The organism is Streptomyces sp. WMMC1477 (assembly GCF_027460245.1).
Taxonomy (GTDB): domain Bacteria; phylum Actinomycetota; class Actinomycetes; order Streptomycetales; family Streptomycetaceae; genus Streptomyces.
Window position 1 is genome coordinate 415,001 of record NZ_JAPZBD010000003.1, and the last position, 54,545, is coordinate 469,545.

Below are 54,545 nucleotides of genomic sequence, written 5' to 3' on the forward strand. Positions count from 1 at the left end.
ACGTGTTACTCACCCGTTCGCCACTAATCCACCACCGAAGCGGCTTCATCGTTCGACTTGCATGTGTTAAGCACGCCGCCAGCGTTCGTCCTGAGCCAGGATCAAACTCTCCGTGAATGCTTCAAAAAATTGAGCCACCCACGAGAGCGGCACCGAACAAGGAGGAATAGTCCCTGCCGGTGCACAGCGTCCTCGCTGTGTGTTTCTCAAAAGAACCACCAACCTCACACAACCGTGAGGCCGGGGGTATCAACAATCTGGCGTTGACTTTTGGTGCACTGTTGAGTTCTCAAGGAACGGACGCTTCCTTCGGATCCCCTTCCGGGTTTCCTCCGGGCGCTTCCCTTCGGTGTGTCCACTACTTTAGCGAGTTTTCCGCTCAGCTCCTAATCGAGCTTTTCGAGAATGCTTCCGGGCGCGCCGGAAGACGTCCCCTTGCGGGATAATCCGTAGTAGTGGGTTTGCCGCCTGGCGCGGCACCCCACCCGATCAAATCTAATGATCGTTGTAAAGGCCCTGCCTGCGTCCAGCGGCTCGGACTACGTTAGGCGTCTCGTGTCCCAGAGTCAAGCCGTCTCGGACGGCGTCGCGACTGGTGCGCCCGGTAGGGGCTGACGGTGGGGTCGCCGCTGATCCAGAAGCGGTAGGGATGCCCCGCCCCGTCCCCGCCCACGCCGGTGCGCGGGCCGGTCCGGACCAGCCCGGACGCGGGAGGATCGCCGGCCAGGAGCGACAGCACGGGCAGCGGCTCGCCGTCGTCGCACACGTCCGCACCGTTGAGTCGGCGGTCGACGTCCAGGGCCGTCGCCAGGCGCGCGGGCCCCCTGGCCAGCTCGGTGTCACGCCGTGCCGTGTGCCGCCGGGTACGGGCCAGCTCGGCGCCGGTCAGGATCTCGCCGCCACGCAGGAGAACCCCGGCGGCCGTCCCCTTCGTCTCACAGACCAGGTTGAGGCAGTGCCACATGCCGTAGGTGAAGTAGACATAGGCGTGACCGGGAGGTCCGAACATGACGGCGTTGCGTTCGGTCCGGCCGCGGAAGGCGTGGGAGCCCGGGTCGCGTTCGCCCTCGTACGCCTCCACCTCGGTCAGCCGCAGCTCGATCGGCCCGTCCGCGGTGTGGCGGACGAGGGTGCGGCCGAGCAGGTCGCGGGCCACGTCGAGGACGGGACGGTCGAAGAAGGCTCGGGGAAGCGCTGTACGGTCACGGGCGGCGAACATGCCAGTCGAGCGTAGTCGAGTAGTGCGAGTAGTCGGGAGGGACGAGATGGGCTTCAAGAAGCTGTTCGCGAGTGTGGGGATCGGCGGCGCATCGGTGGACACCGTGCTGTCCGAGCCGAACGTGCTGCCGGGTGGGGCGGTGCACGGAGAGGTGCGGATCGAGGGCGGGTCCGTGGACCAGGAGATCCAGGGGGTCTCCGTCGGCCTGCAGGGCAGGGTGGAGGTGGAGGGCCAGGACCAGGAGGTCCTGCAGAACGTCGAGTTCCTCAAGCAGCAGGTGGGCGGGGCCTTCCAGCTCCAGGCGGGGGCCTCGCACGTGGTGCCGTTCACCCTGGAGATCCCGTGGGAGACGCCCATCACGACGTTCCTCGGGCAGGAGCTGCGCGGGATGCACATCGGCGTGACGACGGAACTGGCCATCGCGCGGGCCGTCGACTCCTCCGACCTCGACCCCGTGCACGTCCACCCGCTTCCGGCGCAGGCGGCGATCCTCGAGGCGTTCGGCTCGCTCGGCTTCCGGTTCAAGAGCGCGGACCTGGAGCAGGGCGTCATCCGCGGCACCCGCCAGCGGCTCCCCTTCTACCAGGAGATCGAGTTCTACGCGCCGTCCCAGTACCGGGGGCTGAGCCAGGTCGAGCTCTCGTTCGTCGCGGACGACCGGACGATGGACGTCGTCCTGGAGATGGACAAGAAGCCGGGGCTGTTCACCGGGGGGAGTGACTCCTACCGGTGCTTCCAGGTCGATCTGGAGCACTTCCACCAGACCGACTGGACCGGCTACCTGAACCAGTGGCTGGCCGAGGTCGGCAGCCGCCGCAACTGGTTCTGAGCCCGGGCCGGGCGCTCAGCTCAGCTCAGCAACACCGTCATCGGGGTGGCCCGGCCTCCCCAGAAGCCGACGGCCGCGGCGAGGACGTCCGCGGCCGTCGCCGCGTCCCGGGGCGCTGCCTCCGTGAACCTGTCCCAGCCCCGGACGAGCAGCAGACGGCCTTGCTCGGGGGGATCCGTCCAGCTCAGGTCGGTGAGGCAGTCGGCGAGGGCGTCCCAGTTGTACCCGAAGCTGTCGGGAAAGCCGAGGCTCTCGGCACAGCGCTGGAGGAAGCCGGACTTGCCGCTGACATCGGCCAGGTCCACCACCCGGCTGTCCCATCCGGCTTCCTCGGGCCCCTCCGCGGGCCCCGGGTCGCCCTCCGAGGGCCGCCAGCGGTAGAGACCGGGTGGCAGGGAGCCGTCGAGCACGCCGGAGAGGTCGGCTGTCGGGAGGGCACCGGACGTCTGGGGGCTGGTCATGGTGTCACCGCCGCTGTGAAGGTCGGGTCATGGTCGCTGGTGTCGTACCGCTCCCCCGCTTCGCCGGTGACGCGGCGGCGGGCGCCGCGGTCGTCCGAGCCGGGCGTGGGCACGGTGTACTCGCGGTAGTACCCGCGAGACCGCTGAGGCAGCCGGCCTTCGAAGTCGCCGAAGACGGTGCCGTCCTTCTCGTACGGGTAGGAGCCTCCGGCCTCGTCGGGACGCAGGGTCTCGCGGGCCTCGGACGGCAGCCGGCCGGGCGTGGTGGCCGGCATCCCGGCGGCCCAGGAGGGGGCCGCGACGGAGGCCGCGTGCCGGCCGCCGGATCCGTCGGAGCGGCCGCCGTCCCCGCCCGTGCCGCCCGAGGACGTGGCGCAGCCGGTGAGCAGTGCGGTCAGCGCCGTCAGGACGAGAAGGATCTTTCGCAGCACCCCGACATGCTGTCAGCTCCGGGGGCACCTCCTCGTTAGGCTGGCCGATGCATCGATGCCAGCGATCAGGAGGTTCCCAGTGACCGAGCAGAAGCGGCGTCCACTCCCCCATGATTTCCACCCGCCGGTGGCGTCCTTCACGGTGGTCAGTGACGACGTGTCCGAGGGCGCGCGGCTGCGGCCGGACCAGGTGTACGCGGAGGGCAACGCCTCGCCCCACCTGCGGTGGGAGGGCTTCCCCGCGGAGACGAAGAGCTTCGCGGTGACCTGCTTCGATCCGGACGCGCCGACCGGCAGCGGCTTCTGGCACTGGGTCCTCTTCGACCTCCCGGCGTCCGTGACGGAGCTGCCGGCCGGGGCCGGGAGCGGCGGCTTCCCCGGCCTGCCGCAGGGGGCCGTGCACGTACGCAACGACTACGGCTCGAAGGAGTTCGGCGGTGCCGCGCCGCCGCCCGGCGACGGGAGCCACCGCTACGTCTTCACGGTGTACGCGGTGGGCGAGGAGAAGCTGGGCCCGGACTCCGACGCGAGCCCGGCCGTCGTCGGTTTCAACCTGCGTTTCAAGGCCATCGGCCGGGCGCAGCTGATGGGCGAGTACGAGGTGTCCGCCTCCTGAGCCGCCCCGGTTCCCGGCCGACCGTGCAGCGGGCGCGGCTCGGGGACGTGTCCTCCGCCGACGCGAACGCCCCGCCTGGCAGGCGGGGCGTTCGCCCGTTCCGGGCCCGGCGCGCGGCACAGTGGCACATCTTCCTTCCCCTTGCCGACGGCCGACGGTCCGCCGATGGCCATCCCCCGTACACGGCGGGGAAATTGCGTTGTCCACCGGAACGGGCAGCGGCACAGTGGTGGCCACCCGCCACGGGGCGGGCGGACGGGGAGGTGGACGGGATGCGCGAGACGCTCATTCTCAACGCGAGTTTCGAGCCGTTGTCGACGGTGTCGCTGCGCCGGGCCGTGGTGCTGGTGATGCAGGACAAGGCCGTCGTCGAACAGGAGCATCCCGGGCTTCGGGTGCGTGCGGCGCAGCTGGAGCTGCCCGTGCCCCAGGTGATCAGGCTGCGCCGGTACGTCCGGGTGCCGTTCCGACAACGGGCGCCGTGGTCGCGGCGCGGTGTCCTGGTGCGGGACCGGCACCGGTGCGCCTACTGCGGGCGGCGGGCGACCACGGTGGACCACGTCGTCCCCCGGTCGCGGGGCGGGGGCGACACCTGGCTCAACACGGTCGCGGCCTGTGCGGAGGACAACCACCGCAAGGCGGACCGGACTCCGGCGCAGGCGGGCATGCGGCTGCTGACCCAGCCCTTCGAGCCGACGCCCGCGGACACGTTGCTGCTCGCCCTGAACCTGCGTGACAGCGGCGCTCTCCCGGAGTGGCTGCCGATGCCGGCCCCGGCCTGAGGCGCGGACGCCGTCGGGGAGGCGACTGACACGGCTTCGGCCCGGTGTGTGAGACACCGGGCCGAAGCCGTGTCAGGAGAGCGGTGGTCAGGAGAGCGGTGGTTCAGTCGATCGGGGGACGCTCGGAGGGCCGCTTGCCCATGCCCGTCGACGGCGCGGGGATCGTCGGACCGGAGGGCTCACCGCCGTGCTGCTTGAAGCCGTCCAGCGCACCGCCGAGCCCCTTGAGGGCGTCGCCGATCTCGCTCGGCACGATCCAGAGCTTGTTGGCATCGCCCTCGGCGATCTTCGGCAGCATCTGGAGGTACTGGTAGGAGAGGAGCTTCTGGTCCGGATCGCCCGCGTGGATGGACTCGAAGACGGTGCGGATGGCCTGGGCCTCACCCTCGGCCCGCAGCGCTGCGGCCTTCGCGTCACCCTCGGCGCGCAGGATCTCCGACTGCTTGTGCCCCTCCGCCTGGAGGATCTCCGACTGCCGGACCCCTTCGGCCTGGAGGATGGCGGCGCGCTTGTCCCGGTCGGCGCGCATCTGCTTCTCCATCGAGTCCTGGATGGAGGTGGGCGGTTCGATCGCCTTGAGCTCGACGCGGTTGACGCGGATGCCCCACTTGCCGGTGGCCTCGTCGAGCACACCGCGGAGGGCGGCGTTGATCTCCTCACGGGAGGTCAGCGTGCGCTCCAGGTCCATGCCGCCGATGATGTTGCGCAGCGTGGTGACGGTGAGCTGCTCGATGGCCTGGATGTAGCTGGAGACCTCGTACGTGGCCGCCCGCGCGTCGGTGACCTGGTAGTAGATGACGGTGTCGATGTTCACGACCAGGTTGTCCTGGGTGATCACCGGCTGCGGCGGGAAGGGCACGACCTGCTCGCGCAGGTCGATGCGGTTGCGGATCGTGTCGATGAACGGGACGACGATGTTGAGGCCCGCGTTGAGTGTGCGGGTGTAGCGGCCGAAGCGCTCCACGATGGCGGCACTCGCCTGCGGAATGACCTGGATCGTCTTGATGAGTGCGATGAAGACCAGCACCACCAGGATGATCAGGACGATGATGACGGCGTCCATCGCGCCCCCCTGGACTCGTTTGCCGATGTGTGTGGTTGACGGACCGTGTCGTACCGGTGGTCGTGTGTCATCACATCACGACGGCGGTGGCCCCGTCGATCTCGACCACGTCGACCCGGTGCCCCGGCTCGTAGGACTCGCCCGGCTCCAGGGCCCGTGCCGACCAGATCTCACCGGCGACCTTGACGCGGCCCCCGTCCCCGTCGACGCGTTCGACGACGACGGCCTGCCGCCCCTTGAGGGCGTCCACGCCCGTGGCCAGCTCCGGACGTTCGGCCCGCATCCTGCGCGCCACGGGCCGGACGGCGACGATCAGCGCCGTCGACACCGCGCAGAAGACGACGACCTGGATGACCAGACCGCCACCGAGCCCCGCGGCGAGGGCTCCCGCTCCGGCTCCCACCGCGAGCATGCCCATCTCGGGCATCGCGGTCAGTACCAGCGGAATGCACAGCCCCACCGCGGCTACGAGCCACCACACCCATGCGTCCACGGGGTCATCATAGGTGGCCTGGCCACGGCGGGACAGGGCGCGGGCGGTCCCGGCCCGGGCCAAACTCAGCCGAGCGGGAGGCCGTTGGCCGTCCAGCGGTCACCGACGCGCTCGACGACGAGGGGCAGCCCGAAGCAGCGGGAGAGGTTGGAGGAGGTCATCTCCGTCTCCAGCGGGCCGGCGGTGAGGACCGCGCCCTGACGGATCATCAGGACGTGGGTGAAGCCCGGGGGGATCTCCTCGACGTGGTGGGTGACCATGACCATGGAGGGGGCGTAGGGGTCGCGGGCGAGGCGCCCGAGGCGGCGGACGAGGTCCTCCCGGCCGCCGAGGTCGAGCCCGGCGGCGGGCTCGTCGAGGAGGAGCAGCTCCGGGTCGGCCATCATCGAGCGGGCGATCTGGGTGCGCTTGCGCTCGCCCTCCGAGAGGGTGCCGAATCTCCGGTCGAGGTACTCGCTCATGCCGAGCCGGTCGAGGAAGGCGCGGGCGCGCTCCTCGTCGACGGCGTCGTAGTCCTCGTGCCAGCCCGCGGTCATGCCGTAGGCCGCGGTCAGCACCGTCTGGAGGACCGTCTGGGAGCGGGGCAGCTTCTCGGTGAGGGCGCTGCTGGAGACGCCGATGCGGGGGCGCAGTTCGAAGACGTCGACGGAGCCGAGCCGCTCACCGAGGATCGTGGCCTGGCCGGAGGTCGGGAAGAGGTAGCTGGAGGCGAGGTTCAACAGGGTCGTCTTGCCGGCGCCGTTGGGGCCCAGGATGATCCATCGCTCACCCTCCTTGACCGACCAGGAGACGCCGTCCACCAGAGCCCGACCGTTGCGGACCACGGATACGTCCACCAGCTCCAGTACATCGCTCATGAGCGCGTTGTCTCCCATTGCAGTCGCTTCGCCCGTGCCGGTGGGCACAGTCCCCAGGGAAAACCTACGCCACGCGCCCCCGGCCGCGGCGGTCAGCCTTGGCGGGGCGGCGTCCGGAGGGCCACGGCCTAGGCTGGGGTGATGCTGGAAGAACCTCGTTCGGGGCGGCTCGCCGCCTGGGGAAACGCACTGCTGGCCGGGGAGGTCTCGCCAGACGAGGCCGTGGAGCGGATCGTCGGGGAGGACGCCGTGCACCGGGTGGCCGGGCTGCCCGGCGAGGAGGGGCCGCCGGTGGGGCTGACGCTGGCCCTGGGGCGGCTGCGCGCGCTGGGGGCGGTGGCGCTGCGGGTGGCGCTGCCGGTGCCGGGGCACCCGCTGGGGCTGAGCGGGCCGCCGGAGTTCAACACGGCCGCGCTGGAGGCCGGGGAGGCGGTGCCGGTGGCCGGGACGGCGCTGGGGTTCGTGCCGGAGGTGACGGAGGCGGGGCCCGCGGGGGACGTCCATGTGGAGGTGGTGTGGCGGTGCCGCCCGGTGCGGGAGGCGCCGCCGGCGGACGTGCCGTCGCTGGGCGAGGCCGAGCGGGAGCTCCAGCAGGCGTTGCGGGATGCCACGGAGGCGTTGACGCGGCTGGACGTGGCGGGTTCCGGGCCGGTGGCACAGGCTGCGCTGGCGGCCTACCAGGCGCGGGCGGAGGCGGGGCGGCGGCTGCTGGCTCCCGGGTACCCGGGGCGTGCGGTGCGGGTGCTGGAGCTGGCCCAGCGGGTGGCCGCGCTGGTGAACATCGCCGAGCTGGCCGAGCCGGGGGCGGCGGTGAGCGCCGGCCAGCTCACGGCGCGGGCGGAGCTGCTGCGCCCGGTGGAGCGGATGGCGCGCCGGGCGCAGGTGGCGGCGTTCAACGCCTACGCGGAGGAGGTGGAGCGGCGGCGCGGGTGACGCGCCGCCGCTCGCCCCCAAAGAGGGCGCCGGGTGGCGTCAGTCGTTGATGCACGTGTTCCCGAAGGTCGGGTTGAGGGCGCCGATCACGTTGACCGAGTTGCCGCAGGCGTTGATCGGCACGTGCACCGGGACCTGCACGACGTTGCCGGAGGCCACGCCGGGCGAGCCGACGGCAGCGGCGCCGGCGCCCGCGTCGGCGGCCGCGGTGCCGGCGGCCCCGCCCACGGCGGCGCCTGCGGCGGCGATGGTGAGGGCGACCTTCTTGGCTGCGTTCATGGGGATTCTCCTGTGGTAATCGGCAGTGCCGGAGCGACCCGGCGTGAAGCATGCGGCGAGGCCGCACGCTGAGCAACGTCGGGTGTCCGGAGCCGACACGGTCGTGCGCCGTCCGCCGCCCGTTCGGAGCAATCGGATGCGTCGGAGTGACCGGGCCCGGGAGGAACGCAGCCGGGGAAAGCGGGCCCGGGGAAGCGGGCCCGGCCCCCGGACGTGGCGTCCGGGGGCCGGGGCGGGAGCGGTGCGGACTGCGGTCAGTGGTTGACGCAGGTGGTGCCGAAGGTGGGGTTCAGCAGGCCCACGACGTTGACCGAGTTGCCGCAGACGTTCACCGGCACGTGCACCGGGACCTGCACGACGTTGCCGGAGGCCACGCCGGGCGAGCCGACGGCAGCGCCCTGGGCGGTGGCGCCGCCCGCGGTGGCCGAGGCGGCGCCGGCGCCGGCGGCGATGAGCCCGCCGGCGAGCATCGTGACGGCCGTGACCTTGTTGAGCTTCTTCACTATCCGGAATCCTCCTTGGCGGTCCGCGGCGGTCGCCGCGGCACGCCATGGAGAACGGCGTGGCCCCGAAGGAGTTGCGGGCAGTCGGGCGTTCATCACACGACAGCATGAATTGTCGATCGGAAGAGAACCACGGAGCCGGTCCACGCGTCCGTGTTCAGCCCGTGAGGCCGTGACGCACGGCCCACAGGGCGGCCTGGGTGCGGTCGGCCAGGTCGAGCTTCATCAGGATGTTCGACACATGCGTCTTGACGGTCTTCTCGGACAGCACGAGAGTCCGGGCGATCTCGCGGTTGGACCGGCCGTCGGCGATGAGGCCGAGCACCTCCCGTTCCCGTTCGGTCAGCCCGGAGCTGCGGCCGGGCCCGGGGGCGGCGTTGTCCTCGGTGAGGAGGGCGGCCGCCACCTCGGGCTGGAGGAGCACGTGCCCGGCGTGGACGGAGCGGATCGCCCCGGCGAGCGCGTCGGGGTCGACGTCCTTGTAGAGGTAGCCGGCGGCGCCCGCCCGCAGCGCGGGTACGGCGGTGCGCTGCTCGGTGAAGCTGGTGACGACGAGGACGCGGGCCGTGCTCTGCGCGTCGCGCAGCCGGCGCAGGGCCTCGATGCCGTCCGTGCCGGGCATCTTCACGTCCAGCAGGATGACGTCGGGGGCGAGCCGCTGGGCCTCCTCGACCCCGGCCTCGCCGTCGGCGGCCTCACCGACGACCTCGATGTCGTCCTGGACCTCCAGAAAGGTCCGCAGGCCCCGTCGCACCACCTGGTGGTCGTCCACGAGCAGCACGCGGATGCGGTCAGACACCGGGCACCTCCATCTCGATCTCGGTGCCCTTGCCGGGCTCGGACTGCACGCTGAGGGTGCCGCCGACCGAGGCCGCGCGGTCCCGCATGGACACCAGGCCCAGATGGCGGCCGGCCCGGCGCACGGCTCCGGGGTCGAAGCCGCGGCCGTCGTCCGTCACGCGCAGCGTGGTGCCGCCGTCCCGCCGGGCGAGGCTGACCGCGACGGTCATCGCTCCGGCGTGCCGCAGGGCGTTGTGCAGGGCTTCCTGGGCGACGCGCAGGGCCGCCTCCTCCTGTGCCGCGGGCAGGGCGCGCACGCCGTCCGCCGTGAAGGTGACCGAGGCCGTGTGGGCGCGGTCCAGGACCCGCACCTGGGCGCGCAGGGTGGCCACGAGTCCGTCCTCCTCCAGCGCGGCGGGGCGCAGCTCGACGACGGCGGCGCGCAGCTCGTCGGCGGCGTCGGCGGCGAGCCGGGCGATCTCGTGCAGTTCGTCCTTGGCACGCCGGGGGTCGCGGTCGACGAGGGCGGTGGCCGCCTGTGCGGTGAGCCGCAGCGAGAAGAGCTTCTGCGAGACGGCGTCGTGGAGCTCGTGGGCGATGCGGGCCCGCTCCCCCGCGATGGTCAGCTCCCGGGCGCGCTCGTAGAGGCGGGCGTTGGTGAGGGCGATGGCCGCGTGCTCGGCGAGGACGCGCAGCAGGTCCTCGTCCTCGGCGGTGAAGGCGCAGCCGCCGTCCGGGCGGGTGCAGCGCTTGTTGGCGAGGAAGAGAGCGCCGAGGACCTCGTCGCCGTCGGCGATCGGCATCCCGAGGAAGTCGGACAGCTCCGGGTGGGCGGCGGGCCAGCCCTCGAAGCGGGGGTCGTGGCGGACGTCGGCGAGGCGCTGCGGGGCGGCGTCGTCGAGCATGGCGGCGAGGACGCCGTGGCGCCGGGGCAGCGGGCCGATGGCCTTCCACTGCTCGTCGCTGACGCCGGCGACGACGAACTGGGCGAAGCCGCCGCGGTCGTCGGGGACGCCCAGCGCCGCGTACTCGGCGTCGAGCAGGTCGCGCGCGGAGTGCACGATCGTCTGGAGGACCTCGCGCACCTCGACCTGTCGGTTCATGGCGAGGAGGGCTGCGCTGACCGCGGCCAGCCCGGTTCTGATCACCATGTCCCTCACCGTACTCGGCCCGCGGCCGCGCCGGATCCGCCGCAAGCCCCGGAACCGGTCGCGGTCGCGGCGGTCGCCGGACCTAGGTCCCGCGGCCCGGTGTGGGCGGCTCCTGGGCAGTCGTCCGCCCGCCGGCCTCCCTCCACGGGTGGCCGGCGGGCGGACGTCGGTCGAGGGCCCGCGGAGGGCTACTTCCGCATGACCTCCGGCTCGTGGCGGCGCAGGAGGCGGGAGACGACGATGCCGCAGAGCACGGCCATGGCGAGCAGCACGCTCAGGTTGAGCAGCCAGGCGCCGAGCTCGTGCTGCCACAGCGGGTCGCCGTCGCTCTGGGGGTCCCAGGGCAGCAGGACGTTGAGGTCGGCGGTGTTGCCCATGCCGGCCACGGCCCAGCGGGAGGGCATGAGCCAGGCGAGCTGCTCGATGCCGACCTTCTCGTGGATCTGGAAGAGGACGCCGGTGAACACGACCTGCACGATGGCGAACATGACCAGCAGGGGCATCGTCTTCTCGGCGGTCTTGACCAGCGAGGAGATGATCAGGCCGACCATCATCGAGGAGAGGCCGAGGGCGATGACGACGAGGGTCATCTCGATGCCCGGGGAGAGCAGCACGCCCTCGGTGGGCATCTCGCGCGGCAGGAAGCCGATGACGCAGATGATCACGCCCTGCAGGGCGGTGATCATGCCGAGGACGATCACCTTGGACATCAGGTACGCGGACCGGGAGAGGCCGGTGGCCCGTTCCCGTTCGTAGATGACCCGTTCCTTGATCAGTTCCCGGACGGAGTTGGCCGCGGCCGAGAAGCACATGCCGACGACGAGGATGAGCATGATCGTGCTGGCGTCGCGGTTCGTCCGGCCCTTCTCCACCGGCCCGTAGCCCAGGCCGAAGTCGGACGGGATGACGACGCTGACCACGCCGAGGACGGCGGGCAGGATCAGCATCAGGGCCATGAAGCCGCGGTCGGAGGCGATGACGGAGGAGTAGCGCCGCATCAGCGTCCACAGCTGCGAGCCCCAGCTCTGCGGCTTCTGCAGCCGGGCCTGCTGCTGGTGCCAGTCCACCTGGACGGGCTGCGGGGCGACGGCGTCGATGTCGGCGGCGTAGAGCTGGTAGTGCTGGGAGCCGCGCCAGCGGCCCATCCAGTCGTAGTCGCGGTAGTTCTCGAAGGCGGAGAAGACGTCGGCCCAGGAGTCGTAGCCGAAGAAGTTCAGGGCCTCCTCGGGCGGGCCGAAGTAGGCCACGCCGCCGCCCGGCGCCATGACGAGCAGCTTGTCGCACAACTGGAGCTCGGCCACCGAGTGGGTGACGACGAGCACCGTGCGGCCGTCGTCGGCCAGGCCGCGCAGCAGCTGCATGACGTCGCGGTCCATGCCCGGGTCGAGCCCAGAGGTCGGCTCGTCGAGGAAGATCAGCGAGGGCTTGGTGAGCAGCTCCAGCGCCACCGATACGCGCTTGCGCTGGCCGCCGGAGAGCGAGGTGATCTTCTTCTCGGCGTGGATGTCCAGCTTCAGCTCGGCCAGGACCTCCTCGACGCGGGCGTTGCGCTCGGCCTCGGCGACGTCACCGGGGAAGCGGAGCTTGGCCGCGTAGCGCAGCGCCGTGCGCACCGGGAGGGCCGTGTGCAGGATGTCGTCCTGCGGCACGAGGCCGATGCGGTGCCGCAGCTCGGCGAAGTGCGTGTAGAGGTTCCGGTTGTCGTAGAGCACCTCGCCCTGGTTGGCGGGCCGGTAGCCGGTCAGTGCCTTGAGGAGGGTGGACTTGCCGGAACCGGAGGGGCCGATGACGGCGATGACGGACTTCTCGGGGACGCCGAAGGAGACGTCGTTGAGGATCGTCTTGCCGCCGTCGACCTGGACCGTCAGGTGGCGGGCCGCGAAGGAGACCTCACCGGTGTCGACGAACTCCTCGAGGCGGTCGCCGACCAGCCGGAAGGTGGAGTGGCCGACACCGATGATGTCGTTCGGGCCGATGCGCCGGCGGCCGTTCTTCGGCAGCTGCTGCCCGTTGACGTAGGTGCCGTTGTGGCTGCCGAGGTCGTGGATCTCGAACAGTCCGTCCGGCCCCGCCAGGAACTCGGCGTGCAGCCGTGAGACCTGGAGGTCGGAGACGACGAGCTCGTTCTCCAGAGCACGGCCGATGCGCATGACACGGCCGAGCGCGAGCTGGTGGAAGGTGGTCGGGCTCCGGTCCCCCATGCCGGCGTGCTGCGCCTGCTGCGGGGGCGCGCCGTGCTGGGCGGGCACCGAGGGCCGCGGGGCCCCGGCCGCCTGCTGCTGCGGGGCGGCCTGCTGCTGCCAGCGCGCGGCCTGCTGGGGGTGCTGCCCCTGCTGGGGTGCCTGCGGGTACGCCTGCTGCTGCGGGTAGCCCGGTGCCGGAGCGGCGGCCTGCTGCGGCTGCTGGGCCCAGCCCTGCTGCGGGTGCTGCGGCTGTGCCTGCGGGTCGGGGTGCTGCGGCTGCTGGGCGGGCGGGGCCGCCTGCTGGGCCATCGCCGGGGCGGTGAAGCTGAGCCTCGGCCCGTCGGTGGCGTTACCCAGATGCAGTACCGTGCCGGGGCCGATTTCGCGCTGCTGGACACGTTGCCCTTGGGCGTACGTGCCGTTGGTGCTGCCCGGATCGTCGATCACCCAGGCACGGCCGCCCCAGCGCAGGGTGGCGTGACGCCACGAGACGCGCGCGTCGTCCAGGACGACGTCCCCCTGCGGATCGCGCCCCAGTGCGTATGACCGGGACGGATCGAGCGTCCACGTATTGCCGTTCAGTTCCAGTACGAGTTCCGGCACTCCATGCCCCACAGATTTCTGGTCCCCCGAGCTACCCCCCGGCCTGGAGGGTCTGGGATGGCGAACATCGTGGGGAACTATTTCAGGCCGGGCCCGCGTACAGGAAGTCGGGCCGGGCGAACCGCCGGTGGGATCCGGCGAAACCACCACGGGAGGGCAGGGGCACGGCGCGCGTCCGGGGTGCGGACAGACGTACGAGAGGGCCGCGTCTGCCGATACGGTGGAAGCACCATGAGCGCGACGCAGAATCCCCCGCTCCCGCCCGGCATGCCCGGCGAGGACGCTCCCACGCTGCTGATCAAGATCTTCGGCAAGGACCGCCCCGGCATCACCGCGGGCCTCTTCGAGACCCTGGCCGCCTACGGACTGGCGGTGGTGGACATCGAGCAGGTGGTCACCCGAGGCCGGATAACGCTGTGTGCCCTGGTCACCGCTCCGGACGGAGACGGCGCCGGCGAGGGCGAGCTGCGGGCGACCGTACACGGCTGGGCCGAGTCGCTCAGACTCCAGGCCGAGATCATCTCCGGCCGTGGCGACAACCGGCCGCGCGGCACCGGGCGTTCGCACGTGACGGTGCTCGGGCACCCGCTGACCGCCGAGTCGACGGCGGCGATCGCGGCGTGCATCACCGGCACCGGCGGGAACATCGACCGGATCTTCCGGCTGGCCAAGTATCCGGTGACGGCGGTCGAGTTCGAGGTCTCCGGGGCGCCGACGGAGCCGCTGCGCACGGCGCTGGCCACCGAGTCCGCGGCACTGGGCGTGGACATCGCCGTCGTCGCGTCGGGGTTGCAGCGGCGGGCCCAGCGGCTCGTCGTGATGGACGTGGACTCCACGCTGATCCAGGACGAGGTCATCGAGCTGTTCGCCGGGCACGCGGGCTGCGAGGACAAGGTCGCCGAGGTGACGGCCGCCGCGATGCGCGGCGAGCTGGACTTCGAGGAGTCGCTGCACGCCCGGGTCGCGCTGCTGGCGGGGCTGGACGCCTCGGTGGTGGACACGGTGCGCGAACAGGTGCGGCTGACGCCCGGCGCCCGGACGCTGGTGCGGACCCTGAAGCTCCTCGGCTACCAGGTGGGCGTGGTCTCCGGCGGGTTCACGCAGGTGACGGACGCGCTCAAGGACCACCTGGGGCTGGACTTCGCCTCGGCCAACACCCTGGAGATCGTGGACGGCAAGCTCACCGGCCGGGTGACCGGGGAGATCGTCGACCGGGCGGGCAAGGCGCGGCTGCTGCGGCGGTTCGCCGCGGAGGCGGGCGTGCCGCTGGCCCAGACCGTCGCCGTCGGGGACGGGGCGAACGACCTGGACATGCTGAACGCGGCGGGGCTCGGGGTGGCCTTCAACGCCAAGCCGATGGTGCGGGAGGCCGCGCACACGGCGGTCAACGTGCCGTTCCTCGACACGGTGCTCTACCTGCTGGGTATCACCCGCGAGGAGGTGGAGGCGGCCGACGCCGCCGTGTGACGCGGCCGGTGCCCGCCGGCCCGGCGGGCACCCGCGGCGGTCGGGCTTCGTTCAGGGGTGCGGGACCCAGAAGGCGTCGAGGCGGGCCGCCCCGGGCTCGACGGACTTCCAGGAGCCGTTCACCGTGAGGACGGCCATCGCGGCGGTCGGAAAGCCCCGGGCCATCCGTTCGCGCGCGTCGTCCTCCGCGGAGCCGGTCAGCACCTCCGCGAGCCCCTGCACCCCGGGGTTGTGGGCGACGAGGAGCAGCTCGTGGACGTCGTCGGGCACCTCGTTGATCACGGTGATGAGCTCGCCGGGCGAGGCGTCGTACACGCGGTCCTCGTAGACCGTCCTGGGACGCTTCGGGAGCTGCGGCGCGAGGAGCTTCCACGTCTCGCGGGTGCGGGTGGCGGTGGAGCAGAGCGTCAGCTCGGGACTGATGCCCTGGGAGACCAGCCAGTCTCCGGCGAGGGGGGCGTCCTGGCGGCCTCGGTCGGCCAGGGGCCGCTCGCGATCGGGTACGTCGGGCCAGTCGGCTTTGGCGTGTCGGAGTAGGACCATCCTGCGGGGCTGATCGACGCTCATGCCTCCCAGCTTCCCATGAAACCGGCCGTGGGGCTCGGGCTGTTGGGGATCGGTACACCTCACGCGGAGCCCGCGGGGCCGAGGCCGCTCAGGTGGTCCCAGAGGGCGGCCGCGGCCCCGCCGAGACCGTCCGCCGTCGCGCCCGGGGAGGCCGACCCGTCGCCGAGCAGGAGGAGCGCGGTCAGGGCGGCGAAGACGGCGACCGGGAGGGGCAGGGCCCACCAGCGCAGCCGCAGGCCCGTGTCGCCGTCACGGAGGCGGTGGGTGGGGGCGTGGGCACCGGCGGCGGTCGGCATCGGCTCGCCTTTCGTCGTGGCGTCGAGCGGTGCTTCGACGCTATGACGTGCGGGGTCCCGGGCCCACCCGGAAAGCCACCCACGCTTCCCTGAGCCGGGCCCCCTAGGGGTGGTGGGGCTATCCCCACCACCGGCGGGCTCAGGGGGCGAAGACGGAGGCGACGACGCCGATGACCACGCAGATGCCGATCATCGTGCCGAAGACGTACAGGAGCTTCTTCTGGCCGTTGCCGGGGTTTTCGTCGAGGACGGGCATGGGCTCAGTCTCGCACCCGGACGTCGTCCTCGATGCACCGGTTCCGTCCGGCGAGGAGGCCGACGCCGATCTGGACCGTCATGAGCACCGCCAGCAGGGCGAGCGGGACCTCCCAGCCGCCGCTGGCGCCGTGCAGGGCCCCGACCAGCAGCGGGCCCGGGATGGAGATGAGGTAGCCGGTGCTCTGCACGAACGCGGAGAGCCGGGCCACTCCCCCGCTGGTCCGCGAGCGCATGCCGATCATGGTGAGGACGAGGGGGAAGGCGCAGTTCGAGACGCCCATGAGCAGGGCCCAGGCCCAGGCGCCCGAGGCGGGGGCGAGCCAGAGGCCGGTGTAGCCGGACAGGCCGCACAGGCCGAGGAGGACGACGAGGGGGCCTTGGTGGCCGAGCCGGGCGGCCACGCGGGGCAGGACGAAGGAGAGCGGGATGCCGAGACCCATGGTGACGGCGAGCAGCGCTCCGGCGGTGGCGGCGGACAGGCCCGCGTCCCGGTAGATCTGCGGGAGCCAGCCGAGGGTGACGTAGGCGGCGGTGGCCTGGAGGCCGAAGAAGCAGCCGAGCGCCCAGGCGATGGGCGAGCGCGTGACCCGCGGCACCGGGGCCTCCTGGGCCGGCTGCGGGGCGGGGGCGGCCGTGTCCCGGATGCGGGCGCCCCGGCGGCCGGTGCCGCGGTCGCGCAGGGCCACGGCGGCCCAGGGCAGCAGGGCGAGGGCGGCGAGGGCCGCCCACATGCCGAGCCCCAGGCGCCAGGTGCCCCCGAGGGCCTCGGCCGCCGGGACGGTGAGGGCGGCGGCGGCCGCGGTGCCCAGGGAGAGGGCCATGGAGTAGAGCCCGGTCATGGCGCCGACCCGGTGCGGGAACCAGCGCTTGACGATCACCGGCATGAGGACGTTGCTGACGGCGATGCCGGCGAGCGCGAGGGCGGTGGTGGCCAGGAAGAGGAGGGTGCCGTCGGCGAGCGGGCGGAGGGCGAGCCCCGCGGTGACGGCGGCCATGCCGGCGAGGACGACGGCGGCCGGGCCGTGGCGGCGGGCGAGGCGCGGGGCGAGGCCGCCGAAGACGGCGAAGCACAGGGCGGGCACCGAGGTGAGGAGCCCGGCCACGGTGCCGCTCATGCCGAGCGCGGTGCGGACCTCCTCAAGGAGGGGGCCCAGCCCGGCGACGGCGGGGCGGAGGTTGAGGGAGGCCAGGACGAGGCCGAGGACGACGAGCCGCGGGGTCCAGGGCGAGCGGGGGCGCGGGGGCGGGGGGCTCGCTTGGTTCTGGGCGGGGACGGTGGTCGAGAGCGCGGCGAGGGGCGGCTCGGGGGTGTCGAGCGTGGTGCGGTCGTCCTGGGACATGAGCCCATCATAGAATCATCGGATGAATAGTCGCGTCACAGCCTGAAGGGCCGGAGACCTCCTCATGCCGCTGAACTCTCCCCGCCGGTCGGCCCTCGCCGACCAGGTCATCGACGCTCTGCGGGAACCGATCACCTCGGGCGAGTGGCCCGTGGGCAGCCGCATCCCCACCGAACCGGAGCTGGTCCAGCGGCTCGGTGTGGCGCGGAACACCGTCCGCGAGGCGATCCGCGCCCTGGCCCACAACGGGCTCCTGGACATCCGTCAGGGCTCGGGCACCTACGTCGTGGCGACGAGCGAACTGGCCGGCGTCATGCACCGGCGCTTCGCACGGGCCGACCCCCTCCACATCGCGGAGGTGCGCGCGACGCTGGAGGCGGAGGCGGCCCGGCTCGCGGCCCGGCGCCGGAACGAGCAGGAGCTGCGGCAGCTGTACGCGCTGCTGGAGCAGCGCGAGGCCGCCTGGGCCTCCGGCGACGTGGAGCGTTTCGTCCAGGCGGACGTGACCCTGCACCTCGCGGTGGTGAAGGCCTCCCACAACGAGGTGCTGACGGCGGTCTACGCGGACCTCGGCGCCGTCCTGCGCGACTACCTGCGGCTGGATGTGGGCGAGCGGCTGCGGCCCGAGGAGCACCTCGACCACGGCCGGATGATCGACGCCATCCGGGACGGTGACGCGGAGACCGCCGCCCGGGAGGCCGCCTCGTACACGGCCCACTGCCGGGGCGCGGACGGCGGCTGACCCCGTGCCTCGTCGGGGCGCGGGGAACTGCGCGGGCGGGCGCCACGCGGCCGCGGGCTGCGCGGCGGCCGCGGGGCGCCCGCTGCCGGACGCTTACGCGCCCATCATGTGCACCCCGCCGTCGACGTGCACGATCTCGCCCGTCGTCTTGGGGAACCAGTCCGAGAGCAGGGCGACGACGCCGCGCGCGGCCGGCTCCGGGTCGGTGAGGTCCCAGGCGAGCGGGGCCCGGCTGTCCCACACGTCCGCCAGCTCCTCGAAGCCGGGGATGGACTTGGCGGCCATCGACTTGATCGGGCCCGCGGAGACGAGGTTCGAGCGGATGCCCTCCGAGCCCAGGTCACGGGCGAGGTAGCGGGACGTCGACTCCAGGGCGGCCTTGGCCACCCCCATCCAGTCGTACTTGGGCCAGGCCACCTGGGCGTCGAAGTCCATGCCGACGACCGAACCGCCCCGCCCGGGACCGTCCGCCTGGGCGCCCATCAGCGGGAGCAGCGCCATCGTGAGGGATTTCAGCGAGTACGCCGAGACCTCGACGGCCGTGGCGACGGACTCCCAGCCGGTGTTGAGGAAGTTGCCGCCGAGCGCGTCCTGGGGGGCGAACCCGATGGAGTGCACGGCGCCGTCCAGACCGACGCCCTCGCCGAGGTGCTCGGTGACCCGGGCGGCCAGGGTGTCCAGGTGCTCCTGGTTCTGCACGTCCAGCTCGATGACCGGCGCCTCCTTGGGCAGCCGCTTGGCGATGCGCTGAACCAGGGTGAGCCGGCCGAAGCCGGTCAGGACGACCTCGGCGCCCTCCTCCTGGGCCAGCTTCGCGACGTGGAAGGCGATCGACGCGTCGGTCAGCACGCCGGTGACCAGGATGCGCTTGCCGGCGAGAAGTCCACTCATATCGTTCAGTGCCCCATGCCCAATCCGCCGTCAACGGGGATGACGGCTCCGGTGATGTACGCGGCCTCGTCGGAGGCCAGGAAACGCACGGTCGCGGCGATCTCCTCCGGCTCGGCGTAGCGGCCGAGCGGCACCTGGTCGGTGATCGCGGCACGCTGCTCCTCGCTGAGTGCGCGCGTCATGTCGGTGTCGACGAAGCCGGGTGCGACGACGTTGCAGGTGATGCCGCGAGATCCCAGCTCCCGGGAGAGCGAGCGGGCGAAGCCGACCAGCCCGGCCTTGGAGGCCGCGTAGTTGGCCTGGCCGGCCGAGCCGAGCAGCCCGACGACGGAGGAGATGAGCACGATGCGGCCGCTGCGGGCGCGCAGCATGCCCTTCGATGCGCGCTTGACGACGCGGAAGGTTCCGGTGAGGTTCGTGTCCAGGACGGAGGTGAAGTCCTCCTCGGACATCCGCAGCAGGAGCTGGTCGCGGGTGACGCCGGCGTTGGCGACCAGCACCTCGACCCGGCCCTGCTTCTCCTCGATCTCCTTGTACGCCTGCTCGACCTGCTCCGGGTCGGTGATGTCGCACTTGACCGCGAGGAACCCGGACGGCGGCTCACCGGAGCGGTAGGTGACGGCGACCTGGTCGCCGGCGTCCGCGAGCGCGCGGGCGATGGCGAGGCCGATGCCGCGGTTGCCTCCGGTGACGAGAACCGAGCGGCTCAAGGGACCACTCTCCCAATCTGTCGAAGCCTGCAGGAGCCGCGCGTCGTCGGCTCGTGCCGTGTCCAGCCGTGCACCATGCAAACTATCGGTCCCCTGCGAGCGCGACGGACTCGGGCGTCCACAGGGCCCCCGGCACACCCCTGTGGAGTTCCTACAGACGCCCCCCGCCGCTCGGTCCCGGCGGGTGCGCGAGGCAGTGGCCGCGGGGCATGATCGGTTGGCGAACCACGGGAGGAATGCCTTGCCACCTTCGATTGACGAGACCTTCACCGCGCTGCCGCTGCACCGGCTGGCGGACGCCGCGCTGGCGCGGGCCAGGGCTCTGGGCGCCGAGCACGCCGACTTCCGCTGCGAGCGGGTGCGCAGCGCCGACTGGCGGCTGCGGGACGCCCGGATGTCCGGCTCGTCGGACACGACGGACGCCGGCTACGCGGTCCGCGTCGTGCACGGCGGCGCCTGGGGCTTCGCCGCGGGCGTCGACATGACGATGGACGCCGCGGCGCGGGTGGCCGCGCGGGCCGTGGCGATGGCCAGGCTGTCCGCGCAGGTGATCCGCTCCGCCGGGTCCGAGGAGTGGGTGGAGCTGGCGGACGAGCCGGGGCACGGCGAGCGGACCTGGGTCTCCGCCTACGCGGTGAACCCGTTCGAGGTGCCGGACGAGGAGAAGACGGCGCTGCTGCGCGCGTGGAGCGAGCGGCTGCTCGCGGCCGAGGGCGTGGCGCACGTCGACGCCTCACTGCTCGCGGTGCAGGAGAACAAGTTCTACGCCGACACGGCGGGCACGGTCACCACGCAGCGGCGGGTACGCGTGCATCCGCAGCTCACCGCGGTGGCGGTGGCCGACTCGGGCGAGTTCGACTCGATGCGCACGCTCGCGCCGCCGGTGGGGCGCGGCTGGGAGTACCTGACGGGCACCGGCTGGGACTGGGACGCCGAGCTGGCCGGGATCCCGGGGCTGCTGGCGGAGAAGATGGCGGCCCCGAGCGTCGAGGCGGGCACCTACGACCTCGTGGTGGACCCGTCGAACCTGTGGCTGACGATCCACGAGTCGGTCGGGCACGCCACCGAGCTGGACCGGGCGCTGGGCTACGAGGCGGCCTACGCGGGCACGTCCTTCGCCACCTTCGACCAGCTCGGCACCCTGACGTACGGCTCGCCGGCCATGAACGTCACCGGGGACCGCACCGCCGAGCACGGCCTGGCGACGATCGGCTACGACGACGAGGGCGTGGCCGCCCAGTCGTGGGACCTGGTCAGGGACGGGATCCTCGTCGGGTACCAGCTCGACCGGCGCATCGCGCGGCTCACCGGCCTGGGCCGCTCCAACGGCTGCGCCTTCGCCGACTCCCCCGCCCACGTCCCGGTGCAGCGCATGGCCAATGTCTCGCTGCGGCCGGCGCCGGACGGGCCGTCCACCGAGGAGCTGATCTCCGGGGTGGAACGGGGGCTGTACGTCGTCGGTGACCGCTCGTGGTCCATCGACATGCAGCGCTACAACTTCCAGTTCACCGGACAGCGGTTCTTCCGCATCGAGAACGGCCGCATCGCCGGTCAGGTGCGCGACGTGGCGTACCAGGCCACGACGACGGACTTCTGGGGCTCGCTGGAGGCGGTCGGCGGCCCGCAGACGTACCTGCTGGCCGGCGCCTTCAACTGCGGCAAAGCCCAGCCCGGGCAGGTCGCCGCCGTCTCGCACGGCTGTCCGTCGGCGCTCTTCCGCGGCGTCAACATCCTCAACACCACCCAGGAGGCCGGCCGATGAGCAAGCCCACCGCCCCGCACGAGCTCGTCGAGCGGGCTCTGGAGCTGTCCCGGGCCGACGGGTGCGTGGTGATCGCCGACGAGGAGTCCTCGGCCAACCTGCGCTGGGCCGGGAACGCCCTGACGACCAACGGCGTCACCCGGGGCCGTTCGGTGACCGTGATCGCCACGGTGGACGGCGGCCAGGGCCCCGCGTCCGGCGTCGTGTCCCGCGCCGGGGTGACGCCCGACGACCTGGAGCCGCTGGTCCGCGCCGCCGAGGAGGCGGCCCGGACGGCGGGCCCGGCCGAGGACGCCCGGCCGCTGGTGTCCGGGACGGCGGCCTCGGCCGACTTCACCGCCCCGGCCGCCGAGACCTCCGCCGAGGTGTTCGCCGAGTTCGCCCCCGCGCTCGGGGAGTGCTTCGGCGCGGCGAGGGCCGGCGGGCGCCGGCTGTACGGCTTCGCGCAGCACGGCGTCGTCTCCACGTACCTGGGCAGCTCCACCGGGCTGCGGCTGCGCCACGACCAGCCCACCGGGACGCTGGAGCTGAACGCCAAGACCGACGAGCACAGCGCCTGGACCGGGCGCGCCACGCGGGACTTCACCGACATCGACCCGGCCGCGCTGGACGCCGAGCTGACGCGCCGGCTGGGCTGGGCCCGGCGCCGGGTCGAGCTGCCGGCCGGACGGTACGAGACGCTGCTGCCGCCGAGCGCCGTCGCCGACCTGATGATCTACCAGTTGTGGTCCTCCGGTGCCCGGGACGCCGCCGAGGGCCGCAGCGTCTTCAGCGCGCCCGGGGGCGGCACCCGGGTCGGGGAGCGGCTCGCCGGGCTGCCGCTCACGCTGCGCAGCGACCCGCACCAAGCGGGGCTGGAGGCGCCGCCCTTCGCGGTGTGCCGGGCCTCCCACGACGACGAGTCCGTCTTCGACAACGGGCTGCCGCTGAGCGCGACCGACTGGCTGCGCGAGGGCGCGCTCGTCCGCCTGCCGACGTCCCGGTACTCCGCGGAGCTGACGGGGCTGCCGCCGGCACCCGCGGTGGACAACCTGATCCTGGAGGGCGGCGGCGAGCGGTCGCTGGAGGAGATGGTGGCGGTCTCCGGCCACGACGGCCCCGCCCTGCTGCTGACCTGCCTCTGGTACATCCGGGAGGTCGATCCGGCCACCTTGCTGCTGACCGGTCTCACCCGGGACGGCGTCTACCTCGTCGAGGGCGGCGAGGTCACGGCGGCGGTGAACAACTTCCGGTTCAACGAGTCGCCGGTCGGCCTGCTGGGCCGGGCCTCCGAGGCCGGGCGCACGCAGCGCACGCTGCCGCGCGAGTGGTCGGACTGGTTCACGCGGGCGGCCATGCCGCCCCTGCGCATTCCGGACTTCAACATGAGCTCGGTGAGCCAGGGCGTGTGACCGGCATAGACTCTGTCCCGATCCCATCCGACCCCGATCCCTTGGACATCGACGTGACACGCCTCGGCGACTCCGTGCGCCGCGCCAGCGAGCTGCTGGCGCAGGACCTCTCCTCCGACGCGACGGTGGAGCAACTGCTCGCCGAGACGGCCTCGCGGCGATATCTGGACCTCAGCGACCTCCCGGCCAAGGAGCAGGCGGAGCTGATCGCCTCCCGCGCGCTGGAGCTGCTGCCGGGCGTGGAGCGGCTGGCCGAGCGGATCGACCAGCGGCGCGGCGAGGGCCGGGGGCTGCACGTCAAGCTCGGCATCGACCCGACGGGCGCCGAGGTCCACCTCGGTCACGCGGTGCCGTTCATCGTGCTCAGCCGCTTCCAGCGGATGGGCCACGACGTGACGGTGCTCATCGGCGACATCACGGCCAAGATCGGCGACCCCTCCGGGCGGACGGCCGAGCGGCCCCCGCTCACGGACGAGGACATCGCCCGCAACCTGTCCACCTACCGGGAGCAGGTGCGGCCGTTCTTCGACTTCGAGCGGGTGCGCTTCGTCCACAACAGCGAGTGGCTGGGGCGCATCGCGTTCCCGCAGCTCATCGGCATCCTCGCGCAGATCCCGGCCGCGCAGCTGCTGCAGCGCGAGGACTTCCGCAACCGGCTCGCGGCCGGCTCCGGGCTCACCATGTCGGAGCTGATCTACCCGGTGGCCATGGCCATCGACTCCGCCGAGCTGGACTGCGACATCGAGCTGGGCGGCGTGGACCAGCTGCTCAACATGCAGATGGGCCGCAAGGTGATGGAGGTCTACGGCCAGGAGCCGCAGCTCATCGCCGCGATGCCGCTGATCGAGGGCACCGACGGCTCGGGCGCGAAGATGTCCAAGTCGAAGGGCAACTACATCGCGCTCACCGCGCGGGCGGACGACGTCTTCGGCAAGATCATGTCCATTCCGGACCGACTGATGGTCCCCTACCTGCGGGCCTGGACGGAGTGGACGGACGCCGAGATCGAGGCCGCCACGGCCCGGGTCGAGGGCCGGAGCCTGCACCCGATGGACCTGAAGAAGGTCCTGGCGGGCGAGGTCGTCGCGGCCCTGTACGGGCTGAAGGCGGCGATGGCCGCCCGCGCTGGCTTCGTCGCGCAGTTCTCGAAGAAGACCTTCACGGACGTCGGGACCCTCCCGGTGGTGGACGCCGCCGCGCACGGCGGGGAGGGCATCGCCGCGGTGCTGACCAAGGTCCTGGAGTTCACGCCGAGCGCGTCGGCCGCCCGCCGGCTCGCCAAGCAGAACGGGCTGCGGCTCGTTATCGAGCCGGAGGGCGGAGGCGCCCAGCAGACGGTCGTCCTGCCCGAGGCGGACGCGCTGCGCCCGCTGGCCGAGGTGGCCGCCGAGCGCCGGGCCGAGCTGGGCACGCGGGGCACGCTGTACCTGAAGGCGGGCCGCAAGGTCGCGGAGGTCCGCGGCCTGTGACGTCGGCATCGCGTCCCGCCCCGCGGGGCGGGACGCGATGCAAGCCGGGCACGCGGGCGCTGACCGCTCCGCGTGCCCGGCTTGGTCCTGGGGCCGCGGGCGCGGCCACCCGGCGCCGGGTGGCTAGGGGGTGTGGGTGCGTCGTCCCCGTCTGATCGAGACCCACAGCGGCGCGCCGACCGCGACGACGAGTACGGCGCCCGCCAGCTGGAGCAGGTGCCGGATCCAGTCGATGCCGTCGGTGTCGTCGACGCCCATCCAGTGCGAGACGGCGTTGCCGAGGAGGCTGCCGACCATGCCGAAGATGATCGTCAGCCAGAGGGGGATGTCCTGTCTGCCCGGGAGGATGGCGCGGGCCAGCACTCCCAGCACCAGCCCCACGATGATTGCCCACAGCCAGCTCATGGCGCCTCCTAGCGCAGCGGGCGAACGGTACGGCCTCCAGGCTGCACACAGCGGCGGGGCGCACTCACCCGCTGGTGAGCCGGACGGGTGACCTGGGGGCCGCGCCCCGACTCGGGGCCACCGCCGCGGGAGGCGTACCGTGGACGCGTCGGACGCTGTACCGATCGATACACGTAGGCGGCTCCGCGGTGAGCGTCGAGCGACCAGGGGTGCAGGGTGAGGCTCAGACAGCACGGTTCAGAGGTCTACCGGATCACCGGGGCCCGCCAGGGGCTGACGGACGATGTGCGGGCGCGGCAGCGACGCTACGTCATCTCCATGTTGGTCCGTACCGCCTCGGTGCTGCTGACCGTCCTGCTGTGGAACGTCTCCCGGCCGCTGGCCGTGGTCACGCTGGTCCTCGGCGCGGCGCTGCCGTACGTGGCGGTGGTGATCGCGAACGCCGGGCGGGAGAACGCGCCCGGTCTGCCCGGGACGCTCGTCCTGCCGCCCACCCGCCAGGCTCTGGAGCCCTCCGCCACGCAGACGGCTAAGGAGCGCGCGGACGCCACCGGTGTGGGGCCGTGGACGGCCGAGGGGGCGGCCCCGCCGGGCGAACCGTCCGGGGGACCGCCGGACGCCGGACGCGAGGGACGGCCCGGCCCCGTGGACGGACCGCAGGGCGGCCGGGAGCGTGGCGGCGAGGGCCGCGGGCGCTGACCGGACCGGGCCCGATGCGCGGCGCCTCGCACTGGCGGGCCCGGAACCGACGGAACCGGAACAATCATTCGCGTTCGGGTCACGCCGTGGGCCCCTGCGTGCCATACTGCCTAGGCGCTCCGTATCCCCCGTCGGAGCGACACATCGACGCCGGGCGGCTCCCCCCGTGGCTGCCCGGCGTCGTCATGTTCCCAGGTCACGTGCTTGGATGGGCGGGTGACCGAGGATGCGCCGATCTGTTCCGCCAAGGGGTGCCGAGCACCCGCCCAGTGGGTTCTCGCCTGGAACAACCCCAAACTGCACACGCCCGAGCGGCGCAAGACGTGGCTGGCCTGCCCGGAGCACCGCGAGCACCTGTCCGAGTTCCTCGGGGTGCGGGGCTTTCTGAAAGACGTCGTGCCGCTGGCGGAGTGGGAGGCGCCGGAGGGGCCGGGCTCAGCCGCCGATCGCTGACATCGGGCGGTCCGGCTGGACGAAGGACGGGTCGTCGATGCCGGCTCCGGCCTTCTTGCCCCACATCGCGGTCCGCCACAGCCCGGCGATCTTCGCGTCGTCCTCGCCTGCGCGCAGCGCTCCGCGCAGGTCGGACTCCTCGGTGGCGAACAGGCAGGTGCGCACCTGCCCGTCGGCCGTCAGCCGGGTGCGGTCGCAGGCGCGGCAGAAGGGGCGGGTCACGGAGGCGATCACGCCGACCCGGTGCGGGCCGCCGTCCACGGTCCAGCGTTCGGCCGGGGCGGAGCCGCGCGCCTCCTCGCCTTCGGGGGTGAGGGTGAAGCGGGTGCGCAGGGACTCCAGGATGTCCCCCGCGGTGATCATGCCCTCGCGCTGCCATCCGTGCTGGGCGTCGAGCGGCATCTGCTCGATGAACCGGAGCTCGTAGTCGTTCTCCACGGCCCAGGCGAGGAGCTCGGGCGCCTCGGCCTCGTTGAGCCCCGGCATCAGCACGGCGTTCACCTTGACGGGGGTGAGCCCGGCGGAGCGGGCGGCGGCCAGCCCGCGCAGCACGTCGGCGTGCCGCTTGCGGCGCGTCATGCGCTGGAAGACCTCGGGGTCGAGGGTGTCCAGAGAGACGTTGACGCGGTCCAGCCCGGCGTCCCGCAGGGCCTCCGCGGTGCGCTCCAGGCCGATGCCGTTGGTGGTGAGGGAGAGCCGCGGCCGCGGTTCCAGGGCGGCGCAGCGCTCGACGATGGAGACCAACCCGGGGCGCAGCAGCGGCTCACCGCCGGTGAAGCGCACCTCGTCCACCCCCAGCCGCGTCACGGCGATGCGCACCAGGCGGACGATCTCGTCGTCCGTGAGCAGCTCGGGCTTGGCCAGCCACTGCAGACCCTCTTCCGGCATGCAGTAGGTGCAGCGCAGGTTGCAGCGGTCGGTCAGCGAGACCCTCAGGTCGGTGGCGACCCGGCCGTAGGTGTCCTTGAGCATGCGCGCCAGCCCTCCGACGGTTGAAGCCTTGCTCCGCAGCGTACGTGAGCTCTCCGACATTCAACAGGTCGTTGAAGTAACGACGCGAACACCCTCTGTTAACTTCTCATGTTAATGTGAAAATCATTGCCGTACGGCAGTAGACGACGATACCTTCCCCTCCGGTCCGCGAACGACCAACTCCGCTCATCGGACGCCGTGTTGACGCGCCACCTGGCGCGCCGGCGGTCGCGGGCGGAGCCGTGGGCCAGGCCAGGGCTCCCCGTGCAGCCCTGGAGCACCGCGTACCCGAGCCCCCGAGAACATGGAGACCCCATGGCACTGAGCCCCCTGTCCAGACGGAGCCGACTGCTCGCCGTGCCCGCGGGCGTGACCCTGACCGTCTCACTCGGGCTGCTCCCCTCCGCGAGCACGGCACTCGCGGAGGGGAAGCCCGCCGCCGGGGACGGCCCGAAGCTGTCCTACGTCGTCAACACCGACGACTCGCGGAAGGCCGTCAAGAAGGCCAGGAAGGCCGTCAGGAAGGCGGGCGGTACCGTCGTCACCGCCTACGAGGAGATCGGCGTCGTCGTCGCCCACTCCTCCGACCCGGACTTCGGCGCACGGATGCGGGCCGCCGAGGGCATCGACTCCGCGGGCGCGACGCGCACGGCCCCGCTGACCCCCGTTGCCACGACGGAGGTCGGCGAGCCCGAGTACGTCAAGCCGCCAAAGGACGGCTTCCAGAGCGCCCGGCAGGCCGACGGGGACGTCAACGAGCCGCTGGAGTCCCTCCAGTGGCCGCTGCCGCAGATCAGAGCGGACGAGGCGCACCGGATCAGCGAGGGCAGCCGGGACGTGACCGTCGCCGTCATCGACACGGGCGTGGACGACACCCATCCGGACCTGGCGCCCAACTTCTCCGCCGAGCAGTCCGCCAACTGCGTCGGCGGCGTCGCCGACACCTCCGAGGGCGCCTGGCGGCCGTACCCGGACGGCAGTTACCACGGCACGCACGTCGCGGGCATCGTCGCCGCCCCCCGCAACGGGATCGGCGTGGCCGGAGCCGCCCCGGGCGTCCAGGTCTCCTCCATCAAGGTGAGCGAGCCCGGCACGAGCCTCTTCTACACCGAGGCCGTCGTCTGCGCCTTCATGTTCGCCGCGGAGAACGGCGTCGAGATCACCAACAACAGCTACTACATCGACCCGTGGCTGTTCACCTGCCGCGACGACGCGGACCAGGGCGCCCTCGTCGAGGCCGTCAGCCGCGCGATGGCGTACTCCACCCGGCAGGGTGTCGCCCACGTCACCTCGGCCGGCAACGCCAACCTGGACCTCGCCTCCGACGAGCTCACCGACACCTCCAGCCCGAACGACACCACCCCCGTCGAGCGGACCGTCGACCCGGGCGTCTGCCCCGACATGCCCACCCAGCTCGCGGGTGTGACCTCCGTCGCCTCCACCGGCGCACACGGCGTCAAGTCGTACTTCTCCAACCACGGTCTGGGCCAGATCGACGTCGCCGCCCCCGGCGGCGACGCCCGCTACCAGCTCCCGGAGGCCCCCGCCAAGAGCGGCGGCGTGCTGTCCACGATGCCGGACGGCGAGTACGCGTTCCTCCAAGGCACCTCGATGGCCGGCCCGTACGTCGCCGGGGTCGCCGCCCTCATCAAGAGCGAGGACCCGCGCGTCAGCCCGCAGGAGCTGGCCTGGCGCCTGAAGGCCCAGGCTGTCAGCACCCCATGCCCCGAGGGCGAGTTCGACCCGAGCGGTGACGGACGCTACGCAGCCGCCTGCACCGGCAGCAAGCACGTCAACAGCTTCTACGGCTTCGGCATCGTCGACGCCCTGGCCGCCGTCCGGTAACGCCCCGCGCGCGGAGCGCCGTCCCACGGGAGGTGGCCGGACCCCACGGGTCCGGCCACCTTCGCCGTGTCTCCCCCTGGACGCCGCAAACAGGACGAAGCACCCCTTGACCGCCAAACCGAACAGACGTCAAAGGGCCTGCGGAAAACCGGGTTTGCCGCGGCCGCGGGCTCTCGCTGTCAGTCGGGACCCGTATCCTCTGTGACCATGCTCGAAGATCAGACGGCACCGGAAAGCCGGCCTCGGTCCGCGGCTGCCGCACCGCCGATCCCCGCGCAGCAGCACGCGGAGTCCTCCTGGCCGTCGGGCTACCCCACCGGCTACGCCGTGGTGGACGTGGAGACGACCGGGCTCTCCCGGGAGGACAGGATCGTCTCCGCCGCCGTCTACCAGCTCGACGGCCGGGGCGAGGTGGAGGACCACTGGTACTCCACCGTCAACCCGCAACGCGATCCAGGGCCCACCTGGATCCACGGCCTGACGAGCGCGGTCCTGGCCGACGCACCCCTCTTCCCGGACGTGGCCGAGGAGTTCGCGCGGCGCCTGCAAGGCCGCGTCCTGGTCGCCCACAACGCGATGTTCGACTGGACGATGATCGCCCGCGAGTTCGCCCGCGCGGACCGCGAGCCGCCGGTGCGCCAGCGGCTGTGCACCATCGCCCTCTCCAAGGCGCTCGGGCTGCCGCTGGCCAACCACAAGCTGGAGACGCTCGCCGCGCACTACGGGGTCGTCCAGGAACGCGCCCACCACGCGCTGGACGACGCCCGGGTGCTGGCCGAGGCGTTCCGGCCGAGCCTGCGGCTGGCCGCAGGCCGGGGCGCCCGGCTCCCCCTGCTCGCCTGCACCCCCCTCACGGAGTGGGCGCCGGGGCCGCGGGACGCCGGCTCCGCACGCGCCCGGCCCACCCACCGCTCGGCCACGTGGCGGCCCTCCCGCCGCCGGCCCGCCTGCCCCTATCCCAACCCCGGCCGGTACGAGCCCGGGGGCACGCTGGTCCAGGGCATGCGGGTGGCGATCTCCGGGGACACCTTCACCGAGCGCGAGCTGCTGGAGGACCGGGCCGTCGAGGCGGGCCTGCACATCGCCACGAGCGTCTCCCGGCTCACCAGCCTCCTGGTGACGAACGACCCCGAGTCCCCCACCGGCAAGGTCACCCGCGCCCGCTCCTTCGGCACCCCCGTCATCGACGAGGCGGCCTTCACCCAGCTCCTGCGGGACGTGGCCCCCGCGCCGAAGGGCTGACGGCGGCGCGGTACCGTCGTTGGTCGTGTACCGCTTCCTGTTGTCCCGGCAGTGGGTGATCCTCACTCTGCTCGCACTCGTGCTGATGCCCGTCATGGTCCAGCTCGGGTTCTGGCAGCTGCACCGGCACGAGGCACGGGTGGCGCACAACGAGCTGATCGCCGGCAGCCTGGCCGCCGAGCCGGTCCCCGTCGCGGAGCTCACCGGGGTGGGCCGGATGCCCGCCGAGGACGACATGTTCCGCCGGGTGACGGCGACCGGCGTCTACGACACCGCGCACGAGGTCGTCGTCCGCCGCCGGACCGCAGCCGACGGCCGCGAGATCGGCTACTTCGTCCTCACCCCGCTGATCCGCGCGGACGGCACCGCGCTGCTGGTCAACCGGGGCTGGGTGCCCGGCGACGGCGACCAGCGGGCGTTCCCCGAGGTGCCCGGGGCCCCCGGCGGCACCGTGACCGTCACTGGACGGCTGCTGCGGGACGAGACGACCGCGGCCACCGGCATCAAGGACCGCGGCGGGCTGCCCGAGCGCCAGGTCATGCTCATCAACAGCGAGCAGCGGGCCGCCGCGCTGGAGCGCCCCGTGCTCGGCGGCTTCGTCGAGCTGACGGCCACCGCCCCGCGGCCCGCCGAGGACGAGATCGCCGAGCAGGTCCCGGAGCCCGACCACAGCGGCGTCGGCGCGCACCTGGCCTACGCGATCCAGTGGTGGCTGTTCACGGCCGCCGTTCCCGTGGGCTGGGTGATCCTGCTTCGCCGGGAGCTGCGGGACCGGCGGGCCGCGGCCCGGAGGGCGGACGAGGGCGCACCGGCCACCGGCCCCGCCCTCGCGCGGGCCGCGGCGGGCACGGCAGACTGACCCCCATGGATCTTGGGCTCAAGGACACCGCGTACCTCGTCACCGGCGGCACCCGCGGGCTCGGCTTCGCGACCGCCGAGCAGCTCACCGCCGACGGGGCACGGGTCATGATCACCGGACGCGGGCAGGCCGCTGCCGAGGACGCGGCACGGCGGCTCGGCCCCCTGGCCGTCGGCACCGCCGCGGACAACGCCGACCCGGAGGCGGCCGAGCGGCTGACGGCGGCCGCGCTCACCGCCTTCGGGCGGCTCGACGGCGTCCTCATCAGCGTGGGCGGCCCGCCGGCCGGCAGCGCGGAGACGTCGAGCGACGCGCAGTGGCGGGACGCGTTCGAGTCCGTCTTCCTCGGCGCCGTACGGCTGGCCAGGGCCGCCGCCGCGCGGCTGTCCGAGGGCGGCGTCATCGGCTTCGTCCTGTCCGGTTCGGTGGCCGAGCCCATCCCGGGCCTGACCATCTCCAACGGACTGCGTCCGGGGCTGGCGGGGTTCGCGAAGTCGCTGTCGCTGGAGCTGGGGCCCCGCGGCATCCGGGTGGTGGGGCTCCTGCCCTCGCGCGTCGACACCGACCGGCTCCGTGAGCTGGACGCCCTCTCCGGCGACGCCGCGGCCTCCCGCGAGCGCAACCAGGCGATGATCCCGCTCGGCCGCTACGGCACGCCGGAGGAGTTCGGGAAGGCGGCGGCGTTCCTGCTCTCTCCCGCGGCCTCCTACCTCACCGGCACGATGCTCCCCGTGGACGGCGGCGCGCAGCACCGCTTCTGAGCCCCGCTCCCGTCGCCGAGCACAGCGGCGGGAGCGCCCGAGCGTGTTCGTGCGTCAGCCCCGTCCGGGGCGCTCAGCTGATGCGCTCGGTGCGGCCGCGCGCGCCGCGCAGCCGCACCTCGGCCGGTAGTTCGGCCAGCCCTGCCGAGAGCCTGGCCCGCTCCAGCGCGCCCTCCCGCAGCTCCCGCACGATGTGGTCGGGGCGGGCGTCGGCGTCCACGAGGAGCCCGACACGGGCCCGGGGCGCACGGCGCCGGCCGGTCAGCACCACCCGCGCCCCCCGGACGCCGGGCAGGTTCTCCGCCTCCCCGGCCAGCACCTCGGCGAGCGCGGAGCCCCGCAGCCGCGCCCCGGCGCCGTCCCCGCTGTCCACCTGGAGCGCGGCGAGGCGGCGGGCGCGGAGCTGGGCCAGCAGCCACCAGACCGAGGCCAGCAGCAGCGCGCCGAGCACCGTGAAGACGACGGGCCACCACCAGCCCTCGTGGGTCCACTGCGTGCGGTCCTCGTGGGTGAGTACGACCTCGTCGGGGTTGCGCCACGAGTACCCCTCGGGCGGGACGACGTCCAGCCGCCGCGGCAGGTCCGCGGCGGCGGCCAGGGCGGCGAGCCCCAGGGCCAGGAGGCCGAGTCCGACGAGGCCCAGCAGCAGCCGGTTGACGGTTCTCAGCATCGCTCACTCACCTCAGTGCCGGTCCGGACGGCGGACGTGGACGGACAGCCGGGGCGCCCGGGCGAGGCCCAGGTCGGCGACGGTGTCGGCGAGCACGCCCCGCAGGTCCGCGCGCACCGCGTCCAGCTCACGGAAGTGGGCGACCGCTCTCGCCCGTACCGCCCGGCGGCGCACCGTCACCTTCGCCGACCGCACGCCCGGGACCTGCACCGCCTGTCCGCGCAGGACGGCCGCCGCTGTCCGCCGGTCGATCCCGGCCCGCAGCCCCGGCGCACCCCGCATGGTCAGCAGCCACCGTGTGCCGGGGGTCAGGGCGAGGAGCAGCAGCCACAGCCCGAGAACCGCGACGGCGACGGCGACGGCGAGGACCCAGCCGTCGCTCAGGGGCCGGGTGGCCAGTTGCCCGGCCAGCTCGCGGCGCCAGGCCCGCGCCTCGTGCCCGGCACGCACGGCGGCGAGGTCGTAGAGCAGGACACCGGTGGCGAAGGCCAGCACCAGCGCGAGCAGGAGCACCGGCAGCCGGCGCTCCGACCAGAACCGGCCGCGCCGCCCGGAGCCCGCCCCGGGGGCCTCGGGGCCTCGCTCCCCGGCCGGCCCGGCGGGGACCGCGGCGGGGTCGGTGAGGTCCGCGGGATCGGCCGCGGGCCGCTTCTCCAGGGTCGGTGGCCCGGCGGCTTCGTCGCTCACTCCACCCTCCCGGCGCGGTCCTGGGCCGGATGCGGCGCGTTCAGCCGTTCGACGTCGATGGCGACCTCCGGGACCGCGAAGCCGGCCAGCGCCGCGACCCGGTCGATGACACGGCGCCGCACGGCCCGGCACTGGGCGCCGATGTCACCGGGGTAGCCGAGCTCCACGGCGACGCGCAGCCGGGCGGTGTCCGGCTCTCCGCCACGGCGGGAACGGGCGCGCGAGGTGACCGTGGCGTGCCGGGCCCGGCCGCCGGGCGGCGCGGGCGGCGTGCCGTCCGGGTTCCCCGTCGCGGCGGGGCCGGAGGTGGTGGAGGACCGTGGGGTCCCGGCGGAGCCGGATGCCGCGGAGCCGCCCTCCGAGGGGCGCAGGGCCTCGTGCGCGGCCTGCGCCGCGATCTTGGCGATCACCTTGTCGGCGACCCGCGTGGCGCCGCGCTCGGCGGCCGGAACGCGCTCGAGAGCCATGGCTCACCGCCGTCCGCTTCGGCCCCGGGTACCGAAGAAGTCCCCCGGGTCGAGGTCGCCGTCGGCGAACCTGCCGGCCACGAAGCCCACCGCACCCAACGCGGCGACCAGCAGAAACGCTCCGAACCCGCCGAAGTACCCGGCGAAGCCGAGCGCCATTCCAGTGATCAGTCCGACGACCGCCATACTCATAGTGCGCTCCCTTGTATCGCTTCGCCCGGCCCGCGCCGGAGCCCGGGTCCCGTGCCGGGTCTACCCCGCTGCCGGACCGGTACTACCGCAGTCGCGGCTCCTCTTCCTCCTCCTCGTCCGGCTCGTCGGGGAGCTTCACGTCGCTCACCGCGATGTTGACCTCCACGACCTCCAGGCCCGTCATGCGCTCGACGGCCTCGATGACGCTGCCGCGCACGTCGGAGGCGACATCCCCGATCGAGACGCCGTAGTCGACGACGATCTCCAGATCGAGGGCCGCCTGCACCTCGCCGACCTCGGCCTTGACTCCGCGCGTGGCGGACCGGCTGCCGCCCGGTACCCGGTCGCGGACCGCGCCGAAGGTCCGGGCCATGCCACCGCCCATGGCGTGGACGCCGTCGACGTCGCGGGCTGCCAGGCCGGCGATCTTGGCGACCACGCCGTCGGCGATGGTCGTCTTGCCCCGGCCGGCGGGCGGCCCGCCACCGCGCTTCGCGCTCTCCGGCCGACCGGACTCCTTGGCCGTGGCGGATGTGGTCTCGGTCATCGCCTTCACCCCTCTCGGGAAGCCTGCCGGAGGCGGCCGTCGGCCGCCTCCGCTCCGTCCCTCACCCTAGGGCCGCCGACAGCACGGGCCCGCGTGCTGTGCCGCCGAACGGGTCGGCGGGCTACTCCCCCAGCCCGGCGAGGTCCTTGAGACGGCGGCCCTGCGCGGCGCGCTCCGCGACGCGCTGCTCCTCGTAGCTCCGCTCGGCGGCGCCCTGGAGCAGCGCCTTGGTCTCGACCACGGCGTCGCGCGGCGCGGCCAGCAGTGCGGCGGCCAGGTCGGCGGTGGCCGCGTCCAGTTCGGCGCGGGGCACGACGAGGTTCGCCAGGCCGGTGCGCTCGGCCTCGTCCGCGTGCACGAAACGGCCGGTGGCGCAGATCTCCAGGGCCCGGGCATACCCCACCAGGCTGACCAGGGGCTGGGTGCCCGTCAGGTCCGGGACGAGGCCGAGGCTCGTCTCGCGCATGGCGAACTGGGCGTCGTCGGCGCACACCCGCAGGTCGCAGGCGAGGGCCAGCTGGAAGCCGGCCCCGATCGCATGCCCCTGGACGGCGGCGACGGTGACGACGTCGGGCCGCCGCCACCAGGTGAACGCCTCCTGGTACTCGGCGATCGTGCGGTCCATCTCCTCGGCCGGGCCGCGGGCCAGGTCGAGGAACGAGGGCTCACCGTCGAAGCCTTCCGGGGTGAAGGCCTGCCGGTCCAGGCCCGCGGAGAAGGACTTGCCCTCGCCGCGCAGCACCACGACCCGCACGCTGCCGGGCAGCTCCCGGCCCACCGCGGCGAGGGCCCGCCACATGGCCGGGGACTGGGCGTTGCGCTTGTCCGCGTTGGCGAGCGTGACCGTCGCCACGCCGCCGTCGTTCTCCGCCTCGACGGTGAGTCGAACACCGTCCCGATCGAGCAGGGTCATCGCGTCCTCCGGTGGCTCGTCCGCAGTTAAGTGACTGCAGAGTAACCACCGGACCGACACCGTGCCCGACCGGGTGCGCCACCGTCAGGCGCCACCCGCCCGCCGGCGGTGCGTGGAGGTCAGTCGGCCTTCCTGCCCCGGGTGGCGCCGCCGCGACCGCGCAGGGTCACGCCCGCCTCGCTGAGCATGCGGTGCACGAAGCCGTAGGACCGGCCGGTCTCTTCGGCCAGGGCCCGAATGCTCGCGCCGGAGTCGTATTTCTTCTTGAGGTCCGCCGCGAGCTGCTCGCGCGCGGCGCCGGTCACCCGGCTGCCCTTCTTCAGAGTCTCGGTCACCCGTGCCTCCTCATGGGAAGTGCGCTCTGAGTTCTCATGATCACCCCTTCCGGTCCTTCTGGCCACCCATTCAGCAAGGTCGATGGGAGGAGCTTGACGCCGCGGGCACGCTCGGTGACGGGACGCGCGGCCCGCCGCGGCCCGGGCCGCGCGCTTCCGATCGCCGTCCGGCGCCCCGAACGGGCAGGTCAGCGGGGATACGCGTCCCTCGGTCCGGGAGCGGGGACCGAGCCGGGGCACGGGCGCTCGGGTGATCGGCAAGCCCCCGGGGGATACCAGCCGTCCTCACTCGGATGAAGGATCACGCGTCTACCGCGCGGCATCCGGGGACCCAGCGATGGTCACGCAGAACGTCCGGGCGACTTCCTCGGGTGAGGCGAGGCGGCCCCCGGAGCCGCGGGGCCCGGGGCGTCAGAAGCTGAGAGCCGGCCGGCTCTCAGCGCCTCGGGACCTCGCGGCCTCGCGGCCTCGGGACCTCGGGACCTCGCGGCTCAGGGTGCTCCGGGTCCTCAGGCGAGGGCCACCAGATCGGCGTAGTCGGCGCCCCACAGGTCCTCCACGCCGTCGGGCAGCAGGATGATCCGCTCGGGCTGGAGGGCGTCGACGGCGCCCTCGTCGTGCGTCACCAGGACCACGGCACCGGTGAAGGTGCGCAGCGCGCCGAGGATCTCCTCCCGGCTGGCCGGGTCCAGGTTGTTCGTCGGCTCGTCCAGCAGCAGCACGTTGGCCGAGGAGACGACCAGCGTGGCCAGCGCGAGCCGCGTCTTCTCCCCGCCGGACAGGACGCCGGCGGGCTTGTCGACGTCGTCACCGGAGAACAGGAAGGAGCCGAGCACCTTGCGGACCTGGACGAGGTCCATGTCGGGCGCGGAGGAACGCATGTTCTCCAGCACCGTGCGGTCCGGGTCGAGCGTCTCGTGCTCCTGGGCGTAGTAGCCGAGCTTGAGGCCGTGACCGGGCCGCACCGCGCCGGTGTCCGGCTCCTCGACCCCCGCCAGCAGGCGCAGCAGCGTCGTCTTTCCGGCGCCGTTGAGGCCGAGGATGACGACGCGCGAGCCGCGGTCCACGGCGAGGTTGACGTCGGTGAAGATCTCCAGCGAGCCGTAGGACTTGGACAGCCCCTCGGCCGTCAGCGGCGTCTTGCCGCAGGGGGCCGGGTCGGGAAAGCGGAGCTTGGCCACCTTGTCCGACTGCCGCTCGGACTCCAGCCCGGCCAGCAGCTTCTCCGCCCGGCGGGCCATGTTCTGAGCGGCGACGGCCTTCGTGGCCTTGGCCCGCATCTTGTCCGCCTGCGAGTTGAGCGCGGCGGCCTTCTTCTCCGCGTTAGCCCGCTCCCTGCGGCGCCGCTTCTCGTCCGCCTCGCGCTGCGTCAGGTACTGCTTCCAGCCCATGTTGTACTGGTCGATCTGGGAGCGGTTGGCGTCGAGGTAGAAGACCTTGTTGACCACCGTCTCCACGAGGTCGATGTCGTGGGAGATGACGACGAGGCCGCCGCGGTAGGTCTTGAGGAAGTCCCGCAGCCAGACGACGGAGTCGGCGTCCAGGTGGTTCGTCGGCTCGTCCAGGAGCAGGATGTCGGCGTCCGAGAAGAGGATGCGGGCCAGCTCGACGCGGCGCCGCTGTCCGCCGGAGAGCGTGTGCAGGGGCTGGGCGAGCACGCGGTCGGGCAGCCCGAGGCTCGCGGCGATGGTCGCGGCCTCGGCCTCGGCGGCGTAGCCGCCCTTGGTGAGGAACTCGGTCTCCAGCCGCTCGTACTTCTTCATGGCGCGCTCGCGGGTGGCGCCCTTGCCGTCCGCCATCCGGTCCTCGTTCTCCCGCATGCGGCGGATGACGACGTCGAGGCCGCGGGCGGAGAGGATGCGGTCGCGGGCGAGGGTGTCCAGGTCGCCGGTCCGCGGGTCCTGCGGCAGGTAGCCGACCTCACCGCTGTTGGTGATGGTGCCCGAGGCCGGCACGCCCTCGCCGGCGAGGCACTTGGTGAGCGTGGTCTTGCCGGCGCCGTTGCGGCCGACGAGGCCGATGCGGTCGCCGCGGGCGATACGGAAGCTGGCCGACTCGACGAGGACGCGGGCACCTGCGCGCAGCTCGAGACCGGAGACGGTGATCACGGGGAAACTCCTGGGCGGGACGACGTACGTACGGAACTGGCGGGCTGTGGGTCACGGCCGCGCTGCGCCGCCTGGCGGGGGCGCGGGAGCCGTCGGCACGGGAGTGCGACGGGCGGCAGGTGGACGTACGTCGCCGGCTAATGCGTGAGTGGGGTTTCCATGCGGGGAAGTCTACCGGCGCCCCGCAAGCGGTTTTCCCGCCTCCCCGTCGCCCGGCCGGGCTCCGCCGCCGCGCACGGGCCGGGCCCGGCTGGAAGACTGTGGCGCGGACGTCGCCCCCTTCGGCGCAGCACCGAGAGAGGTCCGGTGATCGACATGGCCGCGCAGACCGCCCCGCCCAGCGTCTTCCCGACGCTGCTCTACGCCGATGCGAAGGCCGCGATCGCCCAGCTCCAGGCGGCGTTCGGGTTCACCGAGGACATGGTGTACGCGGCCGACGACGGCTCCGTCCTGCACGCCGAGCTCTCCTACGGCAACGGCACGGTGATGCTCGGTTCCAAGGGCGGTGAGGGCGCCTTCGCCGAGGCCACCCGGGACGCCGGCCCGACCACGGTGTACGTCGTCGTCGAGGACTGCGACGCGCATCACCGGCGGGCGGCGGAGAACGGCGCCGAGATCCTCTCGCCGCCCGTCGACCAGTCCTACGGTTCGCGGGACTACATCGCGCGCGATCTGGAGGGCAACGTCTGGGTCTTCGGCACCTACAGCCCGGACCGCGCCGCCGGCTGACCAAGCGCTCCGGACGGGACGGTCCGGACGGCGCCCTCCGGGGCGGGTGGCCTCGGGACGGCTCAGGCGCCGCCGGAGTGGACCTGGAAGGCGGCGCGGCGCACGGCCCTGGCCAGAGCCGGGTCCGGGTGGGCGGCGGCCAGGGCCACCAGCACCTGCACGGTGCGCGGGTGCCCGGTGGCCCGCACCTCCTCCAGCAGCCGCGGAACGCTGTCCCGGACGGCGGACTCCAGGTGGTCGACGAGGAGCTGGCTCTCACCGTGGTCGGCGACCGCGGCGGCGGTGTCCACCCACAGCCAGGCGGCCTCGTCACGGCTGAGCACGCCGGGCGCCCCGCCGGCCAGGTCCTCCGGGTCCGCGCCCTCGTGCTCGGCGACCCACAGCAGGGCGTAGGGCCGCAGCGCGGGGTCGGCGGCGGCCTCGCGGACGGCGGGCTCGGCCGGCGCGCCCACGACCCGCAGGGCCTCGAAGGCCAGGGCCCGCACGAGGGCGTCCTCGCCCCGGGCGGCGGCGAGCAGCTCCCGGACGGCGGGACCGGTGGGCCGGGCGGCCAGCCAGGCCCGGTACTCGTCGCGGGCCGGTCCCGGGGAGAGGCGGGCGCAGCCGCGCAGCATGTCCTCGGCGCACTGCTCGATGTTCCCCGCGGGACTGAGGGCGGCGACGCAGATCTGCTCCAGCTTGGCCCACACCGCCCAGTCGCCGAGCGGGGTGAGCTGGGCCTGCCCCGGCTGTCCCGGGTCCTGGCAGCGGGTGAGGGCGCCGACGGCGGAGAGCCCGTCCAGGGCCCAGGCCAGCAGGGCGGCGGGCTCGCCGGGGGCGGTCCCGGGCACGGGCGTGCCGGTGCGGTCCCGCTCGGCGTGCAGCTCGGCGATGCGCTGGGTGAGCAGTTCGAGCAGCGCCGGTTCGGTCACCGGGCCGGACGACAGATGCATCACCGACAGCAGCTGCGGCGCCGCCACGACGACGTCGCCGACGAGGGACGGGTCGGCGCTGGCCGGGGCGGGGCAGGCCAGCGACCAGGCGTCGAACAGGGCGACCCAGCCCCGCAGGACGGCGGAGTCGTCCCGGTCCCAGGCGCGCAGCCGCCAGCCCGCGCGCACGGCGTCGGCGTGCAGCTCGACGAGGCCGGCGAGCCGGGCCCGGTCCCAGTGGACGGTGATCTGGCCGGCGGGCAGCCCCAGGGCCTCGGCGGGGGGGCCGGGGTCGAGGACGGGTGAGCGGCCGCGGGCGTCGGCCCAGCGGGCGAGGCGGACGGCCTCGCCCAGCGCCGCGCGGGCCTGACGGGCGAGCTGTTCGCGGGGCGCCAGCCGGGCGGGCGGACGCGGAGCGGGCCGGGAGCGGCGCACGGACACGGATCGGCGGGCCGTGGCCAGGGCCTGCTCGGGGACGATGCTCAGCCTGGTGTCTCGCGGGGTACGGGACGTCACGGGGGGCAGTCTTCCTGCTGAGCCCCGAAAAGCCCAAACCGCGCTCGTGGTCACCCACATGGCGGGGGCACTCGCCCCACCGCCGGGGTCACATGAGCGGGGTGAGAAAGCGCCGCAGGGACTCCTCACAACCCATGGGGTCGGCGTTCCAGGCGCCGCCGTGGCGCCCGTTCAGGACCTCGCGGACGGTGACGAGGTCGGGCCGCGCGGCACCGTAGTCGAGGGTGTCGTCCCAGGAGGCGACGGCGTCCCCCGGCCCGTGCAGGATCAGTACGGGCTCGGTGAGGCGCTCCGGGTCGACCGCGTCCGCCAGCCGTTCGGCGGCGGCCTCGGTGCGGCTCTCGGCGGCGCGCACGGCCAGCGGGAGCAGGCTGTGCGGGACGCGGCGGGCGGCCAGAGCGCGCACGGTGCCGCGCCAGTCGAGGACGGGCGAGTCGAGCACCAGCCCGGCGACGTGGCCGCGCAGCGCGGAACGGGCGGCGGCGTGCAGGGCGATCGTGGCCCCGACGGACCAGCCCATGAGCACGATGCGGGTGGCGCCGCGACCGACGGCGTAGCGCAGGGCGGCGTCGAGGTCGCGCCACTCGGCGTCCCCGAAGTGGCCGACGCCGTCGCCGGGCGAGGGCGCGCCGGGGTCGCCCCGGTAGCTGATGGAGAGCACGGGGAACTGCATGCGGTGCAGCAGGGGCATGACCACCATCGGGTGGTCCCGGGTGGTACCGAGGCCGTGGACGGCGATGACCCAGGTCTCCCGGGCACCGGGGAGGAACCAGGCGGGCATCGGCCCGAGCTCCCCGGGGACGGAGACGTCCTCGCTCTCCAGGCCGAGGGCGTCGCCGGGGGTGCCGCGGTAGACCTGCGGGGTGATCCGCACCCGCGTGCCGGGGCTCAGTTCGCCCTCGGTCACGCGCACGAGCCGGCGCACGACGGTGTCGGGCGAGGCGCCGTCGACGTGGCCGTCGTGGCGTCCGGCGTCCAGCACGTTGCCGATGACCGCGTGGCAGCCTCGGCCGGTGAGCCCGTAGATGCCGGGGATGAGCGAGTCGAGCGAGCGGGTCAGCGTGACCTGGCCGGGGGCGGTGCCGTGCACGGTCAGCGGCGGGCCGTCGAAGCCGGGCGGCGTGCCTCCGGCGTTGGGCCTCAGAGCAGCTCCGGCCGCGTACCGGCCGGCCGCGACGGCCGCTCCGGCACCCAGCGCGGTGAGGGAGGCGGCTACGGCCGCCGTGGTTCCGGGACGCATCTCGTTCAGTGTGCGGCGGGCTGCTGCCCCGTGCCACCGGACCTGCGCCGAACGTGCGCCCCGGGACCCTGGACGCGGCCGGGAACCGACGGGGGCGGCGGGAACGGCGGGAGTGCGGGGGCGGCGGCCGGAGCGGGCGGGAGGTTCAGCGGTCCGCCGCCCCGGGGCCCGGCCGCTGGCCGTAGCCGCGGAGACGTTCGGCGACGACGTCGAGCTCCTCCGGTGGCAGGGTCGCCGGGGTGCGGCCGGGGACGGCGGCGGCGGCCAGCCATACCTGGCACATCCACTCCAGCTGCGCGGTGAGGTCGTAGGCCTGGTCGAGGTCGCGCCCGTGGACGACGGTGCCGTGGTTGCGCAGCAGGCAGCCGGTGCGGTCGCGCAGGGCGGCGAGCAGGTGGGTGGCCAGGGCCTCGGTGCCGTAGGTGGCGTAGGGGGCGACGCGGACCGCCCCGCCGAGCGCGGCGGCCATGTAGTGGACGGCGGGCAGTTCGTCGACCAGCGTGGAGACGGCGGTGGCGTGCACGGCGTGGGTGTGGACGACGGCAGCGGCGTCGGTCTCGCGGTAGACGGCCAGGTGGAGGGGCAGCTCGCTGGTGGGCCTGCGCGCCCCGGCCGCGGGGCTGCCGTCGAGGTGGACGGCGCAGAGGTCGGCGGGCCCGAGCCGGTCGTAGGGGATGCCGCTGGGCGTGACGAGGACGACGTCCTCCACCCGCGCGGAGACGTTCCCCGAGGTGCCGACGACGAGTCCGGCCTCGGCGGTGCGGCGTGCGGTGCGGACGACCTCGTGCCAGGCGGCCGACCAGGCCGGTGGCGCCTCCTCGGCGGGGAGGGGACGGTGGTGTTGGGGCTGGGGCACGGGCCTGCCTCTCGGGGTGGGTGCGTCGGACGTGCGGAAGATCTCGAATCGGTCTCGGTGGGGGCGTGAGGCAAAGAGGGGGCGCAGGGGCGCGAGGGCGGCTCGCGGAGGCGCCGGAACGCGGTCCGCACCCCACGGAAAGCTACTGTGACCAGCGTCTCGATGTGGCCGGGAGGCTCTTGTCCAGCCGGTTGTTTCCAAGGGCCGGACGACGGTCCGCCACACCTCCCCCGAGCCATGACACCCTGAAGCCCGCCCCAGTTCACCTTCCGTTCACTCATCGTCCTTACGTTCGCTGAGCAACCTGACCGCCCAAACTGATTGCCGGGTGAATGGAACACTTCACGCTGCTGATCGGGATCGTGATCGTCACGGCCCTGGTGTTCGACTTTACGAACGGCTTCCACGACACCGCCAACGCGATGGCCACGACCATCTCGACCGGGGCTATGAAGCCCAAGGCAGCGGTGACCATGTCGGCGATCCTCAATCTCGTCGGAGCGTTTCTCTCCATCGAGGTCGCCACGACCATCTCGAAGGGCATCATCGACGAGACGTCCGGCATCCAACCCGAAGTGATCTTCGCAGGGTTGGTCGGGGCGATCCTGTGGAACCTGCTCACCTGGCTGGGCGGCATTCCCTCGAGTTCCTCCATGGCCCTCATCGGCGGTCTGATCGGTGCGACCGTGGCCTCCGTCGGCATCGGTGCCATCGACGGCGGTGCCGTGCTCGGCAAGATCCTGATCCCGGCCTTCATCGCCCCGGTCGTGGCCGGCCTCGCCGCCTTCCTGGCGACGCGCGTCACCTACCGGGCGGCGCGCAACGCCGACCCGGAGCGGACCTCGCGCGGCTACCGCGCCGGCCAGATCACCTCGGCCGCCCTGGTCTCCCTGGCCCACGGCACCAACGACGCGCAGAAGACCATGGGTGTGATGACCCTGGCGCTCATCTCCGGTGGCGTCATCGCGGGAGACGCCGAGCCGCCGCTGTGGGTCATCGCCTCCGCCGGTGTCGCCATCGCGCTCGGCACCTACCTCGGCGGCTGGCGCATCATCCGCACGATGGGCCGCGGTCTGACCGACATCCAGGCCCCGCAGGGCTTCGCCGCCCAGACCAGCTCGGCGGTCACCATCCTGGCCTCCTCGCACCTCGGCTTCTCCCTCTCCACCACCCAGGTCGCCTCCGGCTCCGTCATGGGTTCGGGATACGGCCGCAAGGGCGGTGTGGTGCGCTGGAACACCGCGTACCGCATGTTCGCCGCCTGGGGTCTGACGCTCCCGGCCGCCGGTGCGGTCGCCGCCCTCGCCACACTGCTCGCCGAGCAGGGCGACTGGGGCATCACCACCGTCGCCGTCCTCTTCGTGGCCGCGATGGCCGTGATCTGGGCCGCCTCCCGCCGTGAGGTCGTCGACCACACCAACGTCAACGACGACGAGTCCGCCGCCGGCGAGGACGACGCCTCCGGCGTGGTCACCACCGCCGTCCGGGCCGTGAGTCCGCCGCCGGTCGGCGTGCAGCGCCCGGCCTCCGGCGAGGAGGAGCAGGACGGCTCCGCCCCGGCCGGACGTCCCACCGCCGGCGCCGTCTGACGCCGCCCCCGGGCCGGGGCTCCGCCCCGGCCCACCGCCGCTCCCCGCGGCCCCCCCCCATGACCCAGGACTCCCAAGGACAGCGTGATGAACATCGACTGGGCAGCACTCGGCCAGGTCTTCGGCGTCAGCCTGCTGGCGACCGTCGCCCTCGTGGGCGTCTTCACCCTCGGCATCGTCGGCGGCTCCGCCCGCAAGGCGGACGGCGGTGTCAGCGCCCCGGCCCGTGTGGGCGCCTACGCCGCCTACGCGCTCTGCGCCGCGGCCGTGGCGTACGGGATCTACATCATCGCCGCCTGAGGCCCGTTCCGGCCCGGCAGGCGCACGACGCCGTCTGCCGCATCGTCATGCGGCCGGAGACGTGTGCACGGTGGCAGACGCCGTGACGCCCGGACGCGAGGCGTCAACGACGAACGACGGACGGGCCGGTGCGCCCGTCCGACCCGGCTTCCCATCTGACCGAGGGGCACGGGACCGCGCCCGTGCCCCTCGGCGCTGTGCTCGGGGTCCCCGTGGGCCTGCTCACACTCGCGCGCCGCAGGTCAAGGCCGAGTTGACGGCATATGCGGGGCGTGGTGGACTTCGCGTTGCCACAACGGCGGCAGGAAGAGGAAGCCGGTGCGAATCCGGCGCGGTCCCGCCACTGTCACCGGGGAGCACTCCCCCACCCGACGTCACGGCCCCTCGCGGGCTGGAAGGCCGGGGGACGTGTTGATCCGGGAGCCAGGAGACTCTCGTCGCCGGTCACGTCGAGCCAGGGCGCGGACCCTGAGTGAGGACACACGCCATGCCCGGCACCGCCATGCCCCCTGACCCGGCCGCCCCACCCGTCGGACAGGTGCCCGTGGCGGGTTGACGACGCCATGGGCCTGACCGCAACCGGAGTCGTACTCGGCTTCCTCGGGGACGCACTGGCCGGCGATCCGCGCCGTGCCCATCCCGTCGCCGCCTTCGGCCGCACCGCGGCCCGTCTCGAACACGCCCTGTGGCGCGACCACCGCGCGGCCGGCGCCGCGCACACCGCGCTGTGCGTGGGCGGCGTGACCGCCACCGCCGCGGCGCTCGGAAGCACGCTGGACCGCCTGCCCACCCCCGCACGCCGGGCGCTGCGCGTCACCCTGGCCGGGACCGCCACGTGGGCGGTGCTCGGCGGGACCTCACTCGGCCGGGAGGCGCGGGCCGTCGCCGGCGCGCTGGCGGAAGGCGACGTCGAGCGCGCCCGGGAGCGGCTGCCGCACCTGTGCGGTCGCGACCCGCAGGCCCTGGACGCCGACGGCATCGCCCGGGCCGTCGTCGAGTCGGTCGCCGAGAACACCTCGGACGCGGTCGTGGGCGCCCTGGTGTGGGGGGCCCTGGCGGGCGTCCCCGGGCTGGCGGCCTTCCGCGCCGTCAACACGCTGGACGCGATGGTCGGTCACCGCTCCCCGCGCTACCGGCGGTTCGGTTGGGCCGCCGCCCGCCTCGACGACGTCGCGGGCTGGCCGGGTTCGCGGCTGACGGCGGCACTCGCGGTGCTGCTGGGGCCCGACTCCGCCGGGGCACGGGCGGCCTGGCGAGCCGACGCGGGCCGGCACCCCTCGCCCAACGCGGGTCCGGTGGAAGCCGCGTTCGCGGGGGCCCTCGGGGTGCGGCTGGGCGGCACCCTGTCCTACGGCGGACGCGTCGAGCACCGTCCGGTGCTGGGCGGGGCGGCCGGACGCGCGGTGACGGTGGCCGACGTGGAACGCGCCGTGCGGCTGTCCCGGCGCGTGGGACTGGCGGCGCTGGTGGTCACCGCCGCCGCGGGAGCGGCCGGACGGAGCGCCGTCCGCGCCCACCGATCGAGGAGGACGCATGGCAGCCGGTGAGCCCGGTGGTGCGCTGCTCGTCGCGGGGACGACCTCCGACGCCGGCAAGAGCGTGGTGACGGCGGGCATCTGCCGGTGGCTGGCCCGGCAGGGCGTGAGAGTCGCCCCGTTCAAGGCGCAGAACATGTCGCTCAACTCCTTCGTGACGCGGGAGGGCGCCGAGATCGGCCGCGCGCAGGCCATGCAGGCCGCCGCCGCCCGGGTCGAGCCGAGCGCGCTGATGAACCCGGTGCTGCTCAAGCCCGGGTCCGACCGGACGAGCCAGGTCGTGCTGCTGGGCAAACCGGTCGGGGAGTTGAGTGCCCGCGGATACCACCGCGACCGCGCCGCGGGACTGCTGGACACGGTGACCGACTGCCTGGCCGAGCTGCGCCGCACGCACGACGCGGTCATCTGCGAGGGCGCGGGCAGCCCGGCCGAGATCAACCTGCGCCGCACCGACATCGTCAACATGGCGCTGGCCCGCGCGGCCCGGATCCCCGTCGTGGTGGTCGGCGACATCGACCGGGGCGGCGTGTTCGCCTCCTTCTTCGGGACGACGGCCCTGCTGTCCCCGGAGGACCAGGCGCTGTTGTCCGGGTACGTCGTCAACAAGTTCCGCGGGGACGTCTCCCTGCTGGAGCCGGGCCTCGACATGCTGCACCGCCTGACCGGGCGGCCCACCCTCGGGGTGCTGCCCCACCGGCACGGGCTGGGCATCGACGAGGAGGACGGGCTGCGGATCTCCCTGCGCGGCACCGTGCGCGAGGCGGCCACCGCACCGCCGTACGGCGCGGACGTCCTGCGGGTGTCGGTCCTGCCCGTTCCGCTGATGTCCAACTTCACCGACATCGACGCGCTGGCCGCCGAGCCCGGCGTCGTCGTGCGGTTCAGCGACCGGCCCGAGGAGTTGGCCGACGCCGACCTCGTCGTCGTCCCCGGCACCCGGGGGACCGTGGGGGCGCTGCGCTGGCTGCACCGGCGCGGGCTGGCCGACGCGCTGGCCCGGCGGGCCGCCGAGGGGCGTCCCGTCCTCGGCCTGTGCGGTGGCTTCCAACTGCTCGGCGAGCGCATCGAGGACGAGGTCGAGTCGCACGCCGGTGTCGTCGACGGGCTCGGGCTGCTGCCGGTGCGGGTGCGCTTCGCGCGGGAGAAGACCCTCGCCCGCCCCACGGGCAAAGCGCTCGGCGAGGAGGTGGAGGGCTACGAGATCCACCACGGGCTCGCCGAGGTGCTGGGCGGGGAGCCCTTCCTGGACGGCTGCCGCGTGGGCGCCGTGTGGGGCACACACTGGCACGGCTCGCTGGAGAGCGACGCCTTCCGCCGGGCCTTCCTGCGCCGCGTCGCTCGGGACACCGGGCGGGCGTTCGTCCCGGCACCGGACACCGCCTTCGCCGCGCTGCGCGAGGAACAGCTCGACCGGCTCGGCGATCTGATCGAGGAGCACGCCGACACGGCGGCGCTGCTCCGGCTCATCGAGGACGGGGTCCCGGCGGGCCTGCCGTTCGTACCGCCGGGAGCACCGGCCCACCAGGAAGGAGACCACGCATGAGCACGCCCTACCCGTTCACCGCCATCGTGGGCATGGCCGATCTGCGGCTCGGACTGCTGCTCAACGCCGTGTCCCCGGCGATCGGCGGCGTGCTCGTGCGGGGCGAGAAGGGCACCGCCAAGTCCACGGCGGTGCGCGCCCTCGCCGCACTCATGCCGAAGCTGGACGTCGTGCCGGGGTGCCGGTTCTCCTGCGCCCCGGCCGCGCCCGACCCGCGGTGCCCCGACGGTCCGCACGAGGCGGGCCCCGGCGAGGCGCGGGCGGCGCGCATGGTCGAGCTGCCCGTCGGCGCCTCGGAGGACCGTCTGGTGGGCGCCCTGGACATCGAGCGGGCGCTGGCCGAGGGGGTGAAGGCGTTCGAGCCGGGACTGCTGGCCGACGCCCACCGCGGCGTGCTCTACGTGGACGAGGTCAACCTCCTGCACGACCACCTGGTGGATCTGTTGCTGGACGCGGCCGCCATGGGCGCCTCCTACGTCGAGCGGGAGGGCGTCTCCGTCCGGCACGCCTCGCGGTTCCTGCTCGTGGGCACGATGAACCCGGAAGAGGGCGAGCTGCGCCCGCAGTTGCTGGACCGCTTCGGCCTGACGGTGGAGGTCGCGGCCTCCCGGGAGACGGACGAGCGGGTCGAGGTCGTGCGCCGGCGGCTGGCCTTCGACGCGGACCCGGAGGGCTTCGCCGCGCGCTGGACGGCCGAGGAGGCGGAGCTGAGGGAGCGCATCGCCGCCGCCCGCGCCCTGCTGCCCGAGGTGCGGCTCGGCGACGCGGCCCTGCGCCAGATCGCCGCCACCTGCGCCGCCTTCGAGGTGGACGGGATGCGTGCCGACATCGTCATGGCGCGCACGGCGACGGCCCTGGCCGCGTGGGCCGGCCGGGCCGAGGTGCTGGAGGAGGACGTGCGGCAGGCGGCTCTGCTGGCCCTGCCCCACCGCAGGCGCCGCAACCCGTTCGACGCCCCCGGCCTGGACGAGGACAAGCTCGACGAGACGCTGGAGGCCAACGGCGGCAGCGACGACGGCGACACCGACCCGGACCCGGACCCGGACGGCGGCCCCGACGGCGAGGGCCCCGTTGACGGACCGGACGGCGGTGGGCCGGACGGACCCGACGGCGGACCCGACGGCGGCGGCCCGGGCGGACGCCCGCCGCAACAGGGCCACGAGGAGACGCCGCCGCCCGGCGCACCGGAGGCCTCGGACGCCCCCGGCTCCGAGGCGCCGGAGAGCGAGCCCGCCCTGCCCCGGCAGGGCGCCCCGGGAGAGCGGGCCCCGGCCCCGGCCGCGGAGCCGTTCCGGACCCGGACGCTGTATGTGCCCGGGGTCGGCGAGGGCGCGGCCGGACGCCGTTCCCGGGCCCGCACCGCTCAGGGGCGCACCACCGGGGCCCGCCGCCCGCGGGGTGCGCTGGGCAAGCTGCACCTCGCCGCGACGGTGCAGGCCGCCGCCCCGCACCAGCGCTCCCGGGGCCGCGGCGGCCCCGGACTGCTGGTCCGGCGGGACGATCTGCGCGAGGCGGTGCGCGAGGGCCGGGAGTCGAACCTGGTGCTGTTCGTCGTGGACGCCTCGGGGTCGATGGCGGCCCGGCGGCGGATGGGCGCCGTCAAGGGGGCCGTGCTGTCGCTGCTGCTGGACGCCTACCAGCGCCGCGACAAGGTGGGCCTGGTGACGTTCCGGCGCGGGGATGCCGAGGTCGTCCTGCCGCCGACGTCGTCCGTGGACACGGCGGCGGCCCGGCTGGAGTCGCTCCCGACCGGTGGCCGCACCCCGCTGGCCTCGGGCCTGCTGACGGCCCGTGAGGTGCTGCGCGTCGAGCGGCTGCGGGACCCCTCGCGGCGTCCGCTGCTGGTCGCCGTCACCGACGGGCGGGCGACGGGCGGCGTGGAACCGGTGGCGCGGGCCCGGCGGGCGGCCCGGCTGCTCGCGGCGGAGGGCACGGCCTCCGTCGTCGTGGACTGCGAGACGGGCCCGGTGCGGCTGGGCCTGGCCGGGGAGCTGGCCCGGGATCTGGCGGCGCCCGCGGTGACGCTGGAGGAGTTGCGCGCGGACACCGTGTCCGCGCTGGTCAAGGACGTACGGAGGGTCGCGTAATGCCGCAGGGACAGCCGAGCGTGGTGCCGGACGACGGGTTGACGACACGTCAGCGGCGCAACCGTCCGCTGGTGATGGTCCACACGGGCCCGGGCAAGGGGAAGTCGACCGCCGCGTTCGGGCTCGCGCTGCGGGCGTGGAACCAGGGCTGGCCGGTGGGGGTGTTCCAGTTCGTCAAGTCGGCGAAGTGGAAGGTCGGCGAGGAGCGGGCGCTGAAGGTGCTGGGCGCCTCGGGCGAGGGCGGCACCGTCGCCTGGCACAAGATGGGCGAGGGCTGGTCCTGGGTGCAGCGGGACATGGCCAGCAGCGAGGAGGCGGCCCGGGAGGGCTGGGAGCAGGTCAGGCGCGACCTGGCGGCCGAGACGTACCGGCTCTACGTGCTCGACGAGTTCGCCTATCCGATGCACTGGGGCTGGATCGACGTCGAGGAGGTCGTCGGGGTGCTCCGGGAGCGTCCGGGCACCCAGCACGTCGTCGTGACCGGCCGCAACGCGCCGCAGCAGCTGCTGGACGCGGCCGACCTCGTCACCGAGATGGGGAAGGTCAAGCACCCGATGGACGCGGGCCAGAAGGGCCAGCGGGGCATCGAGTGGTGATCGCATGACGCACATCCCCCGGGTCGTCCTGGCCGCGCCGGCCTCCGGCAGCGGAAAGACCACCGTCGCCACCGGGCTGATGGCGGCCTTCGCCGAACGCGGCCTGGCCGTCTCCGGGCACAAGGTGGGCCCGGACTACATCGACCCGGGCTACCACGCGCTCGTCACCGGGCGCCCCGGCCGGAACCTGGACCCGTACCTGTGCGGTCCCGAGCGGATCGCCCCGCTGTTCCTGCACGGCGCGGCCGGTGCCGAACTCGCCGTCGTCGAGGGTGTCATGGGCCTGTTCGACGGGGCGAGCGGGCTGGGTGAGACCGGGTCGACGGCCCAGGTGGCGAAGCTGCTGCGGGCCCCGGTGGTGCTCGTGGTGGACGCCTCCGCGCAGTCGCGTTCGGTGGCGGCGCTGGTGCACGGCTTCGCGTCCTGGGACCCGGAGGTGCGGCTGGCCGGGGTGATCCTGAACAAGGTGGGCTCCGTCCGGCACGAGAAACTGCTGCGCGAGGCGTTGGCGGAGTCCGGCGTGCCGGTGCTCGGCGCGCTGCTGCGCAAGCCCCAGGTCAGCGCCCCGTCCCGGCATCTGGGTCTCGTGCCGGTGGCCGAGCGCCGGTCGGACGCCGTGGACGCGGCCTCGGCGCTGGCCGCCCAGGTGCGCACGGGCGTGGACCTCGACGCGGTGCTCGCGCTGGCCCGCAGCGCCCCGCCGCTGGCCGAGTCGGCGTGGCGACCGCCGGCCGAACGCCCCTCCGCGCGGCGGCCGGTGGTGGCCGTGGCCGGCGGGGCCGCCTTCACGTTCGCCTACACGGAACACGCCGAGCTGCTGCGGGCGGCCGGCGCCGAGGTCGTGCCGTTCGATCCGCTGCGCGACGAGCGGCTGCCCGAGGGGACGTCCGGGGTGGTGATCGGCGGCGGCTTCCCGGAGGTGTACGGGCCGGAGCTGTCGGCGAACGAGCGGCTGCGGGAGGCCGTGGCGCGGTTCACGGGCCCGGTGGCCGCCGAGTGCGCCGGTCTGCTCTACCTGGGCCGCGAGCTGGACGGGCTGCCGATGTGCGGGGTGCTGGACGTGTCGGCCCGGATGACGGGCCGGCTGACGCTGGGCTACCGGGAGGCGGTCGCCGTCGGGGACAGCGTCCTGGCGCAGGCGGGTACGCGGGTGCGGGGGCACGAGTTCCACCGCACGACGACCGAGCCGGGTGCGGGCGGGCGTCCCGCCTGGGGCCTGGTGCGGCCCGAGCGGCGGGTCGAGGGCTTCGTGTCCGGGAACGTGCACGCGTCCTACCTGCATGTGCACTGGGCGGCCGAACCGGCCCTGGCACAGCGGTTCGTGGAGGGTTGCGCGGCATGGACCCCACCGACCGGGTGAGCGTCGGCCTGGGCGCGCGGCGCGGCGCCGGCGCCGAGGAGGTACTCTCGGTGATCGCCGCGTCGCTGGCCTCGGCCGGTCTTCCACCGGACGCGGTCGCCGAGTTGGCGACCGTGGCGGGGAAGGCGCACGAGCCGGGGCTGAGGCGGGCGGCGCAACGGCTGGGGGTTCCCCTGCGGGCTTACGGCGCCGCGGAGTTGGCCGCCGTGCCGGTGCCGCATCCCGCACCGGCGGCCGCGCGCGCCGTCGGAACACCGAGCGTCGCCGAGGCGGCCGCCCTGCTCAGCGCGGGGCCGGACGCGGAACTGGTCGTTGCCAAACTGAAATCCACGCCGGAGGCCGGTGGCTCTAGGGTCACTTGCGCCGTCGCACAACGTCGTGCCCGCTGACCGGCCGTCCCCGCCAGCATCACCCACAGGAGCACCCGTGACCACCGCGCCAGCCCTGCTCGCCCTCAGCCCTGGTATCCGTGACGAGGCGGGGGCCGAGGCCGTCCGGTCCTTCGTCCACGCCCTCGGCGACGGCGGGACCGGCGCCCCGGTCGCCCTCGGCTTCACCGGGCACACCGTCCCCTCACCGGAGGACGCCGTCTCCGCTCTGGCCGCCCGCGGGGTGCGGCGGCTGGTCACCGTGCCGCTGACCACGGACGCCGACGGCGCCCACGCCGCGGGCGGGCTCCCGCAGGGCCCGTCCCGCGTCGTCGCAGCCCAGCCGGACCTGGAGGTGGTCACCGGCCGTCCGCTGGGTGCGCACCCCCTCGTGCTGGACGCGCTGGAGCGCCGGGTGGACGAGGCTCTGGGCGGGGGCGCGCGGACGCCGGCCGACCGGGCCGCCACGACGGTGCTGCTCGTCGGCCGCGGCTCCGGCCGCGCCGAGGACAACGCCGAGGTGCACCGCGTGGCCCGGCTGCTGTGGGAGGGCCGGGGGTTCGCCGGCGTGGAGACCGGCTTCGTCTCCGTCGCCGCGCCGGACGTCGCCTCCGGGCTGGAGCGCTGCCGGGCGCTGGGCGCACGGCGGGTCGTCGTCCTGCCCTGGTCCCTGTTCCCGGACGAGCTGACGCGACGCATGGCGCTCCAGGCCGAGGGCTGGTCGGGCGTGTACCCGGAGACGGACGTGCGGGTGGCGGACGTCGTGGGCGGGGCTCCGGAGGTGGCGGAGCTGGTGTGGCAGCGCTACCGCGAGGCCCTGGCCTGCCAGGCCCGGACCGGGTGCGACTGCTGCGCCCATGCCACCGTCTCCTCCCCCGCCGGCGAGGAGGGGTAGGGCCGTGCCAGCACCCCCGACGCCCTCGACACCCTCAACGCCCACTGCGCGCCCGGCGCCGCCGGCGGACGTGACGGCGGAGGAGGACGGGCCCGACCTGCGCCACCACGGCGACGCCGAGGTCCGCGGCGCGGCGGCCACCCTCACGGACCTGGCCGTCAACGTCCGTACCGGCACCCCACCGGACTGGCTGAAGGCCCGCATCGCCGCCTCCCTCGACACCCTGGCCGCCTATCCCGACGGGCGCGCCGCGCGGCGCGCCGTGGCCGGCCACCACGGCGTGCCGGAGGAGTGCGTGCTGCTCACCGCGGGCGCCGCCGAGGCGTTCGTGCTGCTGGCCAGGGCCGTGCGGGCCAGCCGCCCCGTCGTCGTCCACCCGCAGTTCACCGAGCCGGAGGCGGCCCTGCGGGACGCCGGCCACCGGGTGACGCGCGTGCTGCTGGACGCGGCCGAGGGTTTCCGGCTGGACCCGGCCGCCGTGCCGGACGCGGCCGACCTCGTCGTCGTCGGCAATCCGACCAACCCGACGTCCGTGCTCCACCCGGCCGCGACGCTTCGGGCCCTGGCCCGCCCCGGGCGGACGCTGGTGGTGGACGAGGCGTTCATGGACGCCGTCCCGGGCGAGCGCGAGTCCCTGGTCCCGGGGCTGGCCGGCTTGCCCGGGTCCGTCGTGGTGCTGCGCAGCCTGACGAAGACCTGGGGGCTCGCCGGGCTGCGCATCGGCTATGTGCTGGCGGAGCCCGCTCTGATCGAGGCGCTGGCCGCGCGGCAGCCGCTGTGGCCGGTCAGCACCCCGGCCCTGGCCGCGGCCGAGGCGTGCTGCACCCAGCAGGCACGGGCGGAGGCCGAGGCGGCGGCCGGCGTGTTCGCGGCCGACCGGGCCCACCTGGTGGAGGCGCTGGCCCGGTTCGCGGAGATCGGCCAGGCCACGCCGTCCCCGATGGCACCGTTCGTGCTGGTCAGCCATCCGCGGGCGAGCGAGGTCCGGAACCGGCTGCGGGACGTCGGCTTCGCCCTGCGGCGGGGCGACACCTTCCCCGGGCTGGGACCGTCCTGGCTGCGGCTCGCCGTGCGCGACCGGGTCACGACGGACGCCCTGGTGCGGGCCCTCGCCGCGGTGGGAGTGCGCTGACCGCCTGCCACGGGTGGAGCGGCCCGGCACCGGGCCGCGTCCGCCGCCGCGGCCCGGGCCGCGTCCGCCGCCGGAACCGCGTCCTGCCGCCTCCGGGTCAGCCGCGACGGCGGCGCAGGAGGACGAGGGCCGCGCCCAGGGTGAGCAGCCCGGCCGCGCCGCCGAGCAGATAGGGCGTGCCGGAGTCGGCGCCGGTGGCCGCCAGACCCGGCCCGGTCTTCGGGGCGCGCACCTCGGCGTCCGTCCGGCCCTGCGGAACCGTGCTCTCCGGTTCCGCCTCGTCCGGCTCAGCGCCCGCCGGCTCCGAGGTCTCGGCCGGCTCCTGCGGCTCGTCGGCGGGTCGCTCCTCCGTCACGGGCGTACGGCAGCTCACGTCGGCGACCCGCACCCGGCCGTCGACCCCGGCGACGCCGAGGTTCAGCGGATCGACGGAGACCGCGAGCTCGAGCGCCGCGGCCGCCGCGCTGTGCCGCGTCGTCTCCCTGGGCGCCAGCTCCAGGCGCACCTCGCCGACGCCCGGCACCGAGACGGCGGTGGGTCCTCCGGCGCTCAGGGCGACCCGCTTTCCCAGGACCCGGACCGATCCCGGCACGTTGACCTCGGCCGTGGCCGCCCCGCCGACCGCGCAGACGACCGAGGCGGAGACCGCCTCCAGCTCGATCACCGACAGCAGCGGCAGCCCGGGGACGTGCAGCCGCGCCCGGGCGAGGGTGGCCTCGGCGCCGGCCCGGTCCGCCGTGACCTCGGCGCGGGCGTCCGCGGCCCCGGCGCGCAGCAGGCTGACCGGCTCACCACCGCCCACCCCGGCGAGCTCGGCGGTGAGCGCCGTCTTCGCGGCCGTCTCGGGCCCGGTGTCCGCGCCCGAGACGCTCACGTCGTTGAGCGTGGTCCTCAGCGGTACGTCGACGGTGCTGTCCAGCAGCGACACGTCGAGCTGGGCGCGGAGCACCGCGGCCCTGGCGGCTCCCTCCCGGTCGGCGGGCTCGTCGCCGCCGGTGGCGTGCGCGGGCAGCGCCGCGCCGGTCAGGGCGGCGGCGGCGAACAGGCTGAGGACGGACTTCTTCACGGCAGGGAACCCCCACGGATGGTGCGGTGCCACGGGCGCGGCCCATGCGGGGACATCGCTCGCGCCGGTGACGGGGACCCCGCCATGGTTGACGCGGGAGGCGCCGCCCGTCCGGCTTCCACCCCTGCTTCACCCGGACGTGGCGTCACCGAACGTGCGAGCGGGCCGGCCGTGTGTCACTGCACCACGCGCCCCCGCAGGACCACGCGCCGCGGTGCGGCCAGCACCCGGACGTCGGCCCGGGGATCGCTGTCGTAGACGACGAGGTCGGCCGGATCGCCCTCGCCCAGCGCGGGGCGGCCCAGCCAGGCTCTGGCACCCCACGTGGTGGCGGACAGGGCGGACAGCGGCGGGATGCCCGCCTTCACGAGCTCGGCGACCTCCTCGGCCACCAGACCGTGGGCCAGCGAGCCCCCGGCGTCCGTCCCCACGAAGACCGGGATGCCGGCGTCGTAGGCGGAGCGCACGGTGTCGTAGCGGCGGGCGTGCAGCCGCCGCATGTGGTCGGACCAGCGCGGGAACTTCTTCTCCCCGCCGTCCGCGAGGTGCGGGAAGGTGGCGATGTTGACGAGGGTGGGGACGATGGCGATG

Annotated in this window: 58 protein-coding genes, 1 rRNA gene and 1 riboswitch (2 of these 60 running past the window's edge); of the genes, 26 read left to right on the forward strand and 33 right to left on the reverse strand. The window is 74.0% G+C overall.

What is annotated here, in order from left to right; all coding sequences use genetic code 11:
* Window positions 1-117: ribosomal RNA gene (locus O7609_RS02290) — 16S ribosomal RNA — on the reverse strand; it reaches 1,414 nt to the left of the window's first position.
* 427 nt (window positions 118-544) lie between these two features.
* Window positions 545-1,219, reverse strand: a complete 675-nt coding sequence (locus O7609_RS02295; protein ID WP_269733225.1) for a DNA-3-methyladenine glycosylase — start codon at window positions 1,217-1,219, stop codon at window positions 545-547.
* Between the two features lie 46 nt (window positions 1,220-1,265).
* Between O7609_RS02295 and O7609_RS02300 the strand changes: the two genes are divergently transcribed.
* Complete coding sequence (locus O7609_RS02300; protein ID WP_269733226.1) at window positions 1,266-2,048, forward strand: sporulation protein; 783 nt, start codon at window positions 1,266-1,268, stop codon at window positions 2,046-2,048.
* 20 nt (window positions 2,049-2,068) lie between these two features.
* On the opposite strand, the gene O7609_RS02305 is transcribed toward O7609_RS02300, so the two are convergent.
* Window positions 2,069-2,509 (reverse strand): barstar family protein, encoded by a 441-nt coding sequence (locus tag O7609_RS02305; protein WP_269733227.1) that lies wholly within the window; start codon window positions 2,507-2,509, stop codon window positions 2,069-2,071.
* Window positions 2,506-2,940, reverse strand: coding sequence for a ribonuclease domain-containing protein (locus O7609_RS02310; RefSeq protein WP_269733228.1), 435 nt, complete (start codon window positions 2,938-2,940; stop codon window positions 2,506-2,508). The genes O7609_RS02305 and O7609_RS02310 overlap by 4 nt, the downstream gene beginning before the upstream one ends.
* A gap of 79 nt (window positions 2,941-3,019) precedes the next feature.
* On the opposite strand from O7609_RS02310, the gene O7609_RS02315 reads away from it, so the two are divergent.
* Both O7609_RS02315 and O7609_RS02320 read left to right on the forward strand, forming a co-directional pair.
* The gene (locus O7609_RS02315) at window positions 3,020-3,556 is read left to right on the forward strand and encodes a YbhB/YbcL family Raf kinase inhibitor-like protein (RefSeq protein WP_269743003.1); all 537 of its coding nucleotides are present in this window, start codon (window positions 3,020-3,022) and stop codon (window positions 3,554-3,556) included.
* Window positions 3,557-3,828: 272 nt separating this feature from the next.
* The gene (locus O7609_RS02320; RefSeq protein ID WP_269733230.1) at window positions 3,829-4,338 is read left to right on the forward strand and encodes an HNH endonuclease; all 510 of its coding nucleotides are present in this window, start codon (window positions 3,829-3,831) and stop codon (window positions 4,336-4,338) included.
* Between the two features lie 103 nt (window positions 4,339-4,441).
* Here the strand turns inward: O7609_RS02320 and O7609_RS02325 are convergent, their stop codons facing one another.
* From O7609_RS02325 to O7609_RS02335, 3 genes are all read right to left on the reverse strand, one after another.
* Window positions 4,442-5,401 carry an SPFH domain-containing protein gene (locus O7609_RS02325; protein ID WP_269733231.1) on the reverse strand — a complete coding sequence of 320 codons (960 nt, stop codon included), beginning with the start codon at window positions 5,399-5,401 and terminating at the stop codon, window positions 4,442-4,444.
* Window positions 5,402-5,471: 70 nt separating this feature from the next.
* Entirely contained in the window at window positions 5,472-5,894 is a 423-nt protein-coding gene (locus tag O7609_RS02330) for an NfeD family protein (RefSeq protein WP_269733232.1), read from the reverse strand.
* A 65-nt stretch (window positions 5,895-5,959) separates the two neighbouring features.
* A complete protein-coding gene (locus tag O7609_RS02335; protein ID WP_269733233.1) occupies window positions 5,960-6,751 on the reverse strand; it encodes an ABC transporter ATP-binding protein in 792 nt (263 codons plus the stop codon).
* A gap of 141 nt (window positions 6,752-6,892) precedes the next feature.
* Between O7609_RS02335 and O7609_RS02340 the strand changes: the two genes are divergently transcribed.
* Window positions 6,893-7,684 carry a hypothetical protein gene (locus O7609_RS02340; RefSeq protein ID WP_269733234.1) on the forward strand — a complete coding sequence of 264 codons (792 nt, stop codon included), beginning with the start codon at window positions 6,893-6,895 and terminating at the stop codon, window positions 7,682-7,684.
* A gap of 39 nt (window positions 7,685-7,723) precedes the next feature.
* On the opposite strand, the gene O7609_RS02345 is transcribed toward O7609_RS02340, so the two are convergent.
* The 5 genes from O7609_RS02345 to O7609_RS02365 form a co-directional block, all read right to left on the reverse strand.
* Window positions 7,724-7,963 carry a chaplin gene (locus O7609_RS02345; RefSeq protein ID WP_269733235.1) on the reverse strand — a complete coding sequence of 80 codons (240 nt, stop codon included), beginning with the start codon at window positions 7,961-7,963 and terminating at the stop codon, window positions 7,724-7,726.
* A gap of 254 nt (window positions 7,964-8,217) precedes the next feature.
* A complete protein-coding gene (locus O7609_RS02350) occupies window positions 8,218-8,466 on the reverse strand; it encodes a chaplin (RefSeq protein WP_269733236.1) in 249 nt (82 codons plus the stop codon).
* Between the two features lie 157 nt (window positions 8,467-8,623).
* Window positions 8,624-9,265 carry a response regulator gene (locus O7609_RS02355; RefSeq protein ID WP_269733237.1) on the reverse strand — a complete coding sequence of 214 codons (642 nt, stop codon included), beginning with the start codon at window positions 9,263-9,265 and terminating at the stop codon, window positions 8,624-8,626.
* Entirely contained in the window at window positions 9,258-10,397 is a 1,140-nt protein-coding gene (locus O7609_RS02360; RefSeq protein WP_269743004.1) for a GAF domain-containing sensor histidine kinase, read from the reverse strand. The genes O7609_RS02355 and O7609_RS02360 overlap by 8 nt, the downstream gene beginning before the upstream one ends.
* Before the next feature lie 188 nt (window positions 10,398-10,585).
* Window positions 10,586-13,183 (reverse strand): ABC transporter ATP-binding protein/permease, encoded by a 2,598-nt coding sequence (locus O7609_RS02365; RefSeq protein WP_269733239.1) that lies wholly within the window; start codon window positions 13,181-13,183, stop codon window positions 10,586-10,588.
* Window positions 13,184-13,414: 231 nt separating this feature from the next.
* On the opposite strand from O7609_RS02365, the gene serB reads away from it, so the two are divergent.
* Window positions 13,415-14,650 (forward strand): phosphoserine phosphatase SerB, encoded by a 1,236-nt coding sequence (serB, locus tag O7609_RS02370; RefSeq protein WP_269733240.1) that lies wholly within the window; start codon window positions 13,415-13,417, stop codon window positions 14,648-14,650.
* A gap of 51 nt (window positions 14,651-14,701) precedes the next feature.
* Here the strand turns inward: serB and O7609_RS02375 are convergent, their stop codons facing one another.
* The 4 genes from O7609_RS02375 to O7609_RS02390 all read right to left on the reverse strand — a co-directional run bounded on the left by O7609_RS02375 (window position 14,702) and on the right by O7609_RS02390 (window position 17,111).
* Window positions 14,702-15,217: a SixA phosphatase family protein gene (locus O7609_RS02375; RefSeq protein WP_269733241.1), complete on the reverse strand. Its 516-nt coding sequence runs from the start codon at window positions 15,215-15,217 to the stop codon at window positions 14,702-14,704.
* Window positions 15,218-15,276: 59 nt separating this feature from the next.
* Window positions 15,277-15,513: a hypothetical protein gene (locus O7609_RS02380; RefSeq protein ID WP_269733242.1), complete on the reverse strand. Its 237-nt coding sequence runs from the start codon at window positions 15,511-15,513 to the stop codon at window positions 15,277-15,279.
* 139 nt (window positions 15,514-15,652) lie between these two features.
* Entirely contained in the window at window positions 15,653-15,769 is a 117-nt protein-coding gene (locus O7609_RS02385) for an SGM_5486 family transporter-associated protein (RefSeq protein WP_269733243.1), read from the reverse strand.
* Between the two features lie 4 nt (window positions 15,770-15,773).
* The gene (locus O7609_RS02390; RefSeq protein ID WP_269733244.1) at window positions 15,774-17,111 is read right to left on the reverse strand and encodes a CynX/NimT family MFS transporter; all 1,338 of its coding nucleotides are present in this window, start codon (window positions 17,109-17,111) and stop codon (window positions 15,774-15,776) included.
* Between the two features lie 64 nt (window positions 17,112-17,175).
* Between O7609_RS02390 and O7609_RS02395 the strand changes: the two genes are divergently transcribed.
* Window positions 17,176-17,853, forward strand: a complete 678-nt coding sequence (locus O7609_RS02395; protein WP_269733245.1) for a FadR/GntR family transcriptional regulator — start codon at window positions 17,176-17,178, stop codon at window positions 17,851-17,853.
* A gap of 93 nt (window positions 17,854-17,946) precedes the next feature.
* Here the strand turns inward: O7609_RS02395 and fabI are convergent, their stop codons facing one another.
* Window positions 17,947-18,744, reverse strand: a complete 798-nt coding sequence (fabI, locus tag O7609_RS02400) for an enoyl-ACP reductase FabI (RefSeq protein WP_269733246.1) — start codon at window positions 18,742-18,744, stop codon at window positions 17,947-17,949.
* A gap of 5 nt (window positions 18,745-18,749) precedes the next feature.
* Window positions 18,750-19,454: a 3-oxoacyl-[acyl-carrier-protein] reductase gene (gene fabG / locus O7609_RS02405; RefSeq protein ID WP_269733247.1), complete on the reverse strand. Its 705-nt coding sequence runs from the start codon at window positions 19,452-19,454 to the stop codon at window positions 18,750-18,752.
* Between the two features lie 241 nt (window positions 19,455-19,695).
* Between fabG and O7609_RS02410 the strand changes: the two genes are divergently transcribed.
* Genes O7609_RS02410 through tyrS form a run of 3 tightly spaced genes read left to right on the forward strand, consistent with a single transcriptional unit; the run spans window position 19,696 to window position 24,076 of the window.
* Entirely contained in the window at window positions 19,696-21,216 is a 1,521-nt protein-coding gene (locus O7609_RS02410) for a TldD/PmbA family protein (protein WP_269733248.1), read from the forward strand.
* Entirely contained in the window at window positions 21,213-22,607 is a 1,395-nt protein-coding gene (locus O7609_RS02415; protein WP_269733249.1) for a metallopeptidase TldD-related protein, read from the forward strand. Before O7609_RS02410 ends, O7609_RS02415 begins: the two co-directional genes overlap by 4 nt.
* Before the next feature lie 53 nt (window positions 22,608-22,660).
* Window positions 22,661-24,076 carry a tyrosine--tRNA ligase gene (tyrS, locus tag O7609_RS02420; protein ID WP_269736986.1) on the forward strand — a complete coding sequence of 472 codons (1,416 nt, stop codon included), beginning with the start codon at window positions 22,661-22,663 and terminating at the stop codon, window positions 24,074-24,076.
* A gap of 123 nt (window positions 24,077-24,199) precedes the next feature.
* Here tyrS and O7609_RS02425 read toward each other — a convergent pair whose 3' ends face one another.
* Complete coding sequence (locus O7609_RS02425; protein ID WP_269733250.1) at window positions 24,200-24,481, reverse strand: GlsB/YeaQ/YmgE family stress response membrane protein; 282 nt, start codon at window positions 24,479-24,481, stop codon at window positions 24,200-24,202.
* A gap of 216 nt (window positions 24,482-24,697) precedes the next feature.
* Between O7609_RS02425 and O7609_RS02430 the strand changes: the two genes are divergently transcribed.
* Window positions 24,698-25,180 (forward strand): DUF3099 domain-containing protein, encoded by a 483-nt coding sequence (locus O7609_RS02430; protein ID WP_269733251.1) that lies wholly within the window; start codon window positions 24,698-24,700, stop codon window positions 25,178-25,180.
* Between the two features lie 216 nt (window positions 25,181-25,396).
* Window positions 25,397-25,633, forward strand: a complete 237-nt coding sequence (locus tag O7609_RS02435; protein ID WP_269733252.1) for a hypothetical protein — start codon at window positions 25,397-25,399, stop codon at window positions 25,631-25,633.
* Here the strand turns inward: O7609_RS02435 and moaA are convergent.
* Entirely contained in the window at window positions 25,616-26,605 is a 990-nt protein-coding gene (moaA, locus tag O7609_RS02440; protein WP_269733253.1) for a GTP 3',8-cyclase MoaA, read from the reverse strand. The two genes, O7609_RS02435 and moaA, sit on opposite strands and share 18 nt — an antisense overlap.
* Before the next feature lie 315 nt (window positions 26,606-26,920).
* Between moaA and O7609_RS02445 the strand changes: the two genes are divergently transcribed.
* The 4 genes from O7609_RS02445 (at window position 26,921) to O7609_RS02460 (ending at window position 31,312) form a co-directional block, all read left to right on the forward strand.
* On the forward strand, window positions 26,921-28,450 hold the full coding sequence (locus O7609_RS02445; RefSeq protein WP_269743005.1) for a S8 family serine peptidase: 1,530 nt from the start codon (window positions 26,921-26,923) through the stop codon (window positions 28,448-28,450).
* A gap of 207 nt (window positions 28,451-28,657) precedes the next feature.
* Window positions 28,658-29,692, forward strand: a complete 1,035-nt coding sequence (locus O7609_RS02450) for a DEDDh family exonuclease (RefSeq protein ID WP_269733255.1) — start codon at window positions 28,658-28,660, stop codon at window positions 29,690-29,692.
* A 25-nt stretch (window positions 29,693-29,717) separates the two neighbouring features.
* Window positions 29,718-30,551, forward strand: a complete 834-nt coding sequence (locus O7609_RS02455; protein WP_269733256.1) for an SURF1 family cytochrome oxidase biogenesis protein — start codon at window positions 29,718-29,720, stop codon at window positions 30,549-30,551.
* 5 nt (window positions 30,552-30,556) lie between these two features.
* Window positions 30,557-31,312: an SDR family oxidoreductase gene (locus tag O7609_RS02460; RefSeq protein ID WP_269733257.1), complete on the forward strand. Its 756-nt coding sequence runs from the start codon at window positions 30,557-30,559 to the stop codon at window positions 31,310-31,312.
* 73 nt (window positions 31,313-31,385) lie between these two features.
* On the opposite strand, the gene amaP is transcribed toward O7609_RS02460, so the two are convergent.
* The 8 genes from amaP to O7609_RS02500 form a co-directional block, all read right to left on the reverse strand.
* Window positions 31,386-31,982, reverse strand: coding sequence for an alkaline shock response membrane anchor protein AmaP (gene amaP, locus O7609_RS02465; RefSeq protein ID WP_269733258.1), 597 nt, complete (start codon window positions 31,980-31,982; stop codon window positions 31,386-31,388).
* A gap of 12 nt (window positions 31,983-31,994) precedes the next feature.
* Window positions 31,995-32,669, reverse strand: coding sequence for a DUF6286 domain-containing protein (locus O7609_RS02470; RefSeq protein WP_269733259.1), 675 nt, complete (start codon window positions 32,667-32,669; stop codon window positions 31,995-31,997).
* Window positions 32,666-33,136: an Asp23/Gls24 family envelope stress response protein gene (locus O7609_RS02475; protein WP_269733260.1), complete on the reverse strand. Its 471-nt coding sequence runs from the start codon at window positions 33,134-33,136 to the stop codon at window positions 32,666-32,668. Before O7609_RS02475 ends, O7609_RS02470 begins: the two co-directional genes overlap by 4 nt.
* 3 nt (window positions 33,137-33,139) lie before the next feature.
* Window positions 33,140-33,328, reverse strand: a complete 189-nt coding sequence (locus O7609_RS02480) for a hypothetical protein (protein ID WP_219090842.1) — start codon at window positions 33,326-33,328, stop codon at window positions 33,140-33,142.
* An 82-nt stretch (window positions 33,329-33,410) separates the two neighbouring features.
* Window positions 33,411-33,875 (reverse strand): Asp23/Gls24 family envelope stress response protein, encoded by a 465-nt coding sequence (locus tag O7609_RS02485; RefSeq protein ID WP_269733261.1) that lies wholly within the window; start codon window positions 33,873-33,875, stop codon window positions 33,411-33,413.
* Window positions 33,876-33,996: 121 nt separating this feature from the next.
* Window positions 33,997-34,788, reverse strand: a complete 792-nt coding sequence (locus O7609_RS02490; RefSeq protein ID WP_269733262.1) for an enoyl-CoA hydratase/isomerase family protein — start codon at window positions 34,786-34,788, stop codon at window positions 33,997-33,999.
* Between the two features lie 119 nt (window positions 34,789-34,907).
* Window positions 34,908-35,123: a helix-turn-helix domain-containing protein gene (locus tag O7609_RS02495; RefSeq protein ID WP_219090845.1), complete on the reverse strand. Its 216-nt coding sequence runs from the start codon at window positions 35,121-35,123 to the stop codon at window positions 34,908-34,910.
* A 509-nt stretch (window positions 35,124-35,632) separates the two neighbouring features.
* Window positions 35,633-37,231 carry an ABC-F family ATP-binding cassette domain-containing protein gene (locus O7609_RS02500; protein WP_269733263.1) on the reverse strand — a complete coding sequence of 533 codons (1,599 nt, stop codon included), beginning with the start codon at window positions 37,229-37,231 and terminating at the stop codon, window positions 35,633-35,635.
* A gap of 315 nt (window positions 37,232-37,546) precedes the next feature.
* Here O7609_RS02500 and O7609_RS02505 point away from each other — a divergent pair, with 315 nt between their 5' ends.
* On the forward strand, window positions 37,547-37,960 hold the full coding sequence (locus tag O7609_RS02505; RefSeq protein ID WP_269743006.1) for a VOC family protein: 414 nt from the start codon (window positions 37,547-37,549) through the stop codon (window positions 37,958-37,960).
* 62 nt (window positions 37,961-38,022) lie between these two features.
* On the opposite strand, the gene O7609_RS02510 is transcribed toward O7609_RS02505, so the two are convergent.
* The 3 genes from O7609_RS02510 to O7609_RS02520 form a co-directional block, all read right to left on the reverse strand.
* Entirely contained in the window at window positions 38,023-39,387 is a 1,365-nt protein-coding gene (locus O7609_RS02510; RefSeq protein ID WP_269733265.1) for a hypothetical protein, read from the reverse strand.
* 88 nt (window positions 39,388-39,475) lie between these two features.
* Window positions 39,476-40,627 (reverse strand): alpha/beta hydrolase family protein, encoded by a 1,152-nt coding sequence (locus O7609_RS02515; RefSeq protein WP_269733266.1) that lies wholly within the window; start codon window positions 40,625-40,627, stop codon window positions 39,476-39,478.
* 145 nt (window positions 40,628-40,772) lie between these two features.
* Window positions 40,773-41,483, reverse strand: a complete 711-nt coding sequence (locus tag O7609_RS02520) for a class II aldolase/adducin family protein (RefSeq protein WP_269733267.1) — start codon at window positions 41,481-41,483, stop codon at window positions 40,773-40,775.
* Window positions 41,484-41,815: 332 nt separating this feature from the next.
* Between O7609_RS02520 and O7609_RS02525 the strand changes: the two genes are divergently transcribed.
* The 10 genes from O7609_RS02525 to cobC all read left to right on the forward strand — a co-directional run bounded on the left by O7609_RS02525 (window position 41,816) and on the right by cobC (window position 52,888).
* Window positions 41,816-43,072 carry an inorganic phosphate transporter gene (locus O7609_RS02525; protein ID WP_269733268.1) on the forward strand — a complete coding sequence of 419 codons (1,257 nt, stop codon included), beginning with the start codon at window positions 41,816-41,818 and terminating at the stop codon, window positions 43,070-43,072.
* An 87-nt stretch (window positions 43,073-43,159) separates the two neighbouring features.
* Entirely contained in the window at window positions 43,160-43,372 is a 213-nt protein-coding gene (locus O7609_RS02530) for a hypothetical protein (RefSeq protein ID WP_219090852.1), read from the forward strand.
* A 265-nt stretch (window positions 43,373-43,637) separates the two neighbouring features.
* Window positions 43,638-43,826, forward strand: a riboswitch (cobalamin riboswitch).
* Window positions 43,827-43,935: 109 nt separating this feature from the next.
* On the forward strand, window positions 43,936-44,919 hold the full coding sequence (locus tag O7609_RS02535; protein WP_269733269.1) for a cobalamin biosynthesis protein: 984 nt from the start codon (window positions 43,936-43,938) through the stop codon (window positions 44,917-44,919).
* Window positions 44,906-46,450 (forward strand): cobyric acid synthase, encoded by a 1,545-nt coding sequence (locus tag O7609_RS02540; RefSeq protein WP_269733270.1) that lies wholly within the window; start codon window positions 44,906-44,908, stop codon window positions 46,448-46,450. Before O7609_RS02535 ends, O7609_RS02540 begins: the two co-directional genes overlap by 14 nt.
* A complete protein-coding gene (locus O7609_RS02545) occupies window positions 46,447-48,537 on the forward strand; it encodes a putative cobaltochelatase (RefSeq protein ID WP_269733271.1) in 2,091 nt (696 codons plus the stop codon). Before O7609_RS02540 ends, O7609_RS02545 begins: the two co-directional genes overlap by 4 nt.
* Window positions 48,537-49,133 (forward strand): cob(I)yrinic acid a,c-diamide adenosyltransferase, encoded by a 597-nt coding sequence (gene cobO / locus O7609_RS02550; protein WP_269733272.1) that lies wholly within the window; start codon window positions 48,537-48,539, stop codon window positions 49,131-49,133. The genes O7609_RS02545 and cobO overlap by 1 nt, the downstream gene beginning before the upstream one ends.
* Before the next feature lie 4 nt (window positions 49,134-49,137).
* The gene (locus O7609_RS02555; RefSeq protein ID WP_269733273.1) at window positions 49,138-50,493 is read left to right on the forward strand and encodes a cobyrinate a,c-diamide synthase; all 1,356 of its coding nucleotides are present in this window, start codon (window positions 49,138-49,140) and stop codon (window positions 50,491-50,493) included.
* A complete protein-coding gene (locus tag O7609_RS02560; protein ID WP_269733274.1) occupies window positions 50,472-50,882 on the forward strand; it encodes a cobalamin biosynthesis protein in 411 nt (136 codons plus the stop codon). The genes O7609_RS02555 and O7609_RS02560 overlap by 22 nt, the downstream gene beginning before the upstream one ends.
* A gap of 37 nt (window positions 50,883-50,919) precedes the next feature.
* On the forward strand, window positions 50,920-51,756 hold the full coding sequence (locus O7609_RS02565) for a sirohydrochlorin chelatase (RefSeq protein ID WP_269733275.1): 837 nt from the start codon (window positions 50,920-50,922) through the stop codon (window positions 51,754-51,756).
* A gap of 70 nt (window positions 51,757-51,826) precedes the next feature.
* Complete coding sequence (gene cobC / locus O7609_RS02570) at window positions 51,827-52,888, forward strand: Rv2231c family pyridoxal phosphate-dependent protein CobC (RefSeq protein WP_269743007.1); 1,062 nt, start codon at window positions 51,827-51,829, stop codon at window positions 52,886-52,888.
* Window positions 52,889-52,985: 97 nt separating this feature from the next.
* On the opposite strand, the gene O7609_RS02575 is transcribed toward cobC, so the two are convergent.
* A complete protein-coding gene (locus tag O7609_RS02575) occupies window positions 52,986-53,954 on the reverse strand; it encodes an SCO1860 family LAETG-anchored protein (protein WP_269733276.1) in 969 nt (322 codons plus the stop codon).
* Window positions 53,955-54,130: 176 nt separating this feature from the next.
* Window positions 54,131-54,545, reverse strand: partial view of an amidohydrolase family protein gene (locus O7609_RS02580; protein WP_269733277.1) — the 3' end only. 677 nt of this gene lie beyond the right edge of the window; only the last 415 of its 1,092 coding nucleotides appear in the window; its start codon lies off the right edge, out of view — the gene reads right to left on this strand; it ends in the stop codon at window positions 54,131-54,133.

Excerpts from the sequence above, each read along its gene's own strand:
- amaP (WP_269733258.1), bottom strand. The coding sequence starts at position 31,982 with ATGCTGAGAACCGTCAACCGGCTGCTGCTGGGCCTCGTCGGACTCGGC.
- O7609_RS02475 (WP_269733260.1), bottom strand. The coding sequence starts at position 33,136 with ATGGCTCTCGAGCGCGTTCCGGCCGCCGAGCGCGGCGCCACGCGGGTC.
- O7609_RS02425 (WP_269733250.1), bottom strand. The coding sequence starts at position 24,481 with ATGAGCTGGCTGTGGGCAATCATCGTGGGGCTGGTGCTGGGAGTGCTG.
- O7609_RS02525 (WP_269733268.1), top strand. The coding sequence starts at position 41,816 with ATGGAACACTTCACGCTGCTGATCGGGATCGTGATCGTCACGGCCCTG.
- O7609_RS02390 (WP_269733244.1), bottom strand. The coding sequence starts at position 17,111 with ATGTCCCAGGACGACCGCACCACGCTCGACACCCCCGAGCCGCCCCTC.
- O7609_RS02490 (WP_269733262.1), bottom strand. The coding sequence starts at position 34,788 with ATGACCCTGCTCGATCGGGACGGTGTTCGACTCACCGTCGAGGCGGAG.
- cobO (WP_269733272.1), top strand. The coding sequence starts at position 48,537 with ATGCCGCAGGGACAGCCGAGCGTGGTGCCGGACGACGGGTTGACGACA.
- O7609_RS02530 (WP_219090852.1), top strand. The coding sequence starts at position 43,160 with ATGAACATCGACTGGGCAGCACTCGGCCAGGTCTTCGGCGTCAGCCTG.
- O7609_RS02485 (WP_269733261.1), bottom strand. The coding sequence starts at position 33,875 with ATGACCGAGACCACATCCGCCACGGCCAAGGAGTCCGGTCGGCCGGAG.
- fabI (WP_269733246.1), bottom strand. The coding sequence starts at position 18,744 with ATGAGTGGACTTCTCGCCGGCAAGCGCATCCTGGTCACCGGCGTGCTG.
- O7609_RS02380 (WP_269733242.1), bottom strand. The coding sequence starts at position 15,513 with ATGCCGACCGCCGCCGGTGCCCACGCCCCCACCCACCGCCTCCGTGAC.
- O7609_RS02505 (WP_269743006.1), top strand. The coding sequence starts at position 37,547 with ATGGCCGCGCAGACCGCCCCGCCCAGCGTCTTCCCGACGCTGCTCTAC.
- O7609_RS02535 (WP_269733269.1), top strand. The coding sequence starts at position 43,936 with ATGGGCCTGACCGCAACCGGAGTCGTACTCGGCTTCCTCGGGGACGCA.
- O7609_RS02300 (WP_269733226.1), top strand. The coding sequence starts at position 1,266 with ATGGGCTTCAAGAAGCTGTTCGCGAGTGTGGGGATCGGCGGCGCATCG.
- O7609_RS02560 (WP_269733274.1), top strand. The coding sequence starts at position 50,472 with ATGGACCCCACCGACCGGGTGAGCGTCGGCCTGGGCGCGCGGCGCGGC.
- O7609_RS02445 (WP_269743005.1), top strand. The coding sequence starts at position 26,921 with ATGGCACTGAGCCCCCTGTCCAGACGGAGCCGACTGCTCGCCGTGCCC.
- O7609_RS02540 (WP_269733270.1), top strand. The coding sequence starts at position 44,906 with ATGGCAGCCGGTGAGCCCGGTGGTGCGCTGCTCGTCGCGGGGACGACC.
- O7609_RS02360 (WP_269743004.1), bottom strand. The coding sequence starts at position 10,397 with ATGGTGATCAGAACCGGGCTGGCCGCGGTCAGCGCAGCCCTCCTCGCC.
- O7609_RS02325 (WP_269733231.1), bottom strand. The coding sequence starts at position 5,401 with ATGGACGCCGTCATCATCGTCCTGATCATCCTGGTGGTGCTGGTCTTC.
- O7609_RS02385 (WP_269733243.1), bottom strand. The coding sequence starts at position 15,769 with ATGCCCGTCCTCGACGAAAACCCCGGCAACGGCCAGAAGAAGCTCCTG.
- O7609_RS02450 (WP_269733255.1), top strand. The coding sequence starts at position 28,658 with ATGCTCGAAGATCAGACGGCACCGGAAAGCCGGCCTCGGTCCGCGGCT.
- O7609_RS02460 (WP_269733257.1), top strand. The coding sequence starts at position 30,557 with ATGGATCTTGGGCTCAAGGACACCGCGTACCTCGTCACCGGCGGCACC.
- O7609_RS02345 (WP_269733235.1), bottom strand. The coding sequence starts at position 7,963 with ATGAACGCAGCCAAGAAGGTCGCCCTCACCATCGCCGCCGCAGGCGCC.
- serB (WP_269733240.1), top strand. The coding sequence starts at position 13,415 with ATGAGCGCGACGCAGAATCCCCCGCTCCCGCCCGGCATGCCCGGCGAG.
- O7609_RS02415 (WP_269733249.1), top strand. The coding sequence starts at position 21,213 with ATGAGCAAGCCCACCGCCCCGCACGAGCTCGTCGAGCGGGCTCTGGAG.
- O7609_RS02395 (WP_269733245.1), top strand. The coding sequence starts at position 17,176 with ATGCCGCTGAACTCTCCCCGCCGGTCGGCCCTCGCCGACCAGGTCATC.
- O7609_RS02545 (WP_269733271.1), top strand. The coding sequence starts at position 46,447 with ATGAGCACGCCCTACCCGTTCACCGCCATCGTGGGCATGGCCGATCTG.
- O7609_RS02555 (WP_269733273.1), top strand. The coding sequence starts at position 49,138 with ATGACGCACATCCCCCGGGTCGTCCTGGCCGCGCCGGCCTCCGGCAGC.
- O7609_RS02480 (WP_219090842.1), bottom strand. The coding sequence starts at position 33,328 with ATGAGTATGGCGGTCGTCGGACTGATCACTGGAATGGCGCTCGGCTTC.
- O7609_RS02515 (WP_269733266.1), bottom strand. The coding sequence starts at position 40,627 with ATGCGTCCCGGAACCACGGCGGCCGTAGCCGCCTCCCTCACCGCGCTG.
- O7609_RS02305 (WP_269733227.1), bottom strand. The coding sequence starts at position 2,509 with ATGACCAGCCCCCAGACGTCCGGTGCCCTCCCGACAGCCGACCTCTCC.
- moaA (WP_269733253.1), bottom strand. The coding sequence starts at position 26,605 with ATGCTCAAGGACACCTACGGCCGGGTCGCCACCGACCTGAGGGTCTCG.
- O7609_RS02295 (WP_269733225.1), bottom strand. The coding sequence starts at position 1,219 with ATGTTCGCCGCCCGTGACCGTACAGCGCTTCCCCGAGCCTTCTTCGAC.
- O7609_RS02340 (WP_269733234.1), top strand. The coding sequence starts at position 6,893 with ATGCTGGAAGAACCTCGTTCGGGGCGGCTCGCCGCCTGGGGAAACGCA.
- O7609_RS02320 (WP_269733230.1), top strand. The coding sequence starts at position 3,829 with ATGCGCGAGACGCTCATTCTCAACGCGAGTTTCGAGCCGTTGTCGACG.
- O7609_RS02375 (WP_269733241.1), bottom strand. The coding sequence starts at position 15,217 with ATGAGCGTCGATCAGCCCCGCAGGATGGTCCTACTCCGACACGCCAAA.
- O7609_RS02335 (WP_269733233.1), bottom strand. The coding sequence starts at position 6,751 with ATGAGCGATGTACTGGAGCTGGTGGACGTATCCGTGGTCCGCAACGGT.